45 protein-coding genes and 1 pseudogene (1 of these 46 running past the window's edge) are annotated in these 57,671 nt (G+C 47.3%); 8 read left to right on the forward strand and 38 right to left on the reverse strand.

The window, feature by feature from the left end; all coding sequences use genetic code 11:
- The first annotated feature begins 406 nt into the window (after positions 1–406).
- Entirely contained in the window at positions 407–1,129 is a 723-nt protein-coding gene (locus C5O22_RS13485; protein ID WP_279432190.1) for a TIGR03936 family radical SAM-associated protein, read from the forward strand.
- Between the two features lie 179 nt (positions 1,130–1,308).
- Here C5O22_RS13485 and C5O22_RS06440 read toward each other — a convergent pair whose 3' ends face one another.
- The 10 genes and pseudogenes from C5O22_RS06440 to recA form a co-directional block, all read right to left on the reverse strand.
- Complete coding sequence (locus C5O22_RS06440; protein ID WP_132780393.1) at positions 1,309–1,917, reverse strand: hypothetical protein; 609 nt, start codon at positions 1,915–1,917, stop codon at positions 1,309–1,311.
- A gap of 189 nt (positions 1,918–2,106) precedes the next feature.
- A complete protein-coding gene (locus C5O22_RS06445; protein ID WP_132780394.1) occupies positions 2,107–4,485 on the reverse strand; it encodes an adenylate/guanylate cyclase domain-containing protein in 2,379 nt (792 codons plus the stop codon).
- Positions 4,486–4,494: 9 nt separating this feature from the next.
- Positions 4,495–5,190, reverse strand: a complete 696-nt coding sequence (locus tag C5O22_RS06450) for a tetratricopeptide repeat protein (protein ID WP_132780395.1) — start codon at positions 5,188–5,190, stop codon at positions 4,495–4,497.
- Positions 5,191–5,199: 9 nt separating this feature from the next.
- Positions 5,200–6,720, reverse strand: coding sequence for a sigma-54-dependent Fis family transcriptional regulator (locus C5O22_RS06455; protein WP_132780396.1), 1,521 nt, complete (start codon positions 6,718–6,720; stop codon positions 5,200–5,202).
- Between the two features lie 5 nt (positions 6,721–6,725).
- Positions 6,726–9,098 (reverse strand): annotated as a pseudogene (gene rpsA, locus C5O22_RS06460) (30S ribosomal protein S1).
- Positions 9,099–9,185: 87 nt separating this feature from the next.
- A complete protein-coding gene (locus C5O22_RS06465; protein ID WP_243692888.1) occupies positions 9,186–9,962 on the reverse strand; it encodes a pseudouridine synthase in 777 nt (258 codons plus the stop codon).
- The gene (gene scpB, locus C5O22_RS06470) at positions 9,943–10,491 is read right to left on the reverse strand and encodes an SMC-Scp complex subunit ScpB (protein WP_207895355.1); all 549 of its coding nucleotides are present in this window, start codon (positions 10,489–10,491) and stop codon (positions 9,943–9,945) included. Before scpB ends, C5O22_RS06465 begins: the two co-directional genes overlap by 20 nt.
- Complete coding sequence (locus C5O22_RS06475; protein WP_132780398.1) at positions 10,472–11,227, reverse strand: segregation and condensation protein A; 756 nt, start codon at positions 11,225–11,227, stop codon at positions 10,472–10,474. The genes scpB and C5O22_RS06475 overlap by 20 nt, the downstream gene beginning before the upstream one ends.
- Complete coding sequence (gene folK, locus C5O22_RS06480; RefSeq protein WP_132780399.1) at positions 11,209–11,838, reverse strand: 2-amino-4-hydroxy-6-hydroxymethyldihydropteridine diphosphokinase; 630 nt, start codon at positions 11,836–11,838, stop codon at positions 11,209–11,211. Before folK ends, C5O22_RS06475 begins: the two co-directional genes overlap by 19 nt.
- Before the next feature lie 35 nt (positions 11,839–11,873).
- Entirely contained in the window at positions 11,874–13,250 is a 1,377-nt protein-coding gene (gene recA / locus C5O22_RS06485) for a recombinase RecA (RefSeq protein WP_243692890.1), read from the reverse strand.
- Between the two features lie 148 nt (positions 13,251–13,398).
- Here recA and C5O22_RS06490 point away from each other — a divergent pair, with 148 nt between their 5' ends.
- Positions 13,399–14,499, forward strand: a complete 1,101-nt coding sequence (locus C5O22_RS06490) for a ribose-phosphate diphosphokinase (protein ID WP_132780400.1) — start codon at positions 13,399–13,401, stop codon at positions 14,497–14,499.
- 95 nt (positions 14,500–14,594) lie between these two features.
- Here the strand turns inward: C5O22_RS06490 and dtd are convergent, their stop codons facing one another.
- The 5 genes from dtd to rpe are packed head-to-tail and all read right to left on the reverse strand — an operon-like array spanning position 14,595 to position 19,005.
- Positions 14,595–15,089 carry a D-aminoacyl-tRNA deacylase gene (gene dtd, locus C5O22_RS06495; RefSeq protein WP_132780401.1) on the reverse strand — a complete coding sequence of 165 codons (495 nt, stop codon included), beginning with the start codon at positions 15,087–15,089 and terminating at the stop codon, positions 14,595–14,597.
- A gap of 46 nt (positions 15,090–15,135) precedes the next feature.
- On the reverse strand, positions 15,136–16,254 hold the full coding sequence (locus C5O22_RS06500) for a tetratricopeptide repeat protein (protein ID WP_132780402.1): 1,119 nt from the start codon (positions 16,252–16,254) through the stop codon (positions 15,136–15,138).
- Positions 16,255–16,290: 36 nt separating this feature from the next.
- Positions 16,291–17,334, reverse strand: a complete 1,044-nt coding sequence (locus C5O22_RS06505) for a hypothetical protein (protein ID WP_132780403.1) — start codon at positions 17,332–17,334, stop codon at positions 16,291–16,293.
- Positions 17,331–18,350: a tetratricopeptide repeat protein gene (locus C5O22_RS06510; RefSeq protein ID WP_132780404.1), complete on the reverse strand. Its 1,020-nt coding sequence runs from the start codon at positions 18,348–18,350 to the stop codon at positions 17,331–17,333. The genes C5O22_RS06505 and C5O22_RS06510 overlap by 4 nt, the downstream gene beginning before the upstream one ends.
- Positions 18,334–19,005 carry a ribulose-phosphate 3-epimerase gene (rpe, locus tag C5O22_RS06515; RefSeq protein WP_132780405.1) on the reverse strand — a complete coding sequence of 224 codons (672 nt, stop codon included), beginning with the start codon at positions 19,003–19,005 and terminating at the stop codon, positions 18,334–18,336. The genes C5O22_RS06510 and rpe overlap by 17 nt, the downstream gene beginning before the upstream one ends.
- Positions 19,006–19,220: 215 nt before the next feature.
- On the opposite strand from rpe, the gene C5O22_RS06520 reads away from it, so the two are divergent.
- The 3 genes from C5O22_RS06520 (at position 19,221) to C5O22_RS06530 (ending at position 25,073) form a co-directional block, all read left to right on the forward strand.
- Positions 19,221–20,159: a tetratricopeptide repeat protein gene (locus C5O22_RS06520; RefSeq protein WP_132780406.1), complete on the forward strand. Its 939-nt coding sequence runs from the start codon at positions 19,221–19,223 to the stop codon at positions 20,157–20,159.
- Between the two features lie 93 nt (positions 20,160–20,252).
- On the forward strand, positions 20,253–22,943 hold the full coding sequence (greA, locus tag C5O22_RS06525) for a transcription elongation factor GreA (RefSeq protein WP_132780407.1): 2,691 nt from the start codon (positions 20,253–20,255) through the stop codon (positions 22,941–22,943).
- Positions 22,944–22,973: 30 nt separating this feature from the next.
- Positions 22,974–25,073: a vWA domain-containing protein gene (locus C5O22_RS06530; protein ID WP_132780408.1), complete on the forward strand. Its 2,100-nt coding sequence runs from the start codon at positions 22,974–22,976 to the stop codon at positions 25,071–25,073.
- 151 nt (positions 25,074–25,224) lie between these two features.
- Here the strand turns inward: C5O22_RS06530 and C5O22_RS06535 are convergent, their stop codons facing one another.
- The 15 genes from C5O22_RS06535 to mutS all read right to left on the reverse strand — a co-directional run bounded on the left by C5O22_RS06535 (position 25,225) and on the right by mutS (position 44,285).
- Entirely contained in the window at positions 25,225–26,643 is a 1,419-nt protein-coding gene (locus C5O22_RS06535; RefSeq protein ID WP_132780409.1) for a HEAT repeat domain-containing protein, read from the reverse strand.
- Positions 26,615–27,766: a tRNA guanosine(34) transglycosylase Tgt gene (tgt, locus tag C5O22_RS06540; protein ID WP_132780410.1), complete on the reverse strand. Its 1,152-nt coding sequence runs from the start codon at positions 27,764–27,766 to the stop codon at positions 26,615–26,617. The genes C5O22_RS06535 and tgt overlap by 29 nt, the downstream gene beginning before the upstream one ends.
- Positions 27,767–27,773: 7 nt before the next feature.
- The gene (locus tag C5O22_RS06545; protein WP_132780411.1) at positions 27,774–28,838 is read right to left on the reverse strand and encodes an LptF/LptG family permease; all 1,065 of its coding nucleotides are present in this window, start codon (positions 28,836–28,838) and stop codon (positions 27,774–27,776) included.
- The gene (locus tag C5O22_RS06550) at positions 28,835–30,187 is read right to left on the reverse strand and encodes an LptF/LptG family permease (RefSeq protein ID WP_132780412.1); all 1,353 of its coding nucleotides are present in this window, start codon (positions 30,185–30,187) and stop codon (positions 28,835–28,837) included. Before C5O22_RS06550 ends, C5O22_RS06545 begins: the two co-directional genes overlap by 4 nt.
- Positions 30,174–31,517: a M16 family metallopeptidase gene (locus C5O22_RS06555; RefSeq protein ID WP_132780413.1), complete on the reverse strand. Its 1,344-nt coding sequence runs from the start codon at positions 31,515–31,517 to the stop codon at positions 30,174–30,176. The genes C5O22_RS06550 and C5O22_RS06555 overlap by 14 nt, the downstream gene beginning before the upstream one ends.
- The gene (gene pnp / locus C5O22_RS06560; protein ID WP_132780414.1) at positions 31,518–33,623 is read right to left on the reverse strand and encodes a polyribonucleotide nucleotidyltransferase; all 2,106 of its coding nucleotides are present in this window, start codon (positions 33,621–33,623) and stop codon (positions 31,518–31,520) included. It abuts the gene before it with no gap.
- A 90-nt stretch (positions 33,624–33,713) separates the two neighbouring features.
- Complete coding sequence (gene rpsO / locus C5O22_RS06565) at positions 33,714–33,983, reverse strand: 30S ribosomal protein S15 (RefSeq protein WP_132780415.1); 270 nt, start codon at positions 33,981–33,983, stop codon at positions 33,714–33,716.
- Positions 33,984–34,004: 21 nt separating this feature from the next.
- On the reverse strand, positions 34,005–34,793 hold the full coding sequence (locus C5O22_RS06570; protein ID WP_132780416.1) for an FAD synthetase family protein: 789 nt from the start codon (positions 34,791–34,793) through the stop codon (positions 34,005–34,007).
- The gene (gene truB / locus C5O22_RS06575; protein WP_165910439.1) at positions 34,768–35,655 is read right to left on the reverse strand and encodes a tRNA pseudouridine(55) synthase TruB; all 888 of its coding nucleotides are present in this window, start codon (positions 35,653–35,655) and stop codon (positions 34,768–34,770) included. The genes C5O22_RS06570 and truB overlap by 26 nt, the downstream gene beginning before the upstream one ends.
- On the reverse strand, positions 35,639–35,998 hold the full coding sequence (rbfA, locus tag C5O22_RS06580) for a 30S ribosome-binding factor RbfA (RefSeq protein WP_132780418.1): 360 nt from the start codon (positions 35,996–35,998) through the stop codon (positions 35,639–35,641). The genes truB and rbfA overlap by 17 nt, the downstream gene beginning before the upstream one ends.
- Positions 35,991–38,759, reverse strand: a complete 2,769-nt coding sequence (gene infB, locus C5O22_RS06585; RefSeq protein ID WP_132780419.1) for a translation initiation factor IF-2 — start codon at positions 38,757–38,759, stop codon at positions 35,991–35,993. The genes rbfA and infB overlap by 8 nt, the downstream gene beginning before the upstream one ends.
- A gap of 9 nt (positions 38,760–38,768) precedes the next feature.
- Positions 38,769–40,238 carry a transcription termination factor NusA gene (gene nusA / locus C5O22_RS06590; RefSeq protein ID WP_132780420.1) on the reverse strand — a complete coding sequence of 490 codons (1,470 nt, stop codon included), beginning with the start codon at positions 40,236–40,238 and terminating at the stop codon, positions 38,769–38,771.
- A complete protein-coding gene (locus C5O22_RS06595) occupies positions 40,238–40,705 on the reverse strand; it encodes an LSm family protein (RefSeq protein ID WP_132780421.1) in 468 nt (155 codons plus the stop codon). The genes nusA and C5O22_RS06595 overlap by 1 nt, the downstream gene beginning before the upstream one ends.
- Before the next feature lie 115 nt (positions 40,706–40,820).
- Positions 40,821–41,546 (reverse strand): ComF family protein, encoded by a 726-nt coding sequence (locus tag C5O22_RS06600; protein ID WP_132780422.1) that lies wholly within the window; start codon positions 41,544–41,546, stop codon positions 40,821–40,823.
- Between the two features lie 48 nt (positions 41,547–41,594).
- Positions 41,595–44,285, reverse strand: coding sequence for a DNA mismatch repair protein MutS (gene mutS / locus C5O22_RS06605; protein ID WP_132780423.1), 2,691 nt, complete (start codon positions 44,283–44,285; stop codon positions 41,595–41,597).
- A 72-nt stretch (positions 44,286–44,357) separates the two neighbouring features.
- Here mutS and C5O22_RS06610 point away from each other — a divergent pair, with 72 nt between their 5' ends.
- Positions 44,358–44,855 carry an STAS domain-containing protein gene (locus C5O22_RS06610; RefSeq protein ID WP_165910440.1) on the forward strand — a complete coding sequence of 166 codons (498 nt, stop codon included), beginning with the start codon at positions 44,358–44,360 and terminating at the stop codon, positions 44,853–44,855.
- 158 nt (positions 44,856–45,013) lie between these two features.
- Here C5O22_RS06610 and C5O22_RS06615 read toward each other — a convergent pair whose 3' ends face one another.
- The 3 genes from C5O22_RS06615 to C5O22_RS06625 are packed head-to-tail and all read right to left on the reverse strand — an operon-like array spanning position 45,014 to position 52,487.
- Positions 45,014–45,559, reverse strand: a complete 546-nt coding sequence (locus C5O22_RS06615; RefSeq protein WP_132780425.1) for an OmpH/Skp family outer membrane protein — start codon at positions 45,557–45,559, stop codon at positions 45,014–45,016.
- A gap of 15 nt (positions 45,560–45,574) precedes the next feature.
- A complete protein-coding gene (gene bamA, locus C5O22_RS06620; RefSeq protein ID WP_132780426.1) occupies positions 45,575–48,067 on the reverse strand; it encodes an outer membrane protein assembly factor BamA in 2,493 nt (830 codons plus the stop codon).
- A gap of 28 nt (positions 48,068–48,095) precedes the next feature.
- On the reverse strand, positions 48,096–52,487 hold the full coding sequence (locus tag C5O22_RS06625) for a translocation/assembly module TamB domain-containing protein (protein ID WP_132780427.1): 4,392 nt from the start codon (positions 52,485–52,487) through the stop codon (positions 48,096–48,098).
- Between the two features lie 15 nt (positions 52,488–52,502).
- Between C5O22_RS06625 and tmk the strand changes: the two genes are divergently transcribed.
- Both tmk and C5O22_RS06635 read left to right on the forward strand, forming a co-directional pair.
- Positions 52,503–53,144, forward strand: a complete 642-nt coding sequence (tmk, locus tag C5O22_RS06630) for a dTMP kinase (RefSeq protein WP_132780428.1) — start codon at positions 52,503–52,505, stop codon at positions 53,142–53,144.
- Complete coding sequence (locus C5O22_RS06635; protein WP_132780429.1) at positions 53,120–53,767, forward strand: hypothetical protein; 648 nt, start codon at positions 53,120–53,122, stop codon at positions 53,765–53,767. The genes tmk and C5O22_RS06635 overlap by 25 nt, the downstream gene beginning before the upstream one ends.
- Positions 53,768–53,812: 45 nt before the next feature.
- Here the strand turns inward: C5O22_RS06635 and queA are convergent, their stop codons facing one another.
- The 5 genes in view from queA to C5O22_RS06660 are tightly spaced (at most 16 nt apart) and all read right to left on the reverse strand, a layout consistent with a single transcriptional unit that may run on beyond the window.
- Positions 53,813–54,832: a tRNA preQ1(34) S-adenosylmethionine ribosyltransferase-isomerase QueA gene (queA, locus tag C5O22_RS06640; RefSeq protein ID WP_132780430.1), complete on the reverse strand. Its 1,020-nt coding sequence runs from the start codon at positions 54,830–54,832 to the stop codon at positions 53,813–53,815.
- Entirely contained in the window at positions 54,807–55,868 is a 1,062-nt protein-coding gene (gene ruvB / locus C5O22_RS06645) for a Holliday junction branch migration DNA helicase RuvB (RefSeq protein WP_132780431.1), read from the reverse strand. The genes queA and ruvB overlap by 26 nt, the downstream gene beginning before the upstream one ends.
- 16 nt (positions 55,869–55,884) lie before the next feature.
- Positions 55,885–56,484, reverse strand: coding sequence for a Holliday junction branch migration protein RuvA (gene ruvA, locus C5O22_RS06650; RefSeq protein ID WP_132780432.1), 600 nt, complete (start codon positions 56,482–56,484; stop codon positions 55,885–55,887).
- Positions 56,485–56,498: 14 nt separating this feature from the next.
- Positions 56,499–57,002 carry a crossover junction endodeoxyribonuclease RuvC gene (gene ruvC / locus C5O22_RS06655; RefSeq protein WP_243692889.1) on the reverse strand — a complete coding sequence of 168 codons (504 nt, stop codon included), beginning with the start codon at positions 57,000–57,002 and terminating at the stop codon, positions 56,499–56,501.
- 4 nt (positions 57,003–57,006) lie between these two features.
- Positions 57,007–57,671: the 3' portion of a YebC/PmpR family DNA-binding transcriptional regulator gene (locus C5O22_RS06660; protein WP_132780434.1), read on the reverse strand. Its footprint extends 76 nt past the window's final position; 665 of the gene's 741 nt are visible here — the last part of the coding sequence; the start codon falls outside the window, past its right edge; it ends in the stop codon at positions 57,007–57,009.

A 57,671-nucleotide genomic window follows, 5' to 3' on the forward strand; every position in this document is an offset into this window, starting at 1 on the left:
TTCGAGTTTTTAGAGGTGCCTGGAACAAAAATTACAGTATATTAGGCATAATCTCCGGCCTCTTGGGGTTAAGGTAAGCACCCATGATCCTTTCATTTCTGAAATTGAAGGAATTCTTTCTCGGGGTGATAGTAGAGTAGGGGAAATAATCTATAAGGCCTTCCTGAATGGCTGTCGTCTCGATAGTTGGGATGAATATTTTAAAAGGGAGCTCTGGCAGCAAATTCTTGGTAATTTCCCCGAAACCGTACAAAGTGCGTTAAGAAAAAGAAGCCTCGAAGAAGAACTGCCCTGGGACTCCATTGTGAGTACCACCGGAAAAGGGTTTTTAAAAAAAGAGTTACTTCGCTCTAGAAATTCAGAATTAACTTCAGTATGTTCAGAAAAATGTACAAACCCCTGCGGGGTGTGCAATCAGAATGCCAAAATTGTATACAATAGTATACATATTGATAAAAAAAGTTTGCTTTGCGAAGAAAAAAAAGATGAGACGCCTCAAGGATTCCCTGAAAACCATGGCCCCTCTTTTCCCAACAAAAAAAACAAGAAAAGAGATGCTTATCGTATCGTTTTCTCTTTCACTAAACAGAGCAGGGCTATCTTTATTCCTCATCTTGGTCTGATGGAAGTTTTTTCTAAAGCCTTAGTTCGTTCTGGTCTTCCTGTTCACTTTACCGAAGGCTTTAACCCGCTCCCGGCAATGGATTTTGCGGCGCCCCTGAGTCTTGGTATTGCTTCTCAGGAAGAAATTGCTACGATTGAAATGGAGGAGATAGTCTCTCCAGAGAATTTTCTTGCCATTTTGAACACCTGTCTGCCCGAGGGAATTCGCATAACCAGGGCAGAACTCTTTGTGATCCCCGAAGGGGTAAAAAAATACTCAAGCCCTGCTTTATTATGGGGATCCTGTTATCGCATAAAAGGATCGTCTGCAGAGATATTCTTGCCATCAAAAGAGGATAAAAAAATAAAAGAGCTTGCTGAAAAACATCCGGAAAAACTTCTTGCCATAGAACGAATTAGAACGTTAGCCTATAATCCTCAGGAGAAAAACCTGCCTTCCGGTTTTTCAGGAGCCTCATATTTTACGGTATACAGTGAATTGTATAAAAAATGGCAGGAAAGCTAAAAATAAAATATATCTTAACTTAATCCGCTGCTAGCGTCCGTTCTCTATCAATATCAGATATTTTTTTATCATACGTATTTAAGTAGACAGAATATACATTATGTATAGTATAATATATGAAAACAAATAGCAGAAGACGGTGCAATTTAATGTTCTCTTGAGTGTCTTCCCTTGGCTTTTTATTCTATTTTTAGAACCCCTAGCCACGTGGGATTGCTATAAATGGCACTCCCCCCGGTATCTGTCCCAAAAGCGATAATGTAGAACATTACATAGGCATACTGGCCAGTACCTTCTACGTCTTCATCATCGTTTCCATTTTTGTTAATGTCAGATTTAGAGAAGCTTCTGCTTTTGTACCGCAATCCTGAATTCAATGTAAGAGTAAACGTCACAGAGCTATCACTGGTAAGATTAACAGAGCTATCCGTTACTGAAAGTTCATAGAATCCTTTTTGATTAAAAATATCGCTCATATTATAGGAAACCACTGAATAATTGGCAGTCGATGTATAGGTGCTAAAATAAGAGTAGTGACTTGCCATAGCTGTATTGATAGAGGAAAGATCAGAAGAAGAGACGGATGAAAGGTTGTTGTCACTCAAATAGATCCGATAAAAAATAAGGTACCTATCAAAATACGAAGCCACGCTACTCTGGTCTGGGGTAGTAATGGTAATAGAACTTACTCCGTTTACCGAAACATTTGAAACCGGAAAAAGATAAATATACTCTTCTATACCGCAGGAAAAAAAAACAACCCCCAGAATGATACAGAGATAGTTCACCTTTCTTACAAAAGTCTGTTGTATGTTATTTTTTTTCTTACACCACAAAATAAGTTTATCCACACTTAACAATCGCCACCAGTTTTTCAGTTTCTACCCACTTCTTGCTTTCGCTAAAGAATTATCTCTTTCGCCACTACAAGGGACCCCTCCCCTTCCCTTTTATTTTCTAGGGGGAAATCTATATCCCTATAGGGGATCAACACTATCCACCAATTCGTAAATAACGACGGGCTTGTTCTTTCCTTTTACCCGGATAGTGTCTAGCTCTCGAACTATAAAGTGATCCTTTACAAGGCCATAGGTAAACTCGCTGATAATAATATGGGTCCCATATTGCTTGTTAGTTCCCTCTAGACGGGCCCCCAGGTTTACGTTATCTCCCATAAGGGTGTAATTCATCCTTCCGGGCGAACCCATGTTCCCCACCGTCATAATTCCTGAATTAATTCCGATACCAATGTCAATACGTTTACTTTCCGGCCAGGACTCATTCAGTTCTCTAAGTTTTTCCATTTGCCTCAGGGCACACTTACATGCCCGAATAGCGTGGTCTTCCTGAGAAATGGGAGCCCCCCAAAAACACATGATTTCATCGCCCACATATTTATCCAGGGTTCCTTCGTATTCCAGAATAATATCGGTCATGGCCGTAAGGTATACATTCAGATGATTTACCAGTTCCTGGGGGGTCATGTTTTCAGAAAGGGTGGTAAACCCTCGGATATCCGAAAAAAGGACCGTTAGTTCTTTGTCAACGCCTCCCAATTCTGGAGGATTCTCAAGAATTTGGTCTACCACTTTGGGGCTTACATATTTTCCAAAGGTGGTGCGGATCATCTTTTTCTCTTTTTCTTCTGTCATAGCCCGATATGACACAATCGCAATAAACGAAAAGATCATTCCCACGGCGGGTTTTGGGAAATCAAACACCATATTGTAGGCTTCGAAGGCAACCGAAATCCCCAGAAAATAAAAGAGAAGAACTCCTAAAAGGGTTACTAGCCCCCAGAGCGTGGAATATCGAGAAACAAGAAAGGAAATAGCCCCTACCAGTAGTAAGAGCAACAAAACATCCAGCCAGCGAGGAACAGAGTAAAGGAAGTTATTCATGAGGATTGTGTTTAAAGCATTTGCGTGGATCTCAACGCCGTACATTAACCCATAGGGGGTAGGTTTTTCATCCTCCGCAATCCCATCTGCGAAGGGCCCGACCATTACTATTTTGTTTGCCATGGCTCTGCTTCGGGGCCATGTTTCGGGGTCCGGACCGGTTACCCGTTCGGCATAACTCGCATATGAACGAATAGGGAACGTTCGATACCCATCGAGGGAAGGAGAAGAACGGTAGCCCATATAGTTGACCACCATTTGTCCCTGGTCATTAATGGGAATTACGATTTCATCTAAGACTTTGCGGGGAGCAGGCTTGATGAGGTTCCCTTCTTTATCAAACACCGCTTTCCCTATAGGAATGCTATATGGAATTCTCGTATCCGAAACAGGATCATAGACAGTTGGGTTGGGAAGTCGAATATGTTTTCCGATTACTACTTCCACATCATTTAAATTAATTCCAAAATAAGAACAGGCAAGAGTTAGAGTAATAGCGGGAATGAAATAATCCTTTACCTTTCGCACAATGTAATATTGATTCTCTGGAATTCCGTCTTCATCCGCATCTTCTATCACCGGAGGGGCATATCGTTCGAGGTCTTTCTGTAACTGTTTAAGACCCTCAGCAGTCAGGGGTATACGTATATTATGACTCCGATTATCCCGGTCTATCCATACAAGTCGTTCATAGACTGTCTCATCTACCGTATACCCAACGATCAGCTCAGAAAGGGGTATCTGTTCCAGTTCTTCGGTAAGTTTAGCAACCAGGGGCTGGCGTCGATATATTTCATCGCTATCCTGAATATAATTGGCATGCCCATAGCCTGCGCTTGCCCTGCCAAAGGGAATAAGGGGAGCCTGAACACTTTTAAAGTCGAACATCTCTTTCCATTTTCCCTGGATTTTCACAAGGCCTGGATGATGCCGAAGCAGTTCTTTCTGTCGGCGAAGCATTGTTTCGTGGGAATCATAATCACTTATCGCCACATCTAATAGCGTTTCAAGAAAAACCCTGCCCGACCGTTCTATACTTTGAAGAAGCCGCCCATCTTCCGCTGGCCGAGTATCACTTTCGATAAAAAATATATCAAGAAAAAGGGCCGCCTCCCGTTCTCGTTTATCTATGATACGAGAAAAATTATCGATGAGGTTCGCATGATAGGATCGAGGGAAAGGCCATTTTCCAAACGTAGCAAGGGAACGATTGTCGATTCCTACGATAATGATATCCCGGGAAATCCGGGGATTTTCCTCGGTCGCCACCACCCCTTCCTGAATAGTTTTAGGGGTTACCATCCCTTTTAAATAAAATTGAAAGTCCGTCGCCTTCGTGTTGAGGTCTTTAAAAATAGATGTAGAAAAATCAAGTAAAAGGATAATCATCACAACGAGCAAACCTATTATGAGACCAAAATACTTTGTCTGTAATAGCTTTGCCCGTTTTTTCATAGGACCCCTCTATTTCAGTGTAGATAACATTAGTATACGGCTACGAGCGAGTTTTGTCCAATTGTCGTTTGGCCATTTTTCCACGAGCTTTTCATACGCTGCAAGAGCTTCGGTATTGTTTTTTTGGCTCTCCTGGATACGACCTATGGCAAAATATACCCGGGGCATTAAAGGGAAGGTCTTCTCATACTCTTTCGCACAGCGAGTATACAACTCCAGTGCCTTAAGGGAATCTCCCCGCTCCTCTGCAGCGGTAGCCGCATTATAAAGAGCCACCGGTGCGAGGTAACTTGAAGGGGAAATTGATGCAACCTTAAGCCAGGCCTGCTCTGCTTCAGGCCATTCTTTTCTGTCCACATGAATAGTAGCAAGGGTCATATATGCCCGAGTTCCACTATACTTGCTTAACCAGGTATGTTGCTCTGCAAATTTCTCAAGTTCTTTTATTAATGTTTGGATTTTCTCTTCTTTATCAGAAGAATCCTCGAGAATACGTATTTCTTCATAGGATTTTTCAAGTTCCGCTACCTTTACTATATTTGCTTTTCTAGCATTTTCCAAAACCGTATATCCAATTCCTACCCCGACAAGAACAACAAAGAGAACAATGAGAACACCCGCCAATATTTTTCGATTCCGTTGAATAAAATTGACCAGCCGGTCAGAAAAATTCACCGCCACTTCGCTTTTTTTTGCGCTTTCCATACTGTAGCTCTACTCCTTAGGATTTACGATTTCTAGCTCTTTAATAAGTCGAGAAAGATATGTACGCTGGATATCCAACACCTTTGCTGCTTCGGTCTGGTTCCAGTTACATTCTTCAAGAACTTTTTTTATAAAGTGCCGTTTAAAGCTATTCAAGGCATTTTTAAGATTTTTTGTATCCTGCGGCACCGTTGCATCGCTCGCGTTTGCGGTTGATCGTAATAACAGATCCTCTGGCTGAATCCATGGCCCATTACTGATAACGCAGGCCCGCTCAATACAGTTTTCCAGTTCCCGAACATTTCCAGGCCAATTATAGGTAAGCATTACCCGCATTGCCTCATCCGAGAAACCATCTATTTTTTTCTTCGTTTCCCGACTGAACTTCTTTAAAAAGAACTGGGCTAATTCGGGAATATCCTCGGGGCGCTGTCGTAATGGAGGAATATAAATAGGAAGCACGTTAAGCCGGTAGTAGAGATCCCGCCGGAACTCCCCTTTTTCCACCAGAGCTTCGATATCCCGGTTTGTGGCCGCCAGAATACGGACATCTACGGTAATACTGGTGTCGGACCCAACCTTTTCAAAGGTCTTTTGCTGGATAACCCGTAACAATTTAGCCTGCAACTTCAGCGGGAGATCACCTATTTCATCTAAAAAGATGGTTCCTCCGTTGGCCATTTCAAAGCGGCCCCGACGATTCTGAATTGCGTCGGTGAATGCCCCTTTTACGTGACCAAAGAGTTCACTTTCCAAGAGTCCTTCGGGGAGGGCTGCGCAATTTACCCGCACAAAAGGGCCATCCCGCCGATTGCTCCGAAGGTGAATCTGTTCCGCAAAAAGCTCCTTCCCTACCCCACTCTCACCCAGGATTAATACGGAGGAATCGGTTTTAGCTACCCGTTCGATAATTTCAAGCTTTTCTAAGATAACCGGGCTTGCCGCAATAAGTGTATGGTATCCCCTATCCGTTTGAATCTGATCTTGCAGGAAGTGGATTTCTTCTCGGGCCTTTTCGTAACTCCGGGCATTTTGAATCGCTATGGCTGCCTGATTAGCAAAAATTTCAAGCCACTCGAGGTCATCTTCTGAAAAGTAGCGCCCATTCTTTTTATTTATAAGCTCGATAACCCCCACGCATTCATCTTTGATGCGCATGGGAACCGCCAGCATGGTCTTTGCAGGATATCCAATGGACCGTGAAATTTCCGCCAGATGCCGGCTATCGTTTTCTACATCGTTTACAATAATAGACTTGTTGTGTTGAGCTACCCACCCTGCGATGCCCTCTCCAAAGTTAAGGGAGTACTTTTTTACCGCCGCTCCCTTGGATCCAAGGGCAATTTCAAAATACAGTTTTTGTTCTGCCTTGTTGAGCAAGAGGAGGCTCGAGGCCTCCCCTTCACAGAGGCGAGTAGCCGACTCAAGAATCTGGGTCAACAGAGACCGTACGTCCGTATAGTTCGAATTAATGAGAGTGTTAATCTCTATCAGGGTGTTGAACTTCTGGACGTCGATCTGAGAAAGCATGGCTCCTAATCCTGCCGGGCATCCCTATCCCGGGACTTTAAGAAATCTCCCAGCGTAAAGGTAGCGCTCTCGGATTCTTCCGCCGCCATATACTGGGAAATCTCTTCCCGCTGCATCTTTCGGTGATAATCCCGGATCGAAAAGGCTACCTTCTGTTTTTCCGGCTGAATTTCAATGACGACCGCTTTTATCGGATCGCCCACCTTGTATTTTTTCAGAACCTCATCGGGATTTTCGTCCTTATTTTCGGTGAGGTTAGTTTTGTGAATCAGCCCCTCGATTCCCCCCGAAACTCGAACAAAAATACCAAAGTCGGTTACCGAAGAAACTTCCCCTTCGATAGGAGAACCGACTTTATAGGCGGCAGCAAAACTCGTCCAGGGATCCTCAGTAAGCTGCTTCACCCCCAGACGAATATGCCGGTTTTCCGGGTCACAGGCGATAACCATTACTTCAATTTCCTGGCCTACCTGCAGTTCTGACCCGGGATGTTTAATTTTCTTTGTCCAGGAAAGATCGTCCACATGGAGGAACCCGTCGATTCCTTCTTCTAGCTGGACAAAGGCTCCCGCATTGGTGAGCTTTACCACCTTTCTCCGTAACCGGGTACCGACCGGATAGCGCTCCGTAATCGTATCCCAGGGATTGGCCGTAACCTGCTTAAGCCCAAGGGACACCCTCCCTGCCTGAAGATCATAGCCCAGGATCATGCAGTCCACTTCGTCCCCAATTTTGAGCATCTCGTCGGGCCGCTGGATCTTTCTGACCCAGGAGAATTCAGAAATATGGGCAAGGCCTTCGATTCCCTCTTCCAGTTCAATAAAGGCACCAAAATCGGTAAGCTTGGTAACCCGACCTTTTACGATATCATTTACATGATATTTTTCTTCAAAATGAATCCACGGATCGTCGGTAAAATGCTTTAAAGAAAGGTTGATACGCTTTTCTACCGGATCGAGCCGGATCACCTTCAGTTTTACCTGTTGCCCCTTCTTTACATAATCCTTTGGCCGGGTCACATGGCCCCAGCTCATGTCATTAATGTGTAAAAGCCCATCGAATCCGCCAAGATCGATAAAGGCCCCAAAGGAGGTAAAACTCTTTACCGTTCCCACCACATCATCACCCACCTGGGTGTTGGCAAAGAAGGCTTCCCGTCGTTTCTCAATATCTTCTTCAAGGAATTTTCGACGGTTTACCACCACGTTTACTTTGCCATCGGAATACAAGCGTTCTACATAAAAGAAGGATTTTACATTTAAAAGCTTTTCTGGCTTATCAATCCGGCTGATATCGGCCTGGCTGATAGGCAAGAAGGCCTTTACCCCTGCTCCCAGATTAACTTCGTACCCACCTTTTACGACCGTTTCGATAACCCCTTCTACCGGGGTGTGATCCTGGAAGGCCTGACGCAGGTTCTTCCAGAACAGCTTGGCATCGGCTTTTTGTTTAGAAACAATCACTTCACCGTGCTTGTTTTCCTTGGTAATAAGCACCACCATGACGGTGTCGCCTATTTTGGGAATTTCAGTAAACTCCGCAATGGGAATCTTTCCCTCTGACTTATACCCAACATCGACGAAGACCTGATCCTGTGTCACCTCAATGACCCTTCCTTCGACAAGCTGGCCTTCTTCGAGCTGTTCGAGGGATTTGAGATACTCCTCTTGTAATTGTGTCTGGATGTTGTCCGCGGAGTGTAAAGACCCACCCATTTCCACTTCCATCTGACCCATAGTTAATCCTTATAGCTGAATTTTCTCTATCAATCTGGCATAAACTTGCTCGATGGTCAAGTCCGATGTATCCAAGTAGATGACCCCTTCTCCGATTTTAAGGCTCCCCTCAGCCTTGTTTTTGTCAATTTCGTCCCGTTCCCGGATACGTCGCTCAATCTCTTCAAGGGAAAGCTGGGACACCCCCTGCTCATAGCGGCGACGGGCCCTCGCTTCAGGAGAGGCGTCGAGATAAAACCGATATTCCGCATCGGGAAACACCACGGTGGTCATGTCTCGCCCTTCGACCACCACCTGTTTTCCCTCTGCAATCCGGCGGATAAGGGCATTGATGTGATGCCGCACCGGTACAATAGCCGACAGGGGGGCTACCCATCGATCGATCTCATCGGTGTGGAGTTCCGCTTCCACATCCCTCCCTTCGAGGTGAACCCGCCCATTGACATAGTCGATGGGGGCCTTTTCCGCATAGGCAAGGACCTGGCTCTCATCGGTAGGCACAATATGGTGTGTAAGGCAGCCCAGGGTAAGGGCGCGATAGAGATTGCCCGAGTTGATATACACAAACCCCAGCCGCTCGGCAAGTAAGCGGGCAATAGTGCTTTTCCCCGAACCTGCAGGGCCGTCTATGGCAATAACCATTTTCTCCCCCTTTGCGATAATCTTTCCGGTTCCTCAAACAATAGATTCAGCGTTTATAAGCTTCCCCGGTTCATTTTTTATTGTGATTTAATGGGGAGCTTTCCCCCTTTTCCCTGCCACATCCCGGAGCGCCTCTATTTCCTCTGGAGTAAGCGGACGAGTCTTCCCTTCCGTCAAATCCCCCAACAACACGGGCCCAATGCGAATGCGGCGCAACACCCGGGGATGCAGGTGGAAAAACGAAAACACCCGTCGGATTTCCCGGTTTTTCCCTTCAATAAGAACAATTCGCAGAGCCTTTTTTCCCAGTTTTTCTATGGCCCGGCATGTGTAGGTGACCCCTTCGATATCAATCCCCTGCGGAAATTGTTCTAAAAGAACCTCGGGGATAGGAACCGTGGATTCCACATAGTATTCCTTTTCGATTTCCGCAGAGGGATGCCCTACCTTTGCCGCAAAGGGTCCGTCATTGGTAAGAATAAGCAACCCCGAAGAACGAAAATCAAGCCGACCGATAGTAAAAAGCCGTTCGGTGATAGAAGAAGGAATCAGGTCTCCCACCAGGGGGCGATGATAGGGATCCCGAGCACTGCACAGATACCCTGCTGGTTTGTGGAGAACCAGGTAGTGACGCCGTTCTTCCGGGTATACCTCTTTTCCATCAACCATCACGATATCCCCTGGCACCACCTTTACGCCCATGGTAGTGACCAGAGTATGGTTTAGCGTCACCCGTCCTTCCTGAATAAGCTGTTCTGCTCCGCGGCGGGAAGCCACCCCACACCGGGCTAAATATACCTGGAGTCGAAGGCCTCCTTCGGGAATGTCCCAGGTGCCAGGCGCGTTATGTTCCTTGTAGTTCAAACCGTTCTCGCTCACTTTCATCTAGCTTTGGCAAATCCGCAATACTTTCGAGTCGGAACATCTTTAAAAATTCCTTTGTGGTTCCATACTGAATTGGTTTGCCAGGGACGTCCTTCTTGCCCACCTCTTTTATAAGTCCCCGCTCTAAAAGCAGGCGAATCATCGTATCCGCCGAGACCCCCCGGATTGCCTCTATTTCACTCCGGGTAATAGGCTGGGAATAGGCAATGATGGAAAGGGTTTCCAGGGCCGCCCGGGAAAGTTTGGCATCGTTTTTCTTTCCATACCGTTCTTTAAGAATGTCCCAGTACTCTTTCTTAGGGGAGATAACAATACCCCCGCCAATCCGGGAAAGTTCTACCCCGGAAATAGGCTCTCGATACCGTTCTTCCAGTTTTTCTAAGGCCTGTTCTACTACCTCTTTAGAGAGACCCGCAATTCGGGCAAGTTGGGAAATTTCGAGGGGCTCTGTTTCAAGGTAGAGAATCGCCTCAATAAGGGCAACTTCTTTATCCAACTGTATCTCCATGGGAATACACCTTCTCATACGGTCGAATAATGATATCCCCAAACATCCGATTTTGATAAATAGAGACCATTCTGAATTTTACCGCCTCTAAAACCGCCAGGAAGGCACAGACAATATCCATAACCGATCCCCGGCGGACCACGAGGTCAGTAAAATTACATTCTCCCCGTTTTTCCAGAAGCTCATTCAAAAGGGTAAGCTTTTCATTGATTGAAACTTCTTCATACAGATCTATGATTCGCTCGCTGGTAAGGTTACTCACCAAGGACGAAAAGGTTTTAAGAAGATCCCACACATCGACCCGTTCCCATAGTTCCTCTTCTCCAAAGGGCAGAACTCGCTGCAACTTTTTTCGTTCAATGACCCACTCTGCCTCCCGTTCCTTTTCTTCCATGAGTTCTGTCAGTTTTTTATACTTTTGATATTCGATAAGCCGATCCACCAGTTCCTGGCGGGGATCTTCAATCTCTTCTTCCCCATCCATCTCTACTGGTAAAAGCATACGGCTTTTTATGTATAACAGCGTAGCGGCCATCACATGAAACTCGGTAAGCGACTCGAGGTCCAGTTCAGTGGCATAACGGACATATTCAAGGTATTGTTCGGTGATTTCTGCAATGGGAATATCATAGATATTCACTTCGTTCTTTTTAATGAGAAATAACAGGAGGTCGAGGGGACCTTCGAAATCCCGAAGTTTTACCTGAGTTTTTGAAGTTATTTCTGGTTCTTCCATGAGGGCTGATTATAGTACTCCATATCAGTATAGTAAATACCCTGGTCCGGTAACTGTTCATATATTTGCCACAGGGGTATCCCCGTCCGGGGGTCCTGACAGAGGGGGCACAACTCCAGAAGAGGGAGAAGGGCAAATTTCCGTTCCAACAGCCGGGGATGCGGTATTTGAAGACGGGGACCATCGTTGATGATAAGATTCCCCATGATCAGAATATCGATATCCAGTCTTCGGGCTCCCCACCGTTGTTCCTTGCTACGATCTCTCCCATACCGCTCTTCTATTTTCTGGATCGAGGTAAGCAGTTCCTCGGGGCTCCCCTGATAGAAACCTACCACCGCACAATTGTAATACATCGGCTGTTCCACCAGGTGCCGGGGCTTGGTAAGGTATATTCGGGACATGCGCAGATCCTTTAGAAGAACCCCTAGCTCCTGGACTGCCTTAAAAAGAATCTCCCGGGAGAACCCCTGGTTTGAGCCAAGACCAAGAATGACCTCATACCCTTCCCGTTCCGCCATTTTTTCTTCCCCCGACTTTTCCCGGAGATTCACCAGGGCCGTGCCAGATGCTATTTTACGCCTGGGGATCTTATCTACTCGCTCCCCCACGGCCCTGATGTTAGGCTATCATTATTTTCTTTTCCTCAGAAAAGCTCTTCCTCAGAGGACACCGAAGAAGGGGCAGAACCTTTCTTGCTTGTCGGTTGTTCCGCCACGGTCTCGGGTTTCCGTGCGATAGAAGAACCCCGTGCTAAAGTCCCTGAAGGTCCACTCAGAGGCTCATCCTTTTGGATGGCGCCGGTGGGCGCTTTGCCAGCGGGGGGTGTTCCGCTTCCAGAGGAAGCACCGAGGGGAGCCGTACCGGCTTTCGGTATTGCGGCAGAAGAAGCTCCGGTGTTTTGGATTGTAGGCCCTTTTCCCCCTGTTCCCGGAAGCGGAGATCCCCCACCCGCGCCCACCGGCGCCTCCGGTTCTCGCATACCGGGGAACATAAGGGCCCGGAGTTTTTTCTCTATCTCCGTCATAAGAGCGGGATTCGCTTCTAAATAGGCTACCGCATTATCCCGCCCCTGGCCGATTTTCTCTTCCCCATAGGCATACCAGGACCCCTTCTTATCGATAAGTTCGTATTTTACCGCTGCATCAAGGATACTACCCGCCGCAGAAATCCCTTTGCCAAACAGGATCTCAAGTTCCGCTTTTCTGAATGGGGGGGCCACCTTATTTTTCACCACCTTTACCCGTACCCGATTCCCAATGGCATCGGCATCTCCCTTTTCGATGGTCTCCATTTTTCGTACTTCTAATCGTACTGAGGCGTAGAACTTAAGGGCATTTCCACCGGTGGTTGTCTCCGGGTTCCCAAACATAACCCCAATTTTCATACGGATCTGATTGATAAAAATCAGAATGGTTTTTGATTTTCCTATGGTGGCGGTCAGTTTACGCAGGGCCTGACTCATGAGGCGAGCCTGGAGCCCCACGTGGGCATCCCCCATCTCCCCTTCTATTTCAGCCTGCGGGGTAAGGGCTGCGACCGAATCCACAACGATAATGTCTACCGCACCGGAACGCACCAGATTTTCCGCTATTTCCAGGGCCTGCTCTCCCGTGTCAGGCTGGGAAACCCACAGTTCATCGATGTTTACCCCCAGGTTTTTTGCATACACCGGATCAAGGGCATGTTCTGCATCGATAAAGGCGGCAATACCGCCCCGTTTCTGGGCCTCCGCTATGGCATGGAGGGCAAGAGTCGTTTTCCCTGAAGATTCGGGGCCATAAATTTCTATGATTCTTCCCCGGGGATAGCCACCAATACCCAGGGCTTCATCCAGAAGGATGGACCCCGAGGGGATTACCTCAATCCCGGCGGCATTCACATGGGTGCCTAACTTCATAAGAGAACCGGCTCCAAATTGTTTTTCTATTTGAAGCCTGGCAATTTCCAGGGCCTTGAGTTTTTCTTCCAGGCTCGGTTTTGTCTCCTGGGACTGTTCTAAGGATTCTCCATTCTTTGCCATCATATCGCTCCTTATAGGACTTCATCCTTTGATATACCTAATAGTATGCACATCTCTTTTCTGCTTGAACTATGCTATACGAAAAAGTCCTTTCTCGCAAGGTAAAAAAGGACTCGACGATTCTGAAGAGGGGGGCTATTATTAAGACATGCAAAATGACTTTATCGTTTTGGCTACCCGTTCTATGCAGGAATATACCGACCGGGTGGTCCAACACCTGCTTCATTTCCCCAGTTTTCAGGAAAAAGCAGAATTGATTAACCAGGTGGGGAGCCTGCGGGTTGATCTCTTTGCAGATGGAGAACTCGAGGTTGCAGTAGGAACTTCCCTCAGAGGAAAGGATGTCTATCTTTTTTCCAGTGCTGCCCGGAATCCCGCGGGGATCCCCGTAGAAGAAGCAAAAATAGAGCTGTATCATGCTATTGATGCATTAAAACGAGCCCAGGCAGAACGGATCTGTGTCTTTGAACCCTATGTAACCTGTTCTCGTTCCGATAGAACCACCCGTCGAAATTCGGTGGGCCTCTGGATTCACTTTAAGATCCTTTCCAGTTTAGGGGCCTGTCATATTATCACCTATCAGCTCCATTCAGATAAATCAAAAAGCATGGTTGATCCTACCATCTGTGCTATTGATGATGTGCCTGGCTTAAAATTACTGAAGCAGTACCTCTGTGACCGGTACATCCAATCGGTGGATTTTTTGAGAAACGTAGTACGCTCCCAATGGGCCTTCTGTTCGGTCGATGCGGGGGGTGAAAAACTGGCCCGAACTTTTGCTAATGCCTTCGGTGCTCCCTTAGTAGTGGCCCACAAACAACGGGATTATTCCCGGGCCAATACAGTGGAATCAATCAATATTCTTTCAGCGGAACCCATCGAAGGGAAGGTGCTCTGGATTGTGGATGATATGATTGATACCGCCGGTTCGGTGTATAGTCTTATTAATGCCCTTGAAAAATTCCATCCCACCGAGATTAACCTGGCGGCGGTGCATGCGGTCTTTTCTTCCCCTGCCCTGGAACGGTTGACGGAACTAACCCGGCGGGGACTCCTTAAGCATATCGTCGTAACCGATACGGTCTATTGTCCTGAATGTTTTGGCGAGGATTTACCCAATCTCGAAGTTGTTTCCTCTACGGAGCTTTCTGCCCATATCATCGCCACCATTGCGCTGGATAAATCTTTAGGAAAGCTCCTTGAACCATTTAATGCGGAAGCCTATTTGAGCCGTCCTCGCCTCTTTTAGAGCGTTGCCTTGGCTCTGCAATCCTTTCCTCAAACGTTCCAAGCCGCCCATGATTCTTTTAGAATTTTATCCAGAGCCAACTCTCCCTTATTTTTTTAAGATTCGGCCTTACCCCGCCAATTTCCTCGTCGAGAGAGTCCTTCCAGTTCTTCCGTATCCAGGAGAATAGAAACGGGACCATCGTTCGTGTACTGGACCTGCATGGAAGCCTGAAAAATACCAGAGGCTATGGGGAGCCCGTACTGGCGGGAACGTTCTATGGTGTACTCATAGAGTTCTTTTGCCTGAGCAGGGGGAGCCGCCCGGGAATAGGAGGGCCGCCTACCCTTCCGACAGTCTGCGAGGAGGGTAAATTGGGAGACCCACAGAATCCCTGCCCCTTCGATATCTAAAAGGGACCGGTTCATTTTCCCTTCCTCATCATCAAAAACTCTAAGATGTACGATTTTTTCTACTATTTCCTCGGCCTGGGTCTTTGTGTCTCCTTGGGCAACCCCAAGATATACCAGGAGTCCCCGTTCTAAATGGGCCACACATGTACCTTCTACCCACACCTGGGCGTGCAGCACCCGTTGGATCAGGGCTTTCATAGTTAGTCTCCTCTCGCTTTTAAGGATGTTTTCTGGGTCTGCCCTATCAAGTATCCGGTTTTATAACCCTCGACTGATGGACCGCCACACCCCGCAGATATATTCCTTTCTTTTCAGGCATTACGACAATTTGCCCCAGGACCTCAAGGGGTTTTTCTACATCCACATCGATGGCAAAATCACAGCGGACGGGGATAATTCCCTGGAGCACCTGCTTCGTATCATAGCCCACCAGAAGATCCCAGGAGGTGCGTTGGGCCTCTGCAATAACGTTGGCGGCCATCCCCCTCCAGATAACGTACACATCCTGGTATAATAAGGGATCTTTCATTACTTCATTGTATGAGAACCGATCGCGAAGGGTATCAAACCCGGGGGTGGCGGCATAATTTTTTAAAAGCCGTGCCTTATTTTTTATTGGTTCCCCCGCATTGGATAGGAGGATGCGATTAATCTCTACCTTGGCAGCCTCGTCCCGATATTCGCTGAATAGCCTCAGGGCCCGCTCATAGGAACGAAGAATCTCCCCCTGGGTAAGAATGAGGTGATATGTTTCTCCTGTAAGAAGAGGGGCGGTCTTTTCTTCTGTAAGAAGGACGAACTGGTCCATCCCCGGGCGGGGTTTTGCCAGGGGATTAGGGAAAATTCCTACCCCAAGGCCAATGCCATAGATAAGGGCCATCCCTATGGCCACACTGACCACAAGGGTAAGTCTTCTCCTTCGAGAACTGGGAATTTTGGGAAGAGGTGGATAGAGGGGAAGAAGGCGCCCCTCCTCTACTAAGGAGAGAAGCTGTTCTGGATCTCCATGCTTTTTAATAAACTGGAGCCCCCGCTGGGCAAGACGGTGGTGGGGATCCTTTTCCAGAATATCCAGATACAGCTCAATGGCCCGCTCGGTCTCTCCCCGTCGTAAATGGAGTACCGCGAGTCCTGCAAGGATAGAAGGATCCTGCAATTTTAATTCCCGTCCCCGTTTAAAATAGGTCAGGGCTCCCCCATAGTCACCGGCATATAAACAGGCGGTGCCCAATAGATAATAAAACCGGGGAGAGTCATGGTATCGAACGATCTCAGTTTCCAAAAGCTGAATGGCCAGCCCGAATTTCTTTTTTCGGATAAGCCGGGTTGCTTTAATAAAAAGAGGATCGGGGACTATTGCCATCGTACAACCCCACTTGGATAAGGAAATCCCCAGACGTTACTGGTTCGCCGGATATTTTTCTTCTAGTCGATCGAGGATTTGTTGAATAGTAGCCATATCTTCTGCCGAAATATTTCCCTGAGCCTTAAGCAATACATCCAGGCGTTTTAATACATCCTCTATGATAATGAGATCCCGTTTTAGGTCCTCCTGAGAATTGAGCGTTTCCTCGTAGGCCTTGGAAAAAATCCGTGAAAGTTCTTCGCTGTCTTTAACAGTTTCGAACCCCCCTGGCTGAGAAACCGCTAACAACAGCGTGCAGGTACGGCTTTGGCCAACTTTAATAAGCTGGGGATCAAAAAAGTAACAGACCGCCGAATCATTGACCGAATAGGGTAAATAGGTAAAGGATCTTCCTGGAGACACCTTAATATTCCAACTGAGGTCATGGATACGTTTCCAATTGACAAAAAGCACCGAAGAAGGGTTGTTTGCGGAAGAGATGAAGAAACTTCCCATAAGTCCACCCCGCTTACCTTCGCTTACCCAGTACGTATCCGATGCAGAGGGCTCCACCAGGGTTTCACTCTTAATTTGTCGATAGGGGGTATAGAAATGCAGATCCCCCTCTTCTCCAAGATTCGTGTCCAGAAGAAAACGTACGCCCCCTCGAATATCCTTTTCGCCTTTGTTGATTATCTGAATATCCATACGGATCCCGTTCGAAAGAACCGTATCCCCTATGCGAAGAAAGGAAAAAACCTGGCGCACCGTGATGGCCGGCGAATCAAACACCAGCGCAGGAGAAAGAGGGTTTGTCTCATCAAGCATAATCCGAAAGACAGAACTTTCCCCCAAACGGTACGTACTATCATTTACGAGTAACGTGATGTAGGATGTTCGTGGGTCCTTATCAACAAAAAGAGGAATGTAGCGTTCTTTATCTATATCTTGAAGATAATAGAGCGAGAACCGTCCACTTTGCTCGTGGAGGACTAATTTTATCCGACCATCTTTAAAATCTCGACCAAAAGCAAAATTCCCGGCGATAAAAAACCACAGCAAGAGCAGCCATGTGCGACATCTTTGATATCTATTCATTTTTGAGGAGCCTCCTGAGATCGGGAAGATTCTAATGCCGCGATCCGATTGATGATCCGATTTTTTATATCCAGGGCTTTTTGTTTTAATTCCAGCACCTGGGGATTTTCTTCTGTTTTCGAAGGGGTGGCGGGCGTTTCTTGAGTAATGGAAGGAGAAGGTGCTGCCGGTGTTTCCTGCGGGGCCGTGGCCGGCGTATTTCGAGCTACTGCCAATTCATCCTTAAGACGGGCTATCTGCAAAAGCAGGTCCCTATTTTCCTGTTCCAGGGTTGCAAGGCGATTATCCTTTAGAAGTTCGGCGATTCTTTTTTGATACGCAATGAGGGCCTGTTCGTAGGCCCGTTCTCGGCGTTCATACTCTTCGGTGATACGCAGGGCCTCTTCATGGCTCCATTTTAAAAGCCCTAAAAGCTCTGTTTCAATCTGTTTTTGCTGGATAAGGGCAAGCCGATAGCGGGCACCCTCATATTTAGGGCTCTGCGGGTACTGACTAATAAGGGAAGTATATATTTTTTCTGCCTCACCGTATTGTCCCATCGAAAATAGATTTTCCCCTATCCAGAAGAGCGCCAGGGATTTTCGGATGGGATCTTCGATTTTTGTAAAAAAATCCTGGAGTACCCCTATCGACGTTTCATATTGACCGGTTTCGTAAAGAGCCCGACCTTTGATATAGGCCCCATCAATAACCCTCTGAGGAGGGCGCTTCGTCTTTTCTAAAGCCTCGATAGCGGCAATAGATTTACCATACTCTCCCCTGGAAAGGTATGCCTGCCCAAGCCAGTAAAGGGCTTCTCCCTGTTCATCCGCTTTAGAACTCTTTGTGGCAATCGGTACCAGGGTATCAATCGCCTCCTGATACTTCCCTTCGCTCAAAAGGGTAATTCCCCGAGAAAGAGAGGCCCCATAGTCCTGGGAAAACAGTACCATGGTCCATCCAAAGAACAAGAGGACAATTGCTCCCCATCGATAGGGACCTACCATACGCAACTCCTTTTTATACTTTTCGGTCATACATAAGAAGACTCTTTAGATCTTCTACAAATTCCGCCGGATCAGGGGCCGTAAAGAACGCTGATCCCGTGATAAGGACATTCGCTCCAGCTTCAAGTACCAGGGGGGCCGTCTCATGGTTAATCCCCCCATCAACCGAGATGAAGAATGAAAGTCCCTCTTTTTTACGAAGTTCTGCCAGGGCTTCTATTTTTTTAAGCATCGAAGAAATAAAGCGCTGCCCTCCAAAGCCCGGATTTACCGTCATAATCAGCACGAGATCAATGAAGGGAAGCAATTCCTCGATGGCACTCAGGGAAGTAGAAGGAACAAGGCTTATGCCTGCCTTTTTCCCGCGATTGTGGATATGTTCTACCAATCGATGGGCATGCACTACCGATTCAATGTGAAAGGTAAGGTAATCCGCTCCCGCCTCTACAAATTGATCAACCAGAGACTCAGGATGCTCTACCATAAGGTGCACATCAAAGGTTTTCGCACTGTAGGGCCGCAAATCCGTCACCACTTTGGGGCCAAAGGTAAGGTTGGGAACAAAGAGCCCATCCATCACATCTATGTGCACCCAATCAGCGGGAACCTGATCAATTAACCGGACCGCCTCTCCCAATCGAGAAAAGTCTGCTGACAGAATCGACGGGGCTACTAATGGTTTCATATGTACATATTAAGATTCCTGCTCCCCCTTGTAAAGAAGGTTGTAAAAAAGGGATTCTTGCGGCTGATGTGTCTTTCCTTCGCAAGGGTACCCCTAAGGAATATCATGGCTACCAACCCTACCGTACCGCAGGGGAAAGGTTGACTAAGGAATGATAAATGATATAATACAAAAGAGTGCAATGATTATATGGAAACTGCACAAATGTTCAAGCCATGGATGAAGAATCTGTTATACAGGGGCATTTGCAAAGGGCCTACGAACAGCTTAAAGCCTCTGATATTTCCTCAGCCCTGAATAGTTTGGAAAAGGCTCTGGAGATCGATTATGAACACCCTGAGGTGGTGTTCGCTTTAAAGTGTGTAAACTGGTGGCTTGAACGATTTAAAGCCCTGCCCGAAGGGGATGGGGCCTATGAAAAAGGCGAATATCTTGTTTCCCAATGGAAACAGTTTCAGTCTTTTGTGGAACGCATGGGAAACCGGTATGATCGCTGCCTGTATGGAATACGGCAGGGAGTGTTTCATCGAGCCCTCGGTTTTTTTACGGGTCTTCTGAAAGAGGGCGTGGAGCAAGTGGATGCGGAACTTTTGCTCCAACTCGGAAGGTGTTATAAAGCTTTGGGAGATTATGAAAAGGCCCAGCGCCTTCTTGAGGAAGCCCTGGGACAAAAGCAGGAGGATGCGGAGATTCTCGCGGAGCTGGCGGATGTATACGCCCTGGTAAATGAACCACGGTTAGCCAAGGTCCTGTTTCGGGAGGCTTTTTTTATAAACCCCCAGAAGATCGACATTCGGCTCATGGAATCAGAATTTATTCTGGTGCTGTATAGAAAAGTAAAAGAACTGGGATACAAAAGTCCTGAACTAGAGGAATGGATCCCCGTGTATGGGGTGTTATGGGGAATTTTCACTATTAAACGGGAATTACGGGCGATTGAGTTAGGAAAACTCAAGCAGTCCATTTTCTCTCTGGAAAACGAAATTCGGGCAAATCCAGAGAAGGCTTCCCTGCTCGTTCCTCGGTTAATCAATCGATATTTCTGGTTGATTGACCACTATGTTAATGCGGGGGAAGATCAATCAAGGATAGAAGAAACGTTATTAAAGATCAAAATCCTTGACCCGATTGTGTATGATCGCTTTGTACAATAAGGAACCTCAGGAATTTTTTGGAAGCCTGAGAGATCCACGAACCCGATTCATCGGGTAAATATGTAAGCACCACGAAGGTGAGGAGTTGTCCAGATGTCAGAAGCCCTCCTAAAGAAAGTACAAGAAATGCTCAATGAGGAAAAGTGGACCCGTGCCACCTTGAGTAACTATTCAATTGGTAATTTTAAAGAATTGGATGCCCTTATCGCGGAGGCCCGGGAAAAGCGGGCTATTGAGGATCTTAAGAAGATCTGCGAGGAACATTTAAGCCATACAAAAACAAGTATCATTGCACTGTATATGGCAGGTATCATCTCCGTATCCCGTCAGATCATCGATGATACGGACATGGTGAATTTGATTACCATTTTTGTAGATAACCATAAGTGGCCTATTGTAAAGTATCTCAGCGAACGTATGCTGGAATACGGGGAATCAAAATATGCCCTGAGGATGCTCATCGAATGCTATAAGAACGAAAACAATGAAGCTGCCCTGTATCCGGTGTACGAACGGCTTGTCAAAGTAGATTATGAAGAAGCGGATCTCGCAAAGGTTCTAGCAGAATATTATGAAAAACAGGGAAACCTGGAACAGGCTATTGATTTTTACAAAAAGGCTATCCATCGATACATTCACAAAAAGCTCATGACCAATGTAAAAGAAATTTGGTCTAAGCTCCTCGAGCTATGCCCTGAAGACATCGACTTTTTCTTTCATGTTCAAAAAAAGATTGCCAAGAATATCAGCGAAGATAAGGCCTCCCTTTTCCTTCAGGATCTTTACCAGATATACAAAAAGCAAAAAAAGTATGATGTGGCAATTGATATCTTGAAAACGATTCTTTCCTATGATGAGCGGGATAGCCTTGCCCGAAAAGAAATCGTGGAATGTTATAGGGCCAAGTATGCAGGTCATAGTCAGTTAGAAGAATACATCAAACTTTCTAATCTTTCTCAGTCCTGGCGGAATGTCCATGAGGCCATAGCGGACTTTGAAAAGCATATTGCCTTTGATACGGGGAATTTTGTGTACCACCGCACGTGGGGAGTAGGACGGATTGCTTCGGTGGTAGGTGATGAGATTACCATTGACTTTGCAAAAAAGCGGGGCCATACCATGTCCTTGAAAATGGCGGTAAGCGCCCTCCAAATCCTTTCCCGGGATCATATCTGGGTTCTTAAGGCAACCCAAAAGAAAGAAAAGCTCCACGATAAAGTAAAGACCGATCCCGAATGGGCTTTAAAAATCATCATCCGGAGCTTTGGTAATTCCTGCGACATGAAACGGATTAAAGCAGAACTCGTCCCCGGCGTTCTCTCAGAAAGTGAATGGACGGGCTGGAGTAACCGGGCGAAGGAAATACTTAAGGCAAGTCCCGCGTTCGGCGTTAACCCTGATAAGGTTGATGAGTACATGGTTCGGGATCGCCCCATCAGCGTGGAAGAAAAAATCTTTAATGAATTTAAGGCTACCAAGAATTTCTTTGATCGCATTCAAATCCTTAAAAATTTTGTAGAACTTCGTGACATTGAACCGGACTCCGAGTATTTTAACGAAATGTTTAATTACTTCACGGGCTACCTAAAGTCCTATACCACGGTGAATGAGCAAGTGATAGGGGCATACCTCCTGATAAAGGATCTGGTTTCCCGCTTCCCCTACCTGAATACGGGATTCTCTTTTAATTTTGTAGAACTCTTTGATCAAATAGAGGATGTGACCTCTATCTTTATCAATCTTAAAGATGGAAAACTAAAGGAAGAATTTTTAAAACACATAAAATTATTTGTGCCCCAATGGTCTGATATCTTTATTAAACTTTTCCCCAGCGCTCTTTTGTCTTCAATGGTAGTGGATTTAAAAAACGAAGGGTACGAAACAAAACTTGTTCAAATGGTTCAGAATGTATTCGAAAATTACCGGGAACATAAGGAGGCCGTTCTCTGGATATTTAAGAACCTTACCTCTGAACTCTGGTTTTCCAAAACGGGTATTTCCCGAGAAAAACAGATCATCACGTTAATTCATATTCTGGATCTTTCGTTTAGGGAAATCGAAAATCATCGGGACACCACAGAAAACCGCCGAATCAACAAGATGGTTTCGACCATCCTCTTTAGAGAAGGAATCATAGAGAACTTTATCGAAAATTCCGATCGAGATACCATTACGCGGATCTACACCCTTGTGGAAGATGTAAAGGATCTGGATCCGGCTATAAAAATGAGATTGCGGAACCTCATCCAGAAACGATATCCCGACTTTAAATTTTACGGGGTGGAAGAAAAAATCTTTACTCCCCGGGGACTTATCGTTACCGCCGCGAAATACCAGGAAAAGCAGCGACAACTGCAGCATATCATGGAGGTTGAGGTCCCGGCCAACTCGAAGGAAATTGCCTTTGCCCTTTCCCTGGGGGACCTTCGGGAAAATGCGGAGTATAAGGCTGCAAAGGAAAAACAGGAGATCCTCAACTCAACGGTAGCGAAACTCAAGGAAGAAATTGAACGGGCCCAGATATTCGATCCCTCCACGGTCAACACCAACCGGGTTTCCTTTGGTACGGTGGTGGTGCTGACAAATGAAACGAAGGGAACCGAAGAAACCTATACCATTCTTGGTCCCTGGGAATCGGATCCGGAACATCATGTGATTTCCTATCTGTCTCCCTTTGGGAGTACCCTGTTAAACAAGAAGGTCGGAGAACGCTTTGATTTTTCTATTGATAACTCGAAAATAAGCTATCGAGTAAAAAGTATTAGCGCGGCCCCCTTAGAATAAAGGGCCGTTTATAAGGAGAGGAGCGATCCTATGAAAAAGAAAGTGCTGCTGATTGGTATACTGATCTGTATGATGCTCGGGACTGCCTATGGCATGAATGATGCTGCCATAGATCTCGTGGTGGTCCTTGATACTTCTTCAAGTATGTTTCAATACCACCGTGAAGTAACCCAGTATGCGATCGGTCCCATGCTTAAGAATTTTTTGCGGATCGGCGATACCTTTCATCTCATTTCTTTTTCCGCTTCTCCCCGCATTGAGCTTTCCCGTCGTATAGAAACAACGGGCGATATTGAGACGATTATCAGTCGTTTCTTACTTCTGTACCCCCTTTCTCCATATTCAGACCTTCTGGCGGCCCTGAATTATACCGCCCGGTATGTAACGGATTTACCTGAGGTTCGTCAGAAAACGGTGGTTTTTATTACCGATGGAGATCACTCCCCTCCTCCTACAAGTCCCTATGCTTCCTTAAAACCTGAAGCGATTCAGCAAGAAATAGAGAGGACCTCGGGCCGTCTTGTTGGAAATGGATGGAAATTCTATTTTATACGGATCCCCCGCGATCTGGATGCGGCCACGGTGGTGCAAACGGAGGGGGGCCGTCCCGTCCAACGGCTTCCTAAAAACACCACCGACACGGGTGCTTCCCTGGCAACTGAAGAGTCCTCGGGACGGCAGGGGTCACGAACAGAAGCGCCAGCCACTCAGGCTGGTTCAACAATCGTTCAACAGGATGGGGGAAAAACGGCGGGGCAGTCTCAAACAGGAAAGGATGCTTCTGCTCAGGATATTTCCCAGGCAATCGCCGACTCCTTGAATACCCCTGTGGTTGAAGTGATTCCTGAGGTAAATGGAGAAATCGTTTCAACTATTGTGGGGTCTATTTCGGTAAGTTTCCCTGAGAAAATTGGAAAAACGGGTCGAACTGTTCGGATCCCTATTCGCCTCGAGAATCCCTCCCCTAGCCCGGTATACCTGGAAACAAAAGAAGTTCGGGTAAACGGCGTGAACCGCATGGCCCAAAAGGCCATGAAAAAGCTCGAAAGCCGAAGTGAGGGGACCATGGAACTGGTGGTGCGACTCCCTGACACCATTCCCCCTGGAACCTTTACGGTAAGCATAGAGCCTGTTTTTGAAGGTTCCATACGGATTATTCCTCCCTCCGCTCAGGTAACCATGGAATTGGTCTCGGGAACCTTTACCCAATTTATGGAGCAAAGTCTCCCGTTGTTTTTACTCGTGGGAGGAGTGTTGATAGCCCTGCTCGTGGCGCTGCTCCTTTTTGTTATGTTACGCCGGCTTTCTTCGGGATCCGAGCAGGTGGTCCAGGATATGGTGGGACCCCTTACAGAAGGAGCCCAGCCCGCGGGTGTGATTCGCCAGGGTGGAAAAGGCCCCATCTCTGCTGCTGCGGCTTCTATTTCTTCTTCGGCATCTGCGGTACCGGCCTTTTCAAAGTCCCGGGAAATCGAAAAGGGTGTTACCTCTTCTGACAAAAAGGAAGATGCGGAACTCCTGGCTCGCTTTGCCCAGCAACAAAAATCTGATAGTAGCCTTCCCCTTCTGTCTCAAGATACAAAGAAAATCTCCAGCCAAACGAAGGAAGAGCAACAGCGCACGATGCTTCAAAAGGCGGCGGCCCCTTCTCTTCCAGCTTCAGAGCGTTCTACCTCGGTGATGCGGCCTTCGCTTCTTGTGACAGATGATGAAGGGCCGGCTTCCCTTAGAATGCCTGAGGTGCCTTCTTTCCAGGTACGTAAGAAAGAGGGGCGGCTCATGCTTTCCCTCTTTGTGGAAGATCAAAATCGGGCAATTGGGAAGCGAAATGTGCACCTCATGAAGAGTGGACATACCCTGTCTATTGGTGGTGGCAATTCGGATTTCCTTATCTTCCTGGTTCCTATTCCGCCCCGAATTGCGGATGTGCATTTTGATGGGGAACAATGTATCCTTATTCCCCGGCGACCGGAATTCTTCCCCGAATTAGGGAACAAACCTCTGTATGATTGTGTAGGGAAAAATGTCCACGTGGTTTCCGCAAAAGGGTATCACCTGACGTTCCGCTTAGAACAATACAAAGATCCCCTGGAAGAACTGAACCGTTTACTCCGGTCTATTCAGAGCTAGAGAAACGGAAAAACGCAAGAGCCTGAGCCCCTTTTTAAGGGACTAAGAATATGCTTAGGGAACAGGGGCCCTTTTCAATGGGCTCCGCGCCCCATTTTCAAGGCCCGGCCGTTTTTTCTATTTGAGAGGACAAGAGCAAGGTAGTATCATTTTATTCTTCCAGTTTTTTCAGGGTTTCCCGGGCTCGCAAGGCCAGGGCTCCGTTTTTTTCATCCGTAAGGCTACGGACCGTATCGGCAAGATCGGTAAAACGGTTATTAGCAACCATCTGAAGGCCATAGTTTTTTTCGATTACATCCGAGGATGTCAGGAACTGAAGAGCCAGGGGCTTTACTGCCTGAGTCTTAGCATTTCCTAACACCCGGGCAAACCCATTGAAAAGATTTTTCTGTTTATCCTTTCGTGCTTCTTCCAGCGCTTTGATAAGGGGTTCGGCATACCGATCCGCATCAATGCGGATAAGCTCTTCTGCTGCCCCAATCCGCAGGGGGTCACTGTATTTTTTGCTAAAACAAATTTGAGAGAGCACCTCCCAAGCCTCAGGGCTTTCTATGGCTCCCAGGGCTTTAATAGCGGCTTCTTTTACCGCAGCAACCGCATCGTTTTCTATTCGAAATTTAAGGAAAGGAATCGCCACCGTTAACTTTCGCTCTCCCGCTGCCCGGGCCGCCCCTATGCGGGTTTTATAAAAGGAATCCCGGAAAGCATCGAGAATAGCCTGGTCTACTTCTGGCCCAGAGAAAGGTCCCAGGGCCCCCACCGCAGCGGCCCGCACATTGGGATCTGCACTGCGCAGGGCTTCAAGGATCGTAGGAAGGGTTTCCTGCACTTGAAGGGCCTGGAGCGCCCCTAAGGCCTGGATTCTCCGAACCGGCCGCTCATCGTTATTTTTTGCTATCTCACTGATAAATGAAGCACTGCTCTTATCTTGGAGTACCCCCAGGGCTTGGATAATTTGATTTTTTATTTCCTCCTTTTCTGAGGCTTTTGTTTCATAGTACTCCCGAAGATATCGTCCCAATTTTTCTTTTTCTTCAGAGTCACTGCCTATAGAACCCAAGGCCTTGATTGCGGCGCTTACAAGGCTTGTTTCTTCTGACTCCGCGACTTTTTTTATAGATTCCAGGGCGTTCTGTTCTTTCCGTACCCCCAGATAGGTAAGGGCCTGAATTACCGTTTCTTTTTTTTCATCATAAAAGTTGTCAATAATCTCAAGGGCCTTTTTTTCTAGCCCTTTTTTGTTAGCCTCCGAAAAAAAAGAAAAAAGGGCCGTTAAAATCTTAACATTTTTGGTGGTCTCCCCAATACGGATAAGTTCAGTATCCAGATAGGTAACGTTTTCTTTTTGAAGTACCGGGATAAGGGCGGCTATTTCTTCTTCTGTCCCATACAGGATAGTATCCCGTCGTTTTTGTTCAATCTGGGATGCGGTGTTTTCTCCTTCCTTATTTTGAGCATACACAAAAGGCAAACCGCTTACCTGAAAAAAGAAGGAGAAAAGCAACCATATAAGGCCTATATTCTGGACAGAACCAGTTCTTCTAAGGGGTTTCCGCATCGGCTCTTTCATACTGAGAAAGGAACTCCTTTTTAAAGAGAATAAAACGATCTTCTTCAATTGCCTTTCGAGCCTCCCCTACCAGATTTTGCAAAAAGAATAAATTGTGGTAACTGGCGAGCATGGCATAGAGAATTTCCTTCGTTTTGTATAAATGACGAAGATAGGAACGGCTATACGCACGGCACACCTTGCAGGTACACTGTGGATCAAGGGGAGAAAAATCCCGTTCATACTGTTCCCTTTTTATACTTATCGGTCCAGAGGCGGTAAAGAGTAAGCCGTTCCGGGCAGTTCTCGTGGGGAACACACAGTCAAACATATCGATGCCCTGTTCAATGGCTTCAAGGATGTATCGGGGTGTCCCAATGCCCATGACATAGCGGGGTTTTTCTCGGGGAAGCATTTCTGCGGTGGCCGCTAAAAATTCTTGAAACACGGGAAAGGGTTCTCCCACCGAAAGGCCGCCGATGGCAATTCCCGGCGTATCGGAGGCAACCACCTTTTCGGCGCTCAGTTTTCTCAGGTCGTGATAAAAGTTTCCCTGCACGATAGCAAACAAGATCCCCTCGTAAGATGTCTTTTCGCGAATCTCCTTCCAGGCTTTTAGGGCCCGCTGTAACCAGAGGTCGGTAATGTGGAGGGCCCTTCGGGCTTCGGTATATTCGGTTCCCCAACTGGTACAGACATCAAGCTGCATCTGAATGTCACTCCCCAGAATCGCCTGGAGTTCCACTACCCGCTCAGGGGTAAGCAGATGATAGGAGCCATCGATGTGGGAACGAAATTTCACTCCCAATTCGCTGATTTTACGGAAGGGGGCCAGAGAAAAGACCTGATATCCCCCCGAATCGGTCAGGATATTTCGCTCCCATTGGATAAATTGATGCAGGCCCCCTGCCTGTTCTATCACCTCCGGTCCAGGGCGTAAATACAGGTGATAGGTGTTAGAAAGGATGATTTCAAAGCCTATCTCCGTAAGGTCCTCCTTTGTAAGGGCCTTTACGGTTCCATTGGTTCCCACAGGCATGAACACCGGTGTATGGACTATTCCATGAGGAAGAGTTAAAAGACCGGTTCGGGCCTTTGAAGAACTATCTTCGTGAACAATGGTGTATACCGATGAAGTTTGCATGGACACCTCATGTTTTAGCGTAAAATATTCCCATGATTCCTAAGATCAGAAAAAGGAACACCGGGAACCATGCCCCATACAGGGGAGGAATATATCCTGTTTTTGCAAGGAGCATCGAAATCATTTGAGCCACATAATAAATCACCGCCGCAATAAGACTGGAAAGGAGACTCATGAGGAGAATATTTTTTTTAAAGAGCCCCCCTAAACTGATAGCCAGGAGAGTGACGATAAACGTAGTCACCGAAAAGGCATAGCGCCGATAGTAGTCTGCCCGGAAGCGCCGCACAGAAAGACCCGCCTTTTCTAGTTCTTGAATCACAAGCCTCGCGTCATGGACTGAAAGCTCTTCTATATCGACACTGCTTCGACGAAATGTTTCTGGTTCCTCCTGAATATCCACCTGCTCTGGCGTGGTAAGCCCTCGATAGAAACCATCTTCCCAAACATATTCGGTCGCCCCCTCGATAGACCACCCCTGTTCCTGCCATTGGGCCCGTCGGATTCGGATGATTCGTTCCACCTTCCCTTCCTCATTTTTTGTCAGGATAAGAAGGCCCTGCAAACTTTTATCGCTATCATTATAAAAATCCGCGATATAGATAATCTTTCCCCCATCTTTTTTTACCACCACATCACTATTGTTCATACTACTTGTTTGACGCAAAAGCATCCGTGAAAGACTATTCTTCTGTCGCAGCGTAGGAATTACCACCCTATCTTCAAAAAAAAATGAGGAAATCGAGAGTCCCAAGGAAAGTACGAAGAGGGGCATGACAAAGCGCCAGAGGGGAATGCCCGAGATACAAATGACGGTAAACTCATTTTTTGCATACAACTCGCCTAACACATAGGCCACCGCAAAGAGGAGAGAGACCGGCAAGGCATACGAGACGCACTTGGGAAGATAATACATCGAAACCATCATAATTTGGGAAAAAGAAACCTCATATGAAAGATACCGCCAGAGGTTTGCAAAAAGATCGATTAATGCGAGGAGAAGCACAAAGAAAAGGAGGGCGCTCACAAAGACAGGTATAAGTAACTTAAGAAAGTAGCGGTCAAGGGTCATCGATGGAACCTCCAGAAGGCCAGTGCCCCCCCACAACCGATGGCTAAGAGGTTAGGTAGCCACATAGCCACAAAGGGAGAAAAACCCTGTCGTATCCCTACGGTTTGCCCCCCTATCAGGAGGGCCCAATACAACACCGCTATAAGGAGCCCTATTCCAAACCCGACACTCTGCCCGCTTTTTCGCGCCAAAAGACCTAAAGGGATCGCCAAAAACACAAAGGAAATTCCCCCAAAGGGAATGGAAAATTTTTTATACCATTCAAGAAGATAGAGCTTATAATTCCTATCTTCGAAAATCATCTTTTCTTCGTTTTTAAGGGCCGTCAGGGTTGAAAAAATAGAATCCAGCCTATTTCTTTGGTCCCCTTGACCTTGAGAAAGACGCACAAGCTGTTCTAGTTTTTGCCCTTGTTCAAAAATCTGTTTTTGTAGTTCCTTTTGCCGTTGTTGTAAGAGATTGTGTTTTTTTTGAATTTCCCTATATACATCGAGGGAACTCATTTCCCGTGGTCCGATGGCGACTATGTTTTGCATCATTTTTTGGGTTGAGATCGAATAAAGCAGCTGATCCGCGGTGGCAAAATCAAAGTCGGTTCGGCTATTTTCTTTGAATATCTGCATGAAGGTATCGGTAAGACGAATTTCTAAATCCTTTGTATTACCTTGAGATGATATATTTCCCTCAGCGGCTATGATAAGGCGCCGCTCTCCATCGGCGGTCCTATCCACAATGATCACATCATGAATGGCCTGGGCGTCAGATTTACCCGTAATTATGAGGGAATCCCGATAGCGCTTTACTGAATCGGACTCAAGTTCCAGAGCGGGCGTAGCAAGCAGGATAGAGCGATACAACTTGCCAAAGGCAATGGTTCCTGCGGGAAGCAGAATATCATTGGCGATAAAAGAAATGGTTGATATGGCCATACCAAGCAGTATCAGGGGAACATACAAACTTCTGTAGGAAAGCCCCGATGTAAAAAGGACAAGAATTTCGTTATCTGAAGAGAGCCGTCCCACTGCCATAAGGAGCCCCACCAGAGACGCAAAGGGACTCGCCATGGCAACAATAGCAGGAAGCGAATAAAGCAACAATAACAGGACCTCATGGGCAGGTACCCGCTTTGAAAGAATTTCCTCCGCCATAAGGAGCAACTGGTTCACAAAAAAAATGGCGAAAAAAAAGAAAAAGGCTACAAGAAAAGAAAATAGGGCTTCTCCCATAAAATAGCGAAAAAGGGTAAAAGAAAAGCCACGACCCGAGCTGCCAAGAGGAGAAGCCAGCGTTTTTTTCTTTAGAGAAAACAAACTATACGGTTGCTTTTGAAAAAAACTATAGCCCTTCATAAAAAGAGGTGCTCCGACTTTTTATATACTTCCGAATTTTTTTAGGACCCGCCACAAAAATAATTGGGTCCTGCCCCAAAAATTCCTGCACAAGAGAGGCAATGTGTTCAATCTCGGTACGTTCAATAAGGGACTGACTTTCTGCAAGGCTGAGAATTCGATTTTGATACAAGGCTTGCCGACCCAGTCGACGCATCCGGTACTCCATATCCTGGCTGGAGATACGCAACATACCCTTAAGATGAGAACGACTTGTCACGAGTTCTTCCGTCGTACAGGGGATATTTCTCAACCGCTCTATTTCTCGGTCTATGGCATCCATGGTTTTAAAAAGGTCCTGAGTCGAACAGGTGGCATATATTACAAGGAGCGAACAATCCCGGAAGAGCATTTCGCTGCTGTAGATGGTATAACAAAGGCCCGCTTCTTCGCGAATATGCTGGAATAAGCGGGAACTTACCGAGTCTCCGATGATAGTATTCGCAAGCGCCAGGGTATGGTATTCCTCGATAGAAACCGTACGAGCCAAAGGAAAGGCATAAAAAAGCTGAACATACTGGGAGGAAAGTTCATAAAAACCAAGGGTTCCCGGTGTTGGTTCTGGTGCTAAGAAAGAAAATTGACTTTCTTCATTCCTGAAAGGGAATCCCCAGGGGCTCTCATAGGTAGCAGCAATATCTCTCCATGCCTTATACGCTTCCTCGGGAGCAATAGCTCCCGCCACCGAAATTACCGCAGGTTTATTCTGGATATGGTGAGTAAAAAACTGATAGACCTCATCCCGCGTAAAACGGGAAACCAGGGGTATGGTCCCGCCAATGGGGTAGCCAAGACTGTGACGAGGCCACAGAAAAGAAAAGAACGCTTCGTAGGCTACCTCTTCCACATCATCCTGAGCGGCTTCCAGTTCATTAATGATGACTGTTTTTTCTTTAGCAAAATCATCCTCGGTAAAAGAAGGGGAAGCGATCAGATCAGAAACGATATCCAGAACCGTAGCAAATCCTTCGGTAGGAACCACGGCGTGGAGCGCCATGGTTTCTCGCTCCGTAAAGGCATTGAGCATCCCCCCCAGAGAATCGATGGTACAGGCAATTTCCCGGGCAGAATAACGACGGGTGCCTTTAAAAAGCATATGCTCCACCATATGGGTCATGCCGTTCTCTTTGGGGGCTTCGTCCCGGGAACCCACATTGAACCATACCCCAATGGCTACAACAGACGCTCCTCCCGTTTCTTCAAAAAAGGGGGTGATTCCCGCCGATTCGTGTGGTAGAGAACTTTCCACCACTAATTCACCCTGAGAGGGGAGCACATACTCACGAATCAACTATCCCCTCCGGGAATTTCCCCCCTCTTCTTCAAGGGCATCAATATAGGAAAGATTGAGCCGTCCCATCTTGTCAATTTCTAAGAGCTTCACCGGAATCTTCTGGCCTTCCTTTACCACTTCGGTAACACTATTAATCCGTTTACGAGAAAGTTTAGAAATATGAACCAGCCCCTCTTTACCTGGTAAAATTTCCACAAAGGCCCCAAAATCCATGATTCGCCGGACTACCCCTTCGTACACACGGCCGACCTCAGGGTCCTCCACAATGCCAATTACCGCGAGGCGAGCATTTTCCGCATCCCGGGCGTTTTTCCCATAAATGGTCACGGTTCCATCGTTTTCAGTGTTGATGGTTACCTGATATTGCTCACAGAGAGCTTTGATGGTTTTTCCACCCGGACCGATGAGGGCCCCGATCTTATCGGTTTCAATCTTGAGGGTTACGATTTTGGGAGCAAACTCACTGATACTCTCAGTAGGTTTATTCAATGTCTGGTTCATAATAGAAAGAATATGGAGCCGTCCCCGTCGAGCCTGATCCAGGGCTTTCCGCATAATCTCAGGATTAACTCCGGCAATCTTAATATCCATCTGGAAACCGGTAATACCATCTTCTGTTCCGGCTACTTTAAAATCCATATCTCCGAGGTGATCCTCTTCACCCAGAATATCGGAAAGCACCGCGTAACGCGTCCCATCGGTGACGAGCCCCATGGCAATACCGGCCACAGGCTTTTTCATGGGGACCCCCGCATGGAGGAGCGACAGGGTTCCTCCACAGACTGTGGCCATAGAAGAAGAACCGTTTGACTCAAGAATTTCCGAAACCACCCGGATGGTATAGGGGAATTCCTCTTTGGAAGGAATCATCGCTTCAAGGGCCCGGCGAGCCAGGTTCCCATGGCCGATTTCCCGGCGTCCCGTACTGAGCCGGCCTACTTCTCCCACCGAGAATGGGGGGAAGTTATAATGAAGGATAAAACGCTCCCGCTTATCCCCTTCGATATCATCATAAATTTGCTCGTCAAAAACTGTCCCTAAGGTTGTAACCACCAGGGCCTGGGTCTCTCCTCGAGTAAATAAGGCAGATCCATGGGTGCGCGGCAAAACCCCAATTTCACAGGTAATAGGCCGAATATCTTCAAGTCCCCGTCCATCCACCCGAATACCCCGATCAAGAATACTAGACCGAAGAATTTCGTAGGTCATATCTTCAAAAAGGGCATCAAAAAGCTTTGCCTGATTTTCATCGGCCAACTGTTCTGCAAATTGGGCAGCCACCGTCTCTTTTACCGCTTTAATTGCGTTACTCCGCTCGTGTTTTCCCTTTACAAAGAGGGCATGTTCAAGTTGAGGATAGGCAAGGGAACGAATTGCTTCCTTGTTAAGGAGTTCTACCGTCACTTCCTGAAGGGGCAGTTTTTCCTTCCCCGCCAGGGAACGAAGTTGCTCCTGTAATTCGCAGAGCTGAATAATAACCTGGTGGGCCTTTTCCAGGGCGGTAATCATCTGATCTTCACTTACCTCTTTTGCGCCCCCTTCCACCATAGTAATACCATCTTTGGTACCCGCTACCACGATTTCAAGGGATGACCGTTCAATTTGATCATAGGTAGGATTGACCAGGTATTCCCCGTCCACAAGACAAATGCGTACCCCTGCTACGGGTCCATTAAAGGGAATATCTGAAATATGTACCGCCGCCGAAGAAGCGAGGATAGCCAGAATATCCGGTGGATTAATCTGGTCTGCCGAAACGGTAGTAGGAATAAGTTGAATTTCCCGACCAAACCGTTTATCAAAGAGGGGCCGCATGGGCCGATCTATCAGACGGGAAACAAGAATCTCCTTATCTTTTGGGCGGCCCTCTCGTTTAATAAAACCACCCGGAATTTTTCCTGCCGCATAGTACTTTTCATTATAATCCACCGTGAGGGGAACATAATCAAGCCCTTCCTGGGCACTGTCGGAAGCACATACGGTGGCAATCACCGCTACCCCCGCATACTGGGCATAGACCGCCCCATTGGCTTGTTTTGCCATTCTCCCGGTTTCAAGGATTAACTCCTCACCGGCAATTGTCATTGATACTCGTTGAACCATAAATACTTCTATCTTCCTTAAGAAAAAATAAAAAAGCCCGGCGTCGGTTGCGTCCCACGCCATCCCGACCACACCGGGCACCGATTCGCATTACTTGCGAATACCTAGGTCTTTAATCAGCGTCCGATAGCCATTAAGATCGGTTCGCTGCATGTACCGGAGGAGGCGCCTTCGCTGCCCAACCAGCTTTAACAGCCCCCGTTCTGCGGACTTATCCTTTTTGAACTGTTTGCAGTGCTCCGTGAGCTGATTAATCCGCTCCGTAAGCAGGGCAATCTGGACCGCGGTATTTCCCGTATCCTTTTCGCTTTTTCCATACTTAGTGATAATACCGGCGGTTTCATGCTTCTCTAATGCCATATAGTTTCCTCTCCTTACAACCTATACCAAAAATTCAATACGATCACACTGCATTGTTTCCGGCAATCCCACTTTTCCATCCCGACAGATCACCGTACCTACCGTTCCTCGGGAAGATGAAGCAGCGACGCCATATACCGTGTACCGGCCTGGAGGCGGCATTATTCGGTGGGCCGCACCCACATCAAACCAGACCCTTCCTCTTTCCGGGGTTTGAGAAAGATCGGAAAGATCCAGTTCAACGTTTCGCCCGAGAAGAACCGTTGCCTCGACGAGGTTACCCGATCCAATCTCGTTGCGGATACGACTGGAACTTACCGGCGCACCTCCTATCATGAGTGAAGGAACAATCTGAGTTTCTATTCCTTTCGACTCAAGCAAGCCTTTGATAGCAGGTGCATCCGTATCCAATCCATTCCCGCAGCGAAAATTGCTTCCCACTGCAAGATAATGCAGATTACCACGGTCTTGTAATAGATCTAAAAAATCCTTCCCGCTTAGTTTACTGAAATTTTGAGAAAAGTCAACCAGCACTACAACCTGGATTCCATAGTACTCTAAAAGGCGGAGTTTTTGAGAAATACTGAGGATATCTCCCCGGTATAATGCGGGATACAGAACCTTTTTGGGATTTTGGACAAAAGTAATCGCCATCGGAACAAGTGTGGGAGCCTTCCGGGTTATGTGAGCAATAAGAGCCTGATGACCTCGATGAAGGCCATCAAAGACTCCAATGGTAGCCGCCGTCGGATACGAAAGCGGGGCCGCACAAAATTGTTCCCAGCTAAGGATGGTCATAGACACACCCATACCTCCACAGGGTTCCCTCTCGCTGAATGATAGCGATCAGTTCCTCCTGATCTTGTACCAGGGCAACAAGGAGTTTTTCTTCCGGCAGGTTGGGAATGCAGCGATGGGGCGGAACCCCCTGTCGAATCGCCCTTATGACCGCCCCGTCAGAAACATGGTAGACTTCCATTCCGAGACGGCGGGCCAGTTCTGCGTTGGGACGTTGTAAGGGGAAGCCCCTTTCTCCCGACCCAGGAACCGCATCTTTAAGATGAAATGGTCCCACCGCCAGGCGACACAGCCGTTCAACATAGGCACAGGAAGCGGCCTCGCGAGCCAGGTCCCGGGCAAGAGAACGGATATATGTTCCCTTAGAACAATGAATTACAAGACGGGCCCTGCCCTCTATAAAATCCAGAAGTTCCAGGGCATAGATAGTAACCGGTCGCGGCGCCAGTTCCACAGATTCGCCCCGTCGAGCCCGTTCGGAGGCCCGCTTTCCTTCAACATGAAGGGCCGAATATGCAGGTGGAACCTGTTCATAGGTGCCTCGGAAACGATTGATCGCTTCTTGCAGATTCTCAAGAGAAGGGACTGGTCCTTCTCGAACAATTGCCCCCTCCGGATCAAGGGTATCCGTTTCTCTGCCAAAACGGATAGTGGCCTCGTACCATTTATCAAGGGAGGTAAAATAAGGGAGCAAACGGGTTGCTCGCCCCACCGCTACCACGAGGAGCCCCGAGGCAAACCGATCCAGGGTACCCGCGTGGCCCACCTTGCCCGTTTTATAGTACTTTTTTATGGCGTGGAGGGTTTCAAAGGAGGTATATCCTTCTGCTTTGTGAATAAGCACCAACCCACTTGCATCAGTCTCCCGATTCACTATGAAGCCCTTCAATCTTTTTTATAATTTCGAAGCCCTCTTGAATACTGTGATCCTCATGAAACCGAAGTCGGGGGGTCTGCCGAATATGGAGGGCCAGGTTAAGCTGGGATTGAATAAACCCCGCCGCATGTTGGAGGCCCGCAATTCCCCGATGTAAGGCCCGTTCTGACTTAAAAGTTGAAACATATACATCCGCGTAGGAAAGATCCCGGGACACCTCCACCCGGGTTATACTGAGTAAGGTATCTACCCGGGGGTCCTTTATCTTTCCCGATACGATAAGTTCTCCAATTTTCTGTTGAATGTATTGATTTATCCGTTCTAATCGATGCTCAGCCATTCTCCTGCCCTAATTTTCTTGCCACCTGGACAACCTCAAACACCTCAAACTGATCTCCCACCTGGATATCATTGAAATTCTCTAAGCCGATACCGCATTCATAACCGGCCGCCACTTCTCGTACATCATCTTTGAATCGTTTAAGAGAGGCTATTTTACCGGTATGAATAACGATACCTTCGCGGATAACGTTGACACTGGCTGTCCGTTTCACGGTCCCTGATAGGACATAACAACCGGCCACCGTACCCACCTTTGGCACCTTGAAGGTTTCTCGCACTTCCACCATCGCAATGACTTCCTCTTTAGTATCGGGTTTGAGGAGTCCTTCCATGGCTTGCTGAATTTCTTCGACCGCTTTGTAAATGATGTTATACTTACGGATTTCTACTTTTTCTTGGTCCGCCAAGGCCTTCGCCTGCGGAGTAGGCCGTACGTTAAAACCAATAATAATGGCGTTTGAAGCGGCCGCGAGGTCCACATCTCCTTCGTTAATTGCCCCCGGGAGAGCCTGAATAACATTGAGCCGAACCTCCTTGGTAGAAAGTTTTTCCAGGCTTGAACGGAGGGCTTCTACCGATCCCTGGACATCTCCCTTAATGATTACCTTAAGTTCCTTTATTTCCCCATCGGAGATGGTATCATACAGGTTGTCCAGCGTAATTTTCTTGATGTTCTTCGCATCCTCGAACCGCTTCAGTTCCTGCCGTTTGGCAGAGATGCTCCGGGCGGTTCGTTCGTCCTCTACCACTTGCAGAGGATCCCCCGCGTTGGGAATTCCATCGAAACCAAGGACTTCTACCGGCATGGAAGGAGTGGCCTCTTCAATACGAAGCCCCTTATCGTTAAAGAGGGCCCGTACTTTTCCAGCCCACACCCCTGCCACAAAATTGTCTCCTACTCGGAGGGTTCCTCGCTGCACGATAACGGTAGCCACGATTCCCCGTCCATGATCGATCCGGGATTCAAGAATTTTACCTTCCGCCCGACAGGTATAATTGGCTTTCAGTTCCAGAATTTCCGCCTGGAGCAAAATGGCATCGATAAGTTTATCGATACCCAGCTTTTTCAGGGCAGAAATCTCAACAAACATGGTCTGTCCACCCCACTCTTCGGGCATGAGTCCCAATTCGGAAAGCTGGGTCTTTACCCTATCGGGGTTCGCTTCGGGCTTATCAATCTTATTGATTGCTACGATAATGGGAACCTTTGCTTCCTTTGCGTGGTTTAATGCCTCGATTGTCTGAGGCATCACCCCATCGTCCGCCGCTACCACGAGAACCACGATATCCGTAACCTGGGCTCCTCGGGCCCGCATCCGGGTAAAGGCTTCGTGTCCCGGCGTATCAAGGAAGGTAATGGCCCCATGGGGGGTTTCTACCATATAGGCACCGATATGCTGAGTAATGCCCCCGAATTCGGTGGACGCCACATCACTACTTCGTATGGCATCGAGGAGCTTGGTCTTCCCATGGTCCACATGGCCCATCACCGTCACAATAGGAGGACGGGGTTTTAGGTCTTCCTGCCTATCCGCTTCGCTTTCGATGACCGTTTCATCGTAGAGACTAACAACTTTCACCTCACAGCCATATTCTGAGGCAAGAATCACCGCCGTTTCCGCATCGATCTGTTGATTGATGGTAACCATCATCCCCATGGACATGAGTTTCTGAATGAGATCGGAGGCTTTCAGGTTCATCTTTTTAGCCAGTTCGGCTACCGAAATAACCTCGGTAATCTCAATCGATTTGGGGACTGGATTCGTAACGGTGGTCGTTTTTTTCTTAAGCTGGAGGAGTTTTTCCTCCATCTCCTCTTCTTTCCGTTGATAGACCGTCTTCTTTGCCTTAAAGGTCTTTTTTGCCGCCGGTTTCCCTTCCATGACAGGAACCACCGGTGCACCGAGGGGCCGGCCGGGGGCTCCGGGCCGAGGACCACCACCCATTCTTCCCGGCATTCCAGGTCTTTGACCACTCCGACTCTGAGGGGCCCCTCGTCCTCCGCTCCCCGAACCGTCTCGATTCCCTTCCCGGGGTACGCCAGTTCCGGGGGCATTCCGATCCCGATTGGGGAAACTACCTGCCGGAGCCCCCGGCCGGCCCGGGGTTCCGCTCCTTCCACCGGGAGCCCCCCGTTGGGTCCCAACGGGTCGTCCCCCTACTCGACCAGCTGCCGCCGCCGGTCGCTGCGGAAAAGGAGGAGCGTTAGTTGAGGAAGAGGTCCCCGGGGAAGAACTCGTCGGCCGTGCGGCTGGTTTTTCAGCACTTCCCCCGCTCTGCGAACCTTCAGAAGACTTTTCCACAGCTTTTGATTCTTCCTGAGGTATCGGTGCTTCATGCTTTGGCTTTTCCTGTTTACCTGCGGGAGTCCCTACCGGTTTTCCTCCCACGACACCTGCCGCTACGGCTGGTCGCTGTTGCACAGGCAGAACAGAAACCGTCTTTTTAGTATCCCCCGAATCCTGAGAAGAGGCGCCCTCCCCCTTCTCCTGGGCCGTCGTATGAACCACCACCTTTGGCTGAGGCTTTTTTGAAACCGTTCCCCCTGCGTCGGCACTGCCTTGAGCACTTCCTGCCGCCCCTGGTTGGGATGCACCAGAGGGAGGGGTCTTTTTTTTCACTACCACTACTTTCCGTTTTTCGCTTCCCTCAGAGCTTCCTTCCTTTGGAGATGGATTCCCCTCAGGAGATGCGGCCGATTTAGCGTGTTTAATCAATTCTACCTTTGGTTTATTTGTCGTATCAAATTCCTCAGCCATATATCACCTTTATTCTTCATCCTCATATTCAAAGCTTAACCCTACCCCACAGTTCGGACAGGTGGTCATATCGAGGGTTATCTTTGCACCACATTCAGGACATTCATATTCCTCTTCTTCTTCCGAAGAAGCTACCTCTTCTTGATCTTCCCTTTCCTCCTCAGGGGCGGGCTCTTCTTCTACCACAACCTCAACATTTTCGTCGATAAGCCGCTGCAGTTCTTCAATCTGTTGTGGAGAGATTCCCTGCAAGTTCTGTAGTTGTTCGTCGGTTAACTCAAGGAAATCTTCGATGTATTCTATCCCGTTCTGCAGGAGAAGGTCCACCACCACCGGGTCGACACCGGGCAATTCTGCGATGCGGCTGATATCTTCTTCGTACCCTTCTTCTTCTCCGAAGAGCTGCGACACCGCCTTGCGGGACTCGGAATAGATATCCATGCTCTCATACTGGGATTCGGTTTTTACATCGATGTTCCAGTCGACAAGACGATTTGCAAGCCGTACGTTCAAGCCCTGTTTACCAATGGCAAGGGAAAGCTGGGAATCGGCCACAATCGCCAGGGCTTGCCGCTTTGCCTCATCCAGGATAATAACATCCTTGACCTCTGCCGGAGAGAGGGCATTCTTTATGAACTTTCGGGGATCCGTTTCGTACTTTAATATATCAACCTTTTCGCCTTCCAGTTCCTTGATGATAGTCTGAATCCGTACCCCCTTAAGACCCACACAGGCTCCCACAGGGTCTACCTCTTCTCGTTTGGAGTATACCGCAATTTTGGTTCGATAGCCCGGCTCCCGGACAATCTTATGAATTTCCACAGTTTTATCATAAATTTCAGGAACCTCTAGCTCCAGGATAGCCCGCACAAATTCGGTATGCGTCCGGGAAAGCACGATCTGAAGCCCCGAGGGTCCCTTGGTTACTTCCACAATCAGGGCCTTGATTCTGTCGTTCGGTCGATACACTTCTCGAGGGGATTGGTATTTTTTGGGAAGGATCCCTTCGGCCTTGCCGAGATCAACATAAATCGTTCCATTCCGTTCCCGTTGGTAGTACCCAATGATAATCTCGCCCACTTTATCTTTAAATTCCGAATAGAGACTATCCTTTTGAATCTCCCGGATTGATTGATGGGCTGTTTGTTTTGCGCTCTGAACCGCCCCCCGATCGAATTCTTTAGGGTCTATCTCTATGAGAATTTCATCTCCTATCTCGGCTTCTGGATCGAGTTGGCGAGCCTCCTCTAAAGTTATCTCCGTAACAGGATCTTCGAGCTCTTCTACAATCTGTTTTTTTGCATAGATAGCGACTTCCCGATTATCATCACTAAAGCGAATGACCGCATTCTCCGTGGTCCCAAATTTGCGTTTATATGCCGCTAAGAGGGTGTTTTCTATAGTTTTAAGTACTAACTCTTCCGAGAGTCCCCGATCCTGTACCAACTGACGGATCGCTTCTGACATATCTGTTGCCATTAGTTTGCAACCTCCTGAGAATGATCTAAACGGGCCTTGATGATGTTTTCATAGGGAATTTCCATCAGTTCTCCCTTTTTCCGTAACACAAGATGGGTAGTGTCGGCCCTTGCGATAACCCCTCCACACCAGTCGTTCGTATTCTGAAGATAACAGCGGACCCCCTTTCCCACATACAGAGGAAATTCGGAAGCATCCTTTATAGATCGATTGATGCCTGGCGACAGCACTTCGAGGTATACCGACTCACCGGGGAACGCCAGTTCGACCCGGGGAATAATGGCCCGGTGCACCCGGGAACAGTCATCAATACCTACCGATCCCTCTGTTTTGCTAATAATCACCTGCACCGCCGTTTTTCCCTTTTGGTGATGCACTTCCACGTCCACGAGCAACAGCCCCAGTCCCTGCACCACCGTATTGAGGGAGGCATAAAGGCTATCCCTTTCTTTTATGGTATACGTCACTACTCCACCTACAAAAAAGGAGTCGCTTGCACGACTCCTTTTTTCTATCCAAAATCTTTTATCGTGATCTTACTCTATCCTTTCTCTCATGCTTTGTCAACGGGCATGGGAGATACTAATCATACAAAAGGGTAAGGGCAATAATATGCCGGGCCCCCGCCCTTCGGAGGGTAGCCGCACAGGCTTCGAGGGTCGCTCCGGTAGTAACCACATCATCAAAAAGGATAAGCTGTTCGGGAATGTTCCCACATACTTCGAAATTGCCACGCATGTTTTGTTCCCGTTCTTGCCGGTTTAATCTTTTTTGAATCCTTCCGGACCGTCGTCGTAAACAGGAAACCACGGAAAGAGAAAGCCCCTCCTTTCTCCCTATTCTCGGAAGGTATCTCCCAATCTCAGCTATCTGGTCCCAGCCGGTATGTCGTATTTTTCCCGGTCGGGGAGGAACAGGAACCCAATATAATCGAGAAGAAAAAGAAAGAGGAGTATAATCAAAACAAAATAGACTGTTAATCATCTGCTGGGCCAGGAAATACGCAAGGCTCCGATGACCTTCAAATTTATAGGTCGCCAGGAGTTTTCGATATGGTCCCTCATAGGGGTATAGGGCATACATCTTATCGTAAGACCGGGGTCCCCTATCCCGGCATTCCATACATCGTTCTTGTTCTGAAATGAGCGGACGTCCACAGGAACGACACCGTTCGCCCCGGTAGGGAAGAAATAACGATGCACAGGCGCTACAAAGGCCAGACAGAAGTTCCTTTTTAAAGACGAGGGGGATTCCACACAGAGGACAGGAAGCACCCCATAGCCAGGAAAGATACCGTAACCCCATCATCCATAACTAGAGGAAGTTTTTCCTTCCCGCATGAGTTTTTTCTATTTTTTATTCAAAAAGATCCTTCTCTTTTGGATAGGAACGATGGGGCGCCTTTTGGCTCTGTTTTAAAAGAAACTCCTTCCAGGCATAAATCCGCCCCAATGCTTCCAGGGGAGTAAGACGGTTGGGGTCAAGGCGAAGCAATTCTTCCAGAATAGGATGGGGCTTTTCTTTCTTTTCTGACGGGGTAAGGGGAGCAACTTCCCTTTTTTCAGCTTCCCCCTGAGGCGCCCCCTGAAACGTATCGATATGGTGCTGGAGGAGTTCTTCCTGTTCGCTCAAGGCTTTCATAATCTCCATTGCCCGTTCAAGCACGTTTGGAGGAATTCCCGCAAGCTGGGCCACATGAATCCCGTAGGATTCGGTCGTTGCCCCTTCCTTCAATTTTCTCAGGAACACAATAGTTCCATCCCGTTCTTCTACCCCCATAGAACGATTCATCATCCCCGGATGTTCTAGTCGAGAAAGCTCGTGGTAATGGGTGGCAAACAGGGTTCGACATCGAATGTGTTCAAGGAGTTCTTCACAAACGGCCCAGGCAATGGCAAGACCATCCTTTGTTCCCGTACCACGACCAACCTCATCCATGATAACCAGGCTTCGCTTCGTGGCGGATCTCAGAATACGGGCCGTTTCATTCATCTCTACCAGGAAGGTCGATTCTCCCCGGGCCAGGTTATCCGAGGCCCCTACCCGACAGAATATTTTATCCACCACCCCAATACGGGCTTCCCTGGCAGGAACAAAACTGCCCATCTGGGCCATAATCGTAATAAGGGCGCTCTGCCGAAGGTATGTGGATTTTCCTGCCATGTTTGGACCCGTAATGAGGGCAAAAAAGAAGCCCTCCCCATCAAGGTCGGTATCGTTGGGGATAAATTCTCCCCGGGGAAGGTGGGCTTCCACTACCGGATGGCGTCCTTCTTTAATACAAAGCCGGCAAGATTCATCTATTTCGGGGGCATTCCAGCCATAGAGGGTCGCTGCCCAGGCAAGGGAAGCGGTTACATCAATTTCCGCAATCCGTCGGGCCCCATCCAAAAGGAGGGGTATCGATTCTTTGGCTTTTTCTCTAATCTCGAGAAAGAGATTTTTTTCTAATTCGATGCTCCGTTCTGCAGCTCCTTCAATTTCAGATTCAAGGGCCATGAGTCGTTCGGTTGTAAATCGTTCTCCACCGGCGATCCCCTGACGACGAATAAAATACGGAGGAACCAGAGTCAGGTTCGCACGGCTTACCTCAAAATAGTAACCGATAAGACGGTTATACTTCATTTTAAGATTGGTGATACCCGTCTTTTTTCGCTCTTCCTCAAGATACTCTTCTAATAGGCTCCGCCCTTTTTGTTGAAGCTCCTTTAGGTGATCCAGTTCCTTGCTATACCCTTCTCGAATAAGATTTCCTTCGGTAAGAAGCACCGAGGGCTCATCACAAATGGCCTGTTCCAGAAGATGCTGCAATGCGACAAGCTGGCTCTGTTCCTGGCTCCCGAGCTTTAACTCATATTCAGAGGGAAGCCCACATTCATCAATAAGTTTCTGGAGGCGATGGAACTGTGCCAGGGCAGTCCTGATAGCCACGAGATCCTTCCCATGGGCCTTATCCATGGCAAGACGGGCTGAAAGGCGTTCCAGATCCGGGATGCGAGAAAGGAGTTCCCGAATTTGGGAGAGCCGTCCTTGATCGTGGTAGAACAGTTCCACCATGCGAAGACGAAGATGAATGGCACTTTTCTCCCGCAGGGGATGCAAAATTCGCCAGCGAAGGAGTCGCTTCCCCATGGAAGTCTTGGTGTGATCCAGAACTTCAAAAAGGGTGTACCGACTATCCCCCTCCCGTTGATTCTGGACAAGTTCCAGATTCTTCTGGGAGGCTTCATCTATGGCAACAAAATCCTCTTCCCCGTATACATGGAGGGAACGAACATGGGGAAGCACACTTCGGGCAGTTTCATCCAGATACAACAGAATAGCACCGGCACTGAGAATTTCAGGGGATCCCTCCTCAAGCCCAAAGGCTTTAAGGTTCACCGCCTTAAATTGTTTGAGCAGCCGCTCATAACACTGATAGGAATCAAATACCCAATCGGGCCAGCGGTTTATAACCAGGTCCCCATACTCATGGAGTATGGCCTGAATCGATCCTTGTTCTTCCAGAAGAGACTCCTGGATAATAAGCTCCCGAGGAGCAAGCCGACCTAATTCCCGACGAATACGTTCTTCATGATCCAGGGTATCTGGGTTCTCCTGAAAATGGGTTGTCCAGAACTCACCGGTCGATAACTCTATATAAGAAAAGGAAAAGAACCCATTTTTATAGACTAAGGAGGCCAAGTAATTAGCGGTTCCCCGCTCAAGAAAATCCTCATCTACGGCGGTACCGGGGGTTACCACCTCGACCACCTGGCGTTCGATGAGCCCTTTCCCCTTTCCTGGCTCAGTGACCTGTTCGCAGATAGCGACCTTCTTTCCCAGGTTTAAAAGGCGGGCAATATAGGATCGGGCCGCATGGTAGGGAACCCCACACATAGGAAGTCCATTCCGACTGGTAAGGGTAAGATTAAGCAGGGAAGAAACCTCGAGGGCATCTTCCGCAAACATCTCATAAAAATCCCCCAGCCGGAAAAAAAGGACCATATCCTGATAGTCCCGCTTAATTTTTCTGTACTGTTCAACCAGTGGAGTTGTTTCTATCATGGGAGTTGCATTATACGCCAGGATGATTTAAAGTACAACTGATAGTGTGTGGAAAGAGCAAAGGAGTAGATTGTGGCTGAGTCATTATTATACACTGAAGAAAAGGGTGTTCTCTATATTAAGGCGGTGGGACATATAACCGCGGCCCTCTGTGCAGATCTCCGGGAAATTGTTTTTTCTCGCTTAGATTCGGCACCGCCAGTGCAGGATCTTTATATCGATCTTTCTCAATGCGACTATATGGACTCTACGTTTATGGGGTTGCTGGTGGGCTTTAATAAACGGCTCGTACGATCCGCAAAACATCCCATTACCATCGTCCAGCCATCAGAGGCAGCACGGAATTTGCTGTCCGCTCTCGGTATCGTCAGTCTCGTTAAAACCTTGGACACCGCCGTAGAATTCCCCAAAAACATGATCGATGTAATTCAAACCAAGAAGGCAGAGCTCGACCTCTTGCTCCATACCCATGAAAATCTCATGGAAATCTCAGAAGAAAACCGTAAGAAATTTGCTACCCTTCATGCGGTCTTAAAAAGCCAGATGAAAGACCCTTCCAAGGGGCAATGATTTTTTCAGATTTCTTTCTCAAACGTAAAAAATACTTTCTGCCTTTTTGAAGGGGCGGACATTCTTCTTTTCACCAGGAAGGAGAGGGATCTGTCTGTTTTCCTAGGGGATTTTCACAGAACGGAGTGCCCCCTCCTCCTGTGAAAATCCCCGTACTTTTATTGTTTTCCGGCCTTGGTCAGAAGATTCTGCAAGACCTTATCTGTTATGTCCACAGAGGGACTGTACCAGATAATTCCCGTGGTATCTTTTATATTAAAAACCACACTGTATCCTTCACTTTCTGCAACAATCTTGATTTCATTGTATACTTGTTGCAAGAAACTACTCGATTGGGCGAGCTTTTTCCGCTGATCCTCTAATTCGGCGGTTTTAATCCGGTAGTATTCTTTAAGATACTCGGTTTTTTTATAAATCTCGTTATCTAATTGAAGAGCCCGACTGGAATCTTTTGCGGCCTCCGCTTCCAGTTTACTCTTTTGAAGGGCCTGGATTTCTTCGGTCATTTTGTTAATTTCTGCCTGAACCCGGGCACTTCGTTCTTCAAATTCCCGTACCGCTGCGGAATCCTTAAAAAAGGCGGTGTATATTTTGGGGACATCCACGACCGCCACCCGGGTTATCATTTGTGCATCCAGAGTAAAGGGAGTAAGTATCAGCCCCACTCCGATTATCAACACCATCAGTAATATATGCCTTTTCATATCTCCTCCTCTCTTCTAATATGATGAAAGAGCAAAGGAAAGTACAAAGTCCAATCCCCAACTCCCAATGCCTCCATCTTGCCACTGGATCTGATTATCCACAACTTTGAATCGTTTAGCTAGGCTAAATCGGAAGGGAAACTGAGGAATCGTAAATCGTAAGCCCGCCCCAAAACTAAAGCGGAAGTCTTCCAAAGAGAGACTACTTACAAAGCTCGCATAATCTTTTTTAATGGCCGCCGCATCAAAAAACCAGTCCAGAGCAAGTATATTGGGTACAAGGGGAAACCGCAATTCCGCCCAGTTTTCCCAAAGGGCCATTCCATAGGTAAGTCGCATACTGTACCATCCCCGTCCCACGAACATTCCATCTATTACCAGTTTGTTAGAATCTTCTATCTGAGGAGTGCCATCTACTATCTGGGGAAATATAAAAGAGACCCCCGAATGAAGTCCGAACACACCTTTAAAAGTAAAGGATTCTGAAAGAGGAATTCTAAAGAGGGTAAGGAAATATTCTGCCTTGGTATCGGTCCTCAGATAATGTTCCCAATCCGCAGGAAAAAGACCATACAGCCCAAGGCGCTGAATCGCATAAAAACCAGAAGAAGGATCATACGAAATATCCCGATTATCAAGTGATACCATTGACCAGATAGAATTGGAAGGAACCCAACGGTTATTCTTTTTTCGTAAGGTAGGATCAAAGGGACGATAAAGGGTCTCATCATAGGAATTGTACACAATACCGAGACGCAGTCCTCCTCCCACATTCAGGTTCCCCATCGGTGTACCAAATCTATACCCCGTTGAAAATCCCAGGGAGAATTTCCATTGGTCATAGGACATGAGGTATTCATCAAGGGGAGTCTCATCGCTATTTACGTATTGTTCGTAACTGTCAAAACCATCAGGATATGCATAATCCTCGTCGCCGTTAAAGATCGGAGCCAACGAATCCATGAGGGCCGTCTTAGTACTATGATTGAAGGTAAAATCGTAGGAACCACTCAAAGGTACTCCAAACATCCAGCGCTGGGTATAGGTAAAACTAACCAGTTGGGTGTTCGGCGAGGCGGTGAGTTCCAGGCCAATGGTATTGCCTCCACCTAAAAAGTTCCGGTCGTTATATTTTAGAAGTCCCGATATGGGGAAGGCTTTTGGATCGGAGGAACCAGAGAAGGTAAGACCAAATTGGATATCCGTGGTAGGTTGTTCTTCTACATTAAAAACGAGATTCATAAGGTTTTCCGCACTTCCCTGGGGAGTGTCAGGAATAATAGACGAAAAATACTGAAGATTATATAGATTTCTCAGTCCATCAAGAACTTTGTTTTTAGAAAAAATATCTCCGGGTTCAAGAGGAATTTCTCGAAGAATTACCTCTTCTTTTGTTTTTTTGTTTCCTCGAATAATAATATTTTCGATGTATGCCCGGGGCCGCTCCACAATGGTGATAGTGTAATCGATGGTCCCTGCTTCTTCATTCCGTTTTTCAGTACGGGTAATGGTATTAAAAATATATCCGTTTTCATAGTACAGGTCTGCCACCCGCTGCATATCTGCTTCAAGACGTTGGGCATTAATCGGTTGTTGTGGCTTTGCACTTATGAGACCCTCAAGTTGTTTGGTAGGAAACAGTTTATTACCCTCAAAGGTTATCTTCCCCAGGGTATACATTTTTCCCTCAAATATTTTAAACGTGAGGGTCATCAAATTTCGGCCCTGTTCATCCTTCCTTGTTTGTTTATATACATCTACCACTCGGGCATCCACATAGCCCCGGTTTCGGTAATACTGGGCAAGGGTGTTCTGATCCGCCAGGAGTTTTGCCTCCTGGAAAGCCCCATCATTAAAGAGAGACTTAGGTTTGAGAGAAAGCTGGGAACGGAGGGTATTTTCTGAAAAAACGGTATTTCCTTCAAAGCGGATAGCTTCAACAACAACCCGCTCACCTTCTTCAATAATGAAACGAACTTCTACGGTGTTTTGACCTTTTGCAGAAGTCCCTTCTATCACCTGAGATTGCACAGAAACATCGGGATAGCCCTTTTCAAGGTACTTATTACGAATAGCCTCTTCGTCAGCCCGCAATTTAATGGTATTTACCACCTCATTTTGTTTGATAGTGATAGCATCCTGTAGTTCCCCACTCCGAATAGCCGTATTCCCCTGAAACTGAATACGGGATACCACGGGCTTTTCTTTTACAATAAACTTCAAAATAACCGCCTGGGCTGTTTCATCTGCGGGGATAGCCCGGGGAGTCAGGGTATCAAAATACTCCAAGGCATACAGTTTCCCCTGCAATTCCCAAAAAAGAGTATCCGTAAAAAAACGTCCGATATAGGGAGAGGTAATACCTTCCAATTCAGAGGTACTTACATGTTGTAACCCTTCAAAGGTGATGTCTTTTATGGGCTTACCAATGTACCATTCATCGGATTGCTGGGCTCCAAGAAAGGTCCCTCCCAGGACAAAAACCAACACAAACCATAATCTGCGCATGGAAGCTCCTTCTTTCATTAAATTACTCTTAAAATGACCATTTCCATGTAATTGTCAATGACTGATCAGACATAAACAAATGCTCTTGATGTTTTGGCGTAATACTCCATTCTATCATGAAAAGAGGGGTTCTGAGTTCTAATCCCACTTCTGACTCGATAGACAACCCTCCTGCAAAGGTATTTGCCTGTTGTTCATCATACTTTAAAGAGACCAGAGATTGCAAGAACAAATCCGGCCCAAAGTACTTGCCAATATAAACAGTGGTATTATCAAAATAGTTACCAATCCCCCTGTTTTTCTGAAGGGTACCTTCTTCTGTAACTCCTGAAACCTGCACCAGGGCATTCTGGAGCACCTGGGTTCGAATAGAAAACATATCTAAACCCAGGGTAGAACGCACATTCTGTTCAAAATATCGCATAATTCCAAATTGGGTAAGAACATCCGAGGAAATCGTAAGAAGAGTTCCCTGTAACGAGGTTCCTACAACATTTTGCCCGAGAATCGAAAGAATTTCCGATTGAGAAAGGGCAGGACTCGATTCAAAACGGGGAATAAAACGAGAAAGAGGGGTATTATCCACCACCATCGTAATGGTAACCGGTCCATTTTCGGTGCGATCCCGCAATTCAGCCTGGATGCTTATGGAGGGATCCACTTTTATTTCATTTTCGTTAAAAACAAGTTTACCTCTTCGCAGGAAAAAGCTCCGTTGTAAGTAATACACTTCTCCCGTCCGTAATTGAATGGTACCACGAAGCGAAAAACGACCGGTCTGACTATTAGAAAGGACTTGCAAAGAAGAACCAGCATCACTATAGGCTCGAAGAATAGGGAAATCCTGAGAAGGCCAGAGGAAAGCCACATTTTTATCGGTATATATCATCAAGTTGGTAGTGATATGAGGTCCAGAGGAAGAAACATCTGTCTGCTTTAGTTCCTCGGGAAGGTACGTGATGGTGCTATTGGTTGCCCACAGGTTCCCCGTCAAAGCAAAGAGATCTTCTGTAAACGAAAGAGACAACGTACCATAGGCGAATCCCTTGGCTGTGATCCCCAAGAGGGCAATACGATAGGGGATGGCCTTTTCTCGTTCTGTTTGGATGGTGAGCTGAAAATTTTGAGGAATCCAGCGTTCAAATTGCATGGTCGTCGAAAGGATCGTCTCGCCTGTTGAGAATATTCCCCGGACCGGTTCAAGACGAAGTAGGGAATTTTCAACGACAAAATGAGCCTGTGGGACTGTACAGCTATCAGTAATCCACTCTGTAAGAGTAAACCGAAGATTTTCTCCGGTCACTGATCCTTCTATTTGAGGATCCTGGACGCTCCCAGAAAGTCGGAGATCTCCGATAAGGATACCTTGAGAAAAAGTAAGAAGGGTCTGAAAGGGAAGGTATTTCCACAAAGAGGGCACATCAACCACAAAAGAATGGATCTGAATATTCATCAGTTGATTCTGAATAGTCCCTTCAAATAATGCGTTAAGAGGAAGGGGCTTGGAAAGAGACCCATAGAGGTTCCCTTCTCTATCCAGACGAATTGAAATTGCCTCTCCTGGCCCCCCATAGATAAGCATATGCTGCCGATCCTGTTCGTAGTGCAAAGAAAAGGGTTCTACCGGCTGGTTATCCCAGGTACCTTTGGTAAGAGAGAACACACTCACCAGCGGGGTCGTATAGAACTCAGGAGTGAGAAAATCGGCCCAGGAAGAAGGAGAAGTAAAGGTACTCCGATTTTCAAAAAATATATTACTTTCCTTACCAAGGAGGGGGCCCGTTATTTCTCCTGTGAAAGTCAATACACCCTTTTGTCTATCCAGCACAATATTAGAAAGGATTCCCTGTAGCTGTCCATATTGAATACTGGTTTTTTCGCTGAGAAGTTCCTGGTTATCCAAAGAACCAAGGGAGAACAGGGTATATTCCTGGTCATTAAGCAGCACCTTTACCGTTGGAAGAGCCCAGGAAAAATTAAATTGTCCCTTTTCATCAGCTACGTATCGTAGTTCACCAGTGGCTGATTTCACCGGGACCGTCGGAGAAAAGCGGCCCGCCAATGCTCCTTTAAAATTCAAACGGACTTCCAAGCCGCCAGCCTCAGGGGTAACCACTTCTAGCTGGTACTGTTCACCCGTGATAGCGTTTGAAAGAGCAAGGGAACCCTTCATTTTTTTCTGGAAAAGACCAGTAACCGTTAGTTCCCCATCAAGAATGGGCTGATTTACCTGTCGTATCTCCTGGAAACCAATACGAAGTTTTTCTGGTGACACAAGGCCTGATCCATAACAGGAAAAAGCAGGAATATCAAAAACATGGATATTCTGAAAAGAAAAGGAGGTAATATCTACATTCCATTGTTCAGGAGATACATACGAAAAAGAGGCTTCTCCTGAGAAATGGGGGTATTCTCTTATTGAAACCTTTGAATCTATCAAATCCAGGGGCAAAGGAAGCTGATCAACATTGAAATGCCCCTGTACCGCGCCCGAAGGGTCCAGAGCAAGGGTGGCCAGTAAACCATAATTCCCGCGCAAAGTAAGGTAACGACCATCCAGGAGTTCTCCATCGACGGTATACAAGAGATCTACATACTGAAAAGATGTTGAAAAAAGGAGACTCTGCCGATCTTCGTAGAGGAAATTGCCTGAAAAGCCCAGTTGTCCCCCTGTCCAGAAAAGACGCCCATCCTGAATGGAAAGCTCCCGGTTGGTTCCGGCCATCGAAAAAAGGAGGAATAAGGGATTCGTTCCACCGGTAGTCAACATGATACGGGGACTGGTAAAGGTTATATTGGCATGATCCGCAAGAATATAGATATCGGTGGTACAGGTCATGGGTGGACCAGGGAGTTCCTCTGGAAAAGACGGGATAAAGGTGTGAACCATACGCTGCATGGTTTCTAAAGGAACATCCCGTAAGGAAATCTGGGACTGCAAAAAATTATCAGAGAAGGTATAGCTTCCTTCAAGGGTAATTTTTGCAACCTGGACATTCTCATAGGACTCTATGTTTTTAAAAAGAAGGGTAGAAACAATCCCATTGATGGTGGATCCATCAAATGAAAAACGACCATCTAAGGCTGAAAGATGGGTGTTACCAATCTGTAAGTCCTCACTCCAAAGGATAAAATCCTTCTGTTCCTTTGAAAGACTTATCACGGTAGATACAAAAGGAGGGGCGGTTCTATCTTTCTGATACAGGGTAAGTGCCACTGTCCCTTCAGGACGGGCCGTAGGAATCTCGTAGTGCCCCTTATACTGGACAAAACCTTGAGGAAACGTAAGAGAGAGGTCACTAAAATACAGAGAACGAAGGTTCCCTTCCCCAATAACCTTAAGAGTGGCAGGTCCCAATGAGTAGGGAAGATTCACCATTCCCCGTAAATTTGCTTCATATGAAAGATCGTTGCGGGTAGGCCAATAGTTCACCAACACTTCTCCATCAAGAAGTGAAGGAATCCACTGTTGTACCGATTGCCAGCGGGATGAAAGTTTTATTATCGTAAAAGGATTAAATTGGGCGGTTCGAACCTTCAGGCTAGCCCTTTGTTCTTCCGGAAAAAAAGAAAAGCTAAAATCGTAGGGAAAAGCATCCCGTATTTTTTTTACTTCAATTTCATGGGGCTGATATCGAAGGGTAACCGAAAAGGGTTGTACCGTAAAATAGGCTGTTTCAGTGATGGTGGTCGCCAGGTTTCCCGAAACAGACTCTAAAGAAGGGTCTACGTCAAGACGATAGGAAAGCTCGGTCCGTAAAAGTCCTCCGGTAACATTGTCTTCAGGACCTTTGTATTGAAGAACCGTGTTTCCTTGAAGATGCAGCTGATCTGCATCGTGACTACGGAATGAGGCCGAACATGAAAAGGAAGATAGCCGTATTTCCCTTTCACTATCGTTCCGTATCAGTAGTTCTCCCTGAACAATTCGAAACGAAAAATTCTGAAAAGACCGTACTAAATTCTGGATATGCTGACTAAAAGGAACCCCTTTTCCCTGGCTAGTGGAGGACGTTCCTTCTTTCCCTATTTCTTTTAGTTGCAACTCAAGTCGGGGCTTATATAATTCTACCCGTCGCAGGGCTTCTTTCCAATCCTTCCCTCCCAGCAGGGCTCCCAGGGAAAACACTATCCTTACCCGATCTACCGAGACCACAAAGGGTTCTGTATCATGGGAGAGAATAAGACGATGAATTTCTAAATTTCCAAAGATATTTGCCCCCATGGAAGCATAAAAAAGAGAAAAACCTGTTTTTTCTTGTATGAGTTCAAGAAGTTCTCGCTGGATAGAATGGGTACGAGCTACAATACCCCGTTGGAAAAGAACCCCCAGCCCGGAAGAAAGGAACAACACTATCAAAAAACTTCCTATTACCACGAGAAACGAAGGGCTTTTGTCTTTCTTCTTTTGCTGCTCCATGGTATAACCGTTCCTATGATACTACAAAACTTTGTGGTACTGGAAGGTACCGATGGGAGTGGAACAACCACCCAGCTTGAACTGTTACAAAAAAAACTACCCTCCTCTTTTTTTGTGGCGACCTTCGAGCCTACAAAAGGCCCTATTGGGAAGCTCCTTCGGGAGAGCCTTCGGGGAAAGATTCCATTAGAACCAAAGACCCTGGCCTATCTTTTTGCGGCGGACCGGCAAGAACACTTATATGCCCCTGAGGGAATTGTATCACACTGTCAGCAACAAAAACTGGTAATAAGCGACCGGTATGTTCCCAGTTCTCTGGTATACCAGGGACTTTTTTGCGGCGATGCGGTAGTAGAACAATTGAATCAGGATTTTCCGTATCCGGAACTGCTATTATATTTTCGACTTCCCCCTGAGATAGCCGCAGGTCGATACGAACAACGCTCGGAGCGGGATATATATGAGCGACTAGATTTTCAAAAAAAGATCCACCAGCGGTATGAAACGGTACTTCCCCGTTATTGCGAGAAAGGAGGAACCCGTTGTATCGTGATTGATGCAACAAAAAGTATCGCAGAGGTGGCTGAGGAAGTATGGAGGGCCCTCTCACATATGCCGATACTAAAAACGATATGCGAAGCAGGAACATCACAATAACCAGAGGCAAACGACGACAGGGTATTCTTTTAGCCATTCTGTTCTTGATCGGAATAGGGGGAGACACCGCCAGAGCCTACTATGTCCAGTACAAAGAACAGTACTATCGGTTATTTCATCTTCATTACATCCAGTATCCCGATGATACGATGGAAAACATCTACTGGCTTGAAAAGGCCCTGACCGCAGATTTTTGTAATCCCCTGTATGCCCTTGCCCTTATTGAAAACAAAACTCAATGGGAAAAATATCGCTACCTGTTTATGATGCATATCAATCTAAAACTCATAGAGCAATACCTCTTGCTGGGAAACAAGTGGAACAAACGGAATGCCTATTTTTACAATGCCCCGTGGAAAGAGCAAAACCTGGAAAGCCTTAAAACCGCCGAAACCTGTTACCGCACTGCCCTTTTCTACTGGAAAGAGGCCATCCAGTGGGCAGAAAAGGCAAACGATAAGCGGTTTCGCTTTATTAACCTGGAACGGGTGCAATTCTGGGAAGATGAGGCAGCCCGCATCGCCGATGGGTCTTTAAATTACCAGAAAACCATTGAACGGGAACTGGCGCTCCTGCAAAAGGTGCGCGAGCAGTTTGAAGCAATGGACGAAAATACTTATTAACAGGTTAACAGGGGGCGCTAGAAAAAAGGTCCCCGGCGGAGGTCTTTATTGAATATACATGGCATCCCCATAGCTAAAAAAACGATACTGCTCCTGGATTGCCGCCTCATAGCTCTGGAAGATGAGATCCTTCCCCGCAAAGGCACAAACGAGCATGAGCAAGGTTGATTCAGGGGTATGAAAATTGGTAAAAAGCTGATCCACCACTTGAAAATGATAGCCCGGATAAATAAATATCCGCGTCTTCCCGCTTTCCGCATGCAGGGCCCCGTCTCTCCATGCGGACTCTAACGTCCGAACGCTTGTCGTACCAATCGCAACCACCGGCCGTCCTTCCTGTTTTGCCTGGTTTACCAGTTGGGCCGTTTCCAGGGGAACGGTGTAGCACTCTTCATGCATCTGATGATCCTCTACCCGCCTGCTTCGTACGGGTAAAAAAGTTCCCATCCCCACATGAAGGGTAACAAAGGCCCGTACAATACCCCGCCGGTCAAGCTCATGAAGGATCTCTTCGGTAAAGTGGAGCCCCGCCGTCGGGGCCGCTACAGAACCAACTTCCCGGGCATATACGGTTTGATACCGTTCTTCGTCAGCCTGTTCATCCTTTCGCTTTATATAGGGGGGAAGCGGTATATGCCCATGCTGGTCGAGCCAGAGGTCATCTACGGGCTTATCAAATTCGAGGAGCACCTGCCCTTCCTTAAAATCGACGATAGTGCCCTCTCGTTCACCGGTAAATTGAAACTGTTCTCCCCTCTTTTTCTGCTTCATTTTTTTGGTAAGAGCCAGCCAACGGAAAGGAGACAGGGATTCCAAAAGGAGAAACTCTTCCTGCTTTTTATTTCGCAGAGAAGTCCCGTAAATACGGGCCTTCCGTACCCGGGAATTGTTGAATACTAACACCGCATTCTGAGGAAGAAGCTCAGGGAAATCTCGCATCCAGCGGTGTTGCCACGTCCGGGAAGAACGGGAGACTACCATCAACCGACTCTCTCCCCGTTGAGAAGAAGGATGCTGCGCAATAAGGTGGGAAGGTAAATTAAAAAAGAAATCCCCTGTTTCCATTCGTTTGAGGCTCCAGCTTAAGATGTTGATAGGCGAAGGGCGTTGCCATCCGACCACGAGGGGTTCGTTGCAAAAGCCCTGCCTGAATCAGGTAGGGCTCGTAGTAATCTTCTAGGGTTTCCACCGATTCTCCTACCGAAATGGCCAGGGTTTCAGCCCCCACGGGACCTCCCCCATAGCGCTCGATGATGATCCGCAAAATTTCCCGATCGTACCGTTCAAGGCCAAGCTCGTCTATTTCAAGACGGACAAGGCCCTCCGCTACGACCTCTTTGCTCACCGTTCCTCCCCCAAAAACCTGGGCAAAGTCCCGCATCCGACGGAGGAGCCGGTTTGCCACCCGGGGAGTCCCCCGACTTGAAGCAGCGATAAGACGAATGGCTCCTTCTTCGATGGGCACCTGAAGGATGTCGGCGGAGCGTCGCACTATCGCTTCCATGTCCGCCTGCTCATAAAAAGAAAAACGACAGGTGATGCCAAACCGACTAATAAGGGGACTCGAAACCATCCCCGCCCGGGTGGTGGCCCCTACTAACGTAAAACGGGGAATGGGAATACGGATAGTCCGGGCACTTGGACCCTGGCCTATAACCCAATCCAATTCATAATCTTCCATCGCAATATACAACATTTCTTCGATGGTGGGTTTTAAGCGATGGATTTCATCGATAAAAAATACCGTTCCTTCGGTTACGGTGGTAAGAATTCCTGCCAGGTCCTTCGGCTTATCCAGGGCAGGAGCGGAGGTAACTTTAAAGTCTACCTGGAGTTCATTTGCCACAATTTGAGCAAGGGTTGTTTTTCCAAGCCCGGGAGGGCCAATTAAGAAAAGGTGATCGAGACTTTCCTTGCGCTGCCGGGCGGCGGTAATGAAAACTGAGAGGTTATCTTTTATGTTTTTTTGGCCAATAAATTCTCGTAGATACCGGGGACGCAGGGATCCCTCCGTGCTATCCTCTTCAAGGACTGTTTCAGGATGCAGCAGCGAGACGGGATGGGCTTGATTTTTGGGGTCTCCTTTTTTTTTATGTTCCATAGAGAAATTCCTTCTCTCATTCACCGCTTAAAATGAGGATTGCCCGTTTAAAAAGGCGCTTTTCCCGTTCTTCCTGAGCAAGTGGCGCCCCATCCTGTAACTCCCGATTGGCCTGGAGTACCGCTTCCTGGGCGGCCCTTCGGTCATAACCCATGTTAGTAAGGGCCACCACAAGATCTTCATGGAGAGGAGGGAGCCCTTCTTTTTGAGGCGTTCCAACGAGTTTTCCCTTTAAAGAAAGGATAAGTTTTTGGGCTGTCTTTTTCCCCAAACCCGGCACTTCTTGTAATCGGAGAACATCTTCCTTCTCTAAGGCAGCCTCGAGGTCTTCATCACTAATACCGCTCAGGATTTTTATGGCCTGTCGAGGCCCCACACCCTCTACTTTAATGAGTTCCAGAAAGGTTTCCCGTCGCTTTTCGGTGGTAAAACCGAAGAGTTTCATCTGATCTTCCCGATGGTACAACCATACGACGAGACGCACCTCTGATCCTACAGGAGGAAGCTGTTCACTATCCAGGAGCGGTACGGTAATATCCCATTCAATACCACCGGTAGCAAGATACACCGTCTCTCCCATTCTGGCAGTAAGGATTCCCCGAAGGCTGTTAAACATGAAAATACTATAGCCTAGCTACTCAAGGCTACGCAAGCGGTACCATGGGCTAAACAAATTGCCGCCGCCAGGGCATCCGCCGCATGGTCTGGTTGGGGCACCGCATCAAGCCCTAAAAGAAGACGGACCATTTCCTGAACCTGATGCTTTTCTGCCTTTCCGCGACCTACAATAGCTTGCTTAATAACGAGGGGGGTATACTCCCGAACGGCAAGCCCCAGTTCAGCCATGGCCATACAGACAACCCCCCGGGCCTCGGCTACAGGGATAGCGGTAGCGGTGTTTTTTCCCATATAGAGGGTCTCCACCGCCCCTTCTTCTGGAGCATAGAGAGTAATAATATCCCGTATTTGGCGATAGATACACAATAAACGTTCCGGGCGGCTGAGATGTGGTTCAGTTTCTATACATCCATGGGCTACATGGATAAGACGATTCGATTCATATACCACAAGGCCCCAGCCCGTGGCCGCCAGTCCGGGATCTACTCCCAGGATCCGGCGAGGGGGGGTACGCAAAGGATTACTCTTCTTCAAACCCTTCAGGAATTTCAAGGTTATGATAGACGTTTTGCACGTCATCGTTTTCTTCAAGCCGCTCGATCATCTTAAGAACCTTGCTCGTCGATTCTTTGTCGAGGGATACTTCCATATCGGGGATCATACTGATTTCAGCACTCATCGATTCAAACCCACGGGCATTGAGGGCATTGAGGACCGTTTCAAAATCTTCAGGGGCGGTGATTACTTCGATAACCCCATCGGAGGTACTTACATCCTCTGCACCGCCTTCCAGGGCGGCCTCCATGATCTGATCCTCCGAGTATTTCTCCCCATCAAAGGTAATGAGCCCCTTCCGCTTGAAAAGCCGAGAAACAGCCCCTGCCGTAGCGAGGGACCCCCCTGCCTTAGTCAGAATATTCCGTACATCCGCCGCGGCCCGATTCTTATTATCCGTAAGAACTTCGATAAGAACCGCCACGCCACCGGGCGCATAGGCCTCATAGGTCAACTCTTCGTAGTTTACCCCTTCTAGTTCGCCCGTACCCTTCTTAATGGCCCGTTCCACGTTATCCTTGGGCATGTTCGCCGCCTTTGCCTTAAGGATGGCGGTCCTGAGTCGGGGATTTGCTTCGGGATCACCTCCACCCATTCGGGCAGCGATGGAAATTTCCTTGATAAGCTTGG

It is taken from the genome of Treponema sp. J25, from assembly GCF_004343725.1.
GTDB lineage: Bacteria > Spirochaetota > Spirochaetia > Treponematales > Breznakiellaceae > J25.

What these genes read in the sequence shown, in the direction of transcription:
- C5O22_RS06615 (WP_132780425.1), bottom strand. Translation starts at nt 45,559, where the DNA reads ATGAAAAGGCATATATTACTGATGGTGTTGATAATCGGAGTGGGGCTG.
- C5O22_RS06475 (WP_132780398.1), bottom strand. Translation starts at nt 11,227, where the DNA reads ATGGAAGAACCAGAAATAACTTCAAAAACTCAGGTAAAACTTCGGGAT.
- rpe (WP_132780405.1), bottom strand. Translation starts at nt 19,005, where the DNA reads ATGAAACCATTAGTAGCCCCGTCGATTCTGTCAGCAGACTTTTCTCGA.
- nusA (WP_132780420.1), bottom strand. Translation starts at nt 40,238, where the DNA reads ATGGCAACAGATATGTCAGAAGCGATCCGTCAGTTGGTACAGGATCGG.
- recA (WP_243692890.1), bottom strand. Translation starts at nt 13,250, where the DNA reads ATGGCAAAGAATGGAGAATCCTTAGAACAGTCCCAGGAGACAAAACCG.
- C5O22_RS06445 (WP_132780394.1), bottom strand. Translation starts at nt 4,485, where the DNA reads ATGAAAAAACGGGCAAAGCTATTACAGACAAAGTATTTTGGTCTCATA.
- C5O22_RS06570 (WP_132780416.1), bottom strand. Translation starts at nt 34,793, where the DNA reads ATGGGTGTGTCTATGACCATCCTTAGCTGGGAACAATTTTGTGCGGCC.
- bamA (WP_132780426.1), bottom strand. Translation starts at nt 48,067, where the DNA reads ATGCGCAGATTATGGTTTGTGTTGGTTTTTGTCCTGGGAGGGACCTTT.
- C5O22_RS06635 (WP_132780429.1), top strand. Translation starts at nt 53,120, where the DNA reads ATGCGAAGCAGGAACATCACAATAACCAGAGGCAAACGACGACAGGGT.
- C5O22_RS06490 (WP_132780400.1), top strand. Translation starts at nt 13,399, where the DNA reads ATGCAAAATGACTTTATCGTTTTGGCTACCCGTTCTATGCAGGAATAT.
- C5O22_RS06450 (WP_132780395.1), bottom strand. Translation starts at nt 5,190, where the DNA reads ATGGAAAGCGCAAAAAAAAGCGAAGTGGCGGTGAATTTTTCTGACCGG.
- C5O22_RS06500 (WP_132780402.1), bottom strand. Translation starts at nt 16,254, where the DNA reads ATGGCAATAGTCCCCGATCCTCTTTTTATTAAAGCAACCCGGCTTATC.
- rpsO (WP_132780415.1), bottom strand. Translation starts at nt 33,983, where the DNA reads ATGGCATTAGAGAAGCATGAAACCGCCGGTATTATCACTAAGTATGGA.
- C5O22_RS06505 (WP_132780403.1), bottom strand. Translation starts at nt 17,334, where the DNA reads ATGAATAGATATCAAAGATGTCGCACATGGCTGCTCTTGCTGTGGTTT.
- C5O22_RS06520 (WP_132780406.1), top strand. Translation starts at nt 19,221, where the DNA reads ATGGATGAAGAATCTGTTATACAGGGGCATTTGCAAAGGGCCTACGAA.
- C5O22_RS06600 (WP_132780422.1), bottom strand. Translation starts at nt 41,546, where the DNA reads ATGATGGGGTTACGGTATCTTTCCTGGCTATGGGGTGCTTCCTGTCCT.
- rbfA (WP_132780418.1), bottom strand. Translation starts at nt 35,998, where the DNA reads ATGGCTGAGCATCGATTAGAACGGATAAATCAATACATTCAACAGAAA.
- C5O22_RS06455 (WP_132780396.1), bottom strand. Translation starts at nt 6,720, where the DNA reads ATGCTTTCTCAGATCGACGTCCAGAAGTTCAACACCCTGATAGAGATT.
- C5O22_RS06510 (WP_132780404.1), bottom strand. Translation starts at nt 18,350, where the DNA reads ATGACCGAAAAGTATAAAAAGGAGTTGCGTATGGTAGGTCCCTATCGA.
- greA (WP_132780407.1), top strand. Translation starts at nt 20,253, where the DNA reads ATGTCAGAAGCCCTCCTAAAGAAAGTACAAGAAATGCTCAATGAGGAA.
- dtd (WP_132780401.1), bottom strand. Translation starts at nt 15,089, where the DNA reads ATGAAAGCCCTGATCCAACGGGTGCTGCACGCCCAGGTGTGGGTAGAA.
- C5O22_RS06545 (WP_132780411.1), bottom strand. Translation starts at nt 28,838, where the DNA reads ATGACCCTTGACCGCTACTTTCTTAAGTTACTTATACCTGTCTTTGTG.
- tmk (WP_132780428.1), top strand. Translation starts at nt 52,503, where the DNA reads ATGATACTACAAAACTTTGTGGTACTGGAAGGTACCGATGGGAGTGGA.
- C5O22_RS06535 (WP_132780409.1), bottom strand. Translation starts at nt 26,643, where the DNA reads ATGAAAGAGCCGATGCGGAAACCCCTTAGAAGAACTGGTTCTGTCCAG.
- mutS (WP_132780423.1), bottom strand. Translation starts at nt 44,285, where the DNA reads ATGATAGAAACAACTCCACTGGTTGAACAGTACAGAAAAATTAAGCGG.
- scpB (WP_207895355.1), bottom strand. Translation starts at nt 10,491, where the DNA reads ATGGAGATACAGTTGGATAAAGAAGTTGCCCTTATTGAGGCGATTCTC.
- pnp (WP_132780414.1), bottom strand. Translation starts at nt 33,623, where the DNA reads ATGGTTCAACGAGTATCAATGACAATTGCCGGTGAGGAGTTAATCCTT.
- C5O22_RS06530 (WP_132780408.1), top strand. Translation starts at nt 22,974, where the DNA reads ATGAAAAAGAAAGTGCTGCTGATTGGTATACTGATCTGTATGATGCTC.
- tgt (WP_132780410.1), bottom strand. Translation starts at nt 27,766, where the DNA reads ATGCAAACTTCATCGGTATACACCATTGTTCACGAAGATAGTTCTTCA.
- ruvA (WP_132780432.1), bottom strand. Translation starts at nt 56,484, where the DNA reads ATGTTTAACAGCCTTCGGGGAATCCTTACTGCCAGAATGGGAGAGACG.
- C5O22_RS06625 (WP_132780427.1), bottom strand. Translation starts at nt 52,487, where the DNA reads ATGGAGCAGCAAAAGAAGAAAGACAAAAGCCCTTCGTTTCTCGTGGTA.
- infB (WP_132780419.1), bottom strand. Translation starts at nt 38,759, where the DNA reads ATGGCTGAGGAATTTGATACGACAAATAAACCAAAGGTAGAATTGATT.
- queA (WP_132780430.1), bottom strand. Translation starts at nt 54,832, where the DNA reads ATGGAAACAGGGGATTTCTTTTTTAATTTACCTTCCCACCTTATTGCG.
- C5O22_RS06550 (WP_132780412.1), bottom strand. Translation starts at nt 30,187, where the DNA reads ATGAAGGGCTATAGTTTTTTTCAAAAGCAACCGTATAGTTTGTTTTCT.
- ruvB (WP_132780431.1), bottom strand. Translation starts at nt 55,868, where the DNA reads ATGGAACATAAAAAAAAAGGAGACCCCAAAAATCAAGCCCATCCCGTC.